This window comes from Allopusillimonas soli (assembly GCF_004153445.1).
Lineage (GTDB): Bacteria > Pseudomonadota > Gammaproteobacteria > Burkholderiales > Burkholderiaceae_B > Allopusillimonas > Allopusillimonas soli.
The window spans coordinates 57,068-114,738 of sequence record NZ_SDQC01000007.1; the positions used below are offsets into that span (position 1 = coordinate 57,068).

The 57,671-nt window shown below is 61.6% G+C and carries 48 protein-coding genes, 1 tRNA gene and 1 other RNA gene (2 of these 50 running past the window's edge); 17 read left to right on the forward strand and 33 right to left on the reverse strand.

Going from position 1 to position 57,671, the window contains the following annotated elements; translation table 11 throughout:
• The 7 genes from ERD78_RS18115 to ERD78_RS18145 all read left to right on the forward strand — a co-directional run.
• Positions 1 to 1,956, forward strand: the 3' portion of a protein-coding gene (locus tag ERD78_RS18115) for a TadG family pilus assembly protein (RefSeq protein WP_167668987.1). 159 nt of this gene lie to the left of the window's left edge; only the last 1,956 of its 2,115 coding nucleotides appear in the window; its start codon lies beyond the left edge, outside the window; its stop codon occupies positions 1,954 to 1,956.
• 83 nt (positions 1,957 to 2,039) lie between these two features.
• The gene (locus tag ERD78_RS18120; protein ID WP_129971213.1) at positions 2,040 to 3,479 is read left to right on the forward strand and encodes a sigma 54-interacting transcriptional regulator; all 1,440 of its coding nucleotides are present in this window, start codon (positions 2,040 to 2,042) and stop codon (positions 3,477 to 3,479) included.
• 134 nt (positions 3,480 to 3,613) lie between these two features.
• Positions 3,614 to 4,303 (forward strand): DUF2968 domain-containing protein, encoded by a 690-nt coding sequence (locus ERD78_RS18125; protein ID WP_129971215.1) that lies wholly within the window; start codon positions 3,614 to 3,616, stop codon positions 4,301 to 4,303.
• Between the two features lie 142 nt (positions 4,304 to 4,445).
• Complete coding sequence (locus ERD78_RS18130) at positions 4,446 to 4,715, forward strand: MoaD/ThiS family protein (protein ID WP_245152526.1); 270 nt, start codon at positions 4,446 to 4,448, stop codon at positions 4,713 to 4,715.
• Position 4,716: 1 nt separating this feature from the next.
• Positions 4,717 to 5,199, forward strand: coding sequence for a molybdenum cofactor biosynthesis protein MoaE (locus ERD78_RS18135; RefSeq protein WP_129971219.1), 483 nt, complete (start codon positions 4,717 to 4,719; stop codon positions 5,197 to 5,199).
• Between the two features lie 75 nt (positions 5,200 to 5,274).
• Positions 5,275 to 5,793, forward strand: coding sequence for a molybdenum cofactor biosynthesis protein B (gene moaB, locus ERD78_RS18140; protein WP_129971221.1), 519 nt, complete (start codon positions 5,275 to 5,277; stop codon positions 5,791 to 5,793).
• The gene (locus ERD78_RS18145) at positions 5,786 to 6,991 is read left to right on the forward strand and encodes a molybdopterin molybdotransferase MoeA (RefSeq protein ID WP_129971223.1); all 1,206 of its coding nucleotides are present in this window, start codon (positions 5,786 to 5,788) and stop codon (positions 6,989 to 6,991) included. Before moaB ends, ERD78_RS18145 begins: the two co-directional genes overlap by 8 nt.
• Before the next feature lie 23 nt (positions 6,992 to 7,014).
• Here the strand turns inward: ERD78_RS18145 and rsmA are convergent, their stop codons facing one another.
• Genes rsmA through ERD78_RS18160 form a run of 3 tightly spaced genes read right to left on the reverse strand, consistent with a single transcriptional unit; the run spans position 7,015 to position 11,770 of the window.
• Entirely contained in the window at positions 7,015 to 7,818 is an 804-nt protein-coding gene (rsmA, locus tag ERD78_RS18150; RefSeq protein ID WP_129971319.1) for a 16S rRNA (adenine(1518)-N(6)/adenine(1519)-N(6))-dimethyltransferase RsmA, read from the reverse strand.
• A gap of 5 nt (positions 7,819 to 7,823) precedes the next feature.
• The gene (locus ERD78_RS18155) at positions 7,824 to 9,329 is read right to left on the reverse strand and encodes a peptidylprolyl isomerase (RefSeq protein WP_129971225.1); all 1,506 of its coding nucleotides are present in this window, start codon (positions 9,327 to 9,329) and stop codon (positions 7,824 to 7,826) included.
• Positions 9,326 to 11,770: an LPS-assembly protein LptD gene (locus ERD78_RS18160; protein WP_245152527.1), complete on the reverse strand. Its 2,445-nt coding sequence runs from the start codon at positions 11,768 to 11,770 to the stop codon at positions 9,326 to 9,328. Before ERD78_RS18160 ends, ERD78_RS18155 begins: the two co-directional genes overlap by 4 nt.
• A 186-nt stretch (positions 11,771 to 11,956) precedes the next feature.
• Between ERD78_RS18160 and ERD78_RS18165 the strand changes: the two genes are divergently transcribed.
• The 3 genes from ERD78_RS18165 (at position 11,957) to ERD78_RS18175 (ending at position 14,719) form a co-directional block, all read left to right on the forward strand.
• Positions 11,957 to 12,997, forward strand: coding sequence for an aminoglycoside phosphotransferase family protein (locus ERD78_RS18165; protein WP_129971227.1), 1,041 nt, complete (start codon positions 11,957 to 11,959; stop codon positions 12,995 to 12,997).
• 73 nt (positions 12,998 to 13,070) lie between these two features.
• A complete protein-coding gene (murU, locus tag ERD78_RS18170) occupies positions 13,071 to 13,769 on the forward strand; it encodes an N-acetylmuramate alpha-1-phosphate uridylyltransferase MurU (RefSeq protein WP_129971229.1) in 699 nt (232 codons plus the stop codon).
• Between the two features lie 251 nt (positions 13,770 to 14,020).
• Positions 14,021 to 14,719 carry a DUF6776 family protein gene (locus ERD78_RS18175; RefSeq protein ID WP_129971231.1) on the forward strand — a complete coding sequence of 233 codons (699 nt, stop codon included), beginning with the start codon at positions 14,021 to 14,023 and terminating at the stop codon, positions 14,717 to 14,719.
• Between the two features lie 66 nt (positions 14,720 to 14,785).
• On the opposite strand, the gene glnQ is transcribed toward ERD78_RS18175, so the two are convergent.
• The 7 genes from glnQ to ERD78_RS18210 form a co-directional block, all read right to left on the reverse strand.
• Positions 14,786 to 15,514, reverse strand: a complete 729-nt coding sequence (gene glnQ, locus ERD78_RS18180; protein WP_129971233.1) for a glutamine ABC transporter ATP-binding protein GlnQ — start codon at positions 15,512 to 15,514, stop codon at positions 14,786 to 14,788.
• Positions 15,515 to 15,546: 32 nt separating this feature from the next.
• Entirely contained in the window at positions 15,547 to 16,386 is an 840-nt protein-coding gene (locus tag ERD78_RS18185; RefSeq protein ID WP_245152528.1) for an ABC transporter permease subunit, read from the reverse strand.
• A 97-nt stretch (positions 16,387 to 16,483) separates the two neighbouring features.
• A complete protein-coding gene (gene glnH / locus ERD78_RS18190; protein ID WP_129971235.1) occupies positions 16,484 to 17,245 on the reverse strand; it encodes a glutamine ABC transporter substrate-binding protein GlnH in 762 nt (253 codons plus the stop codon).
• Positions 17,246 to 17,373: 128 nt separating this feature from the next.
• Positions 17,374 to 18,165, reverse strand: coding sequence for a MetQ/NlpA family ABC transporter substrate-binding protein (locus tag ERD78_RS18195; RefSeq protein WP_129971237.1), 792 nt, complete (start codon positions 18,163 to 18,165; stop codon positions 17,374 to 17,376).
• Between the two features lie 46 nt (positions 18,166 to 18,211).
• Positions 18,212 to 18,871 carry a methionine ABC transporter permease gene (locus tag ERD78_RS18200; RefSeq protein ID WP_129971239.1) on the reverse strand — a complete coding sequence of 220 codons (660 nt, stop codon included), beginning with the start codon at positions 18,869 to 18,871 and terminating at the stop codon, positions 18,212 to 18,214.
• Entirely contained in the window at positions 18,868 to 19,878 is a 1,011-nt protein-coding gene (locus tag ERD78_RS18205) for a methionine ABC transporter ATP-binding protein (RefSeq protein ID WP_129971241.1), read from the reverse strand. Before ERD78_RS18205 ends, ERD78_RS18200 begins: the two co-directional genes overlap by 4 nt.
• Before the next feature lie 249 nt (positions 19,879 to 20,127).
• Positions 20,128 to 20,203: transfer RNA gene (locus ERD78_RS18210), tRNA-Lys, on the reverse strand.
• Positions 20,204 to 20,220: 17 nt separating this feature from the next.
• On the opposite strand from ERD78_RS18210, the gene ERD78_RS18215 reads away from it, so the two are divergent.
• Entirely contained in the window at positions 20,221 to 21,069 is an 849-nt protein-coding gene (locus tag ERD78_RS18215) for a metallophosphoesterase (RefSeq protein WP_218940906.1), read from the forward strand.
• Between the two features lie 74 nt (positions 21,070 to 21,143).
• On the opposite strand, the gene ERD78_RS18220 is transcribed toward ERD78_RS18215, so the two are convergent.
• A complete protein-coding gene (locus ERD78_RS18220) occupies positions 21,144 to 23,351 on the reverse strand; it encodes a glycoside hydrolase family 31 protein (RefSeq protein WP_129971243.1) in 2,208 nt (735 codons plus the stop codon).
• 161 nt (positions 23,352 to 23,512) lie between these two features.
• Complete coding sequence (gene mnmC / locus ERD78_RS18225) at positions 23,513 to 25,489, reverse strand: bifunctional tRNA (5-methylaminomethyl-2-thiouridine)(34)-methyltransferase MnmC2/FAD-dependent 5-carboxymethylaminomethyl-2-thiouridine(34) oxidoreductase MnmC1 (RefSeq protein WP_129971245.1); 1,977 nt, start codon at positions 25,487 to 25,489, stop codon at positions 23,513 to 23,515.
• Between the two features lie 110 nt (positions 25,490 to 25,599).
• Between mnmC and ERD78_RS18230 the strand changes: the two genes are divergently transcribed.
• The 4 genes from ERD78_RS18230 (at position 25,600) to mgtE (ending at position 29,627) form a co-directional block, all read left to right on the forward strand.
• Positions 25,600 to 26,448: an inositol monophosphatase family protein gene (locus ERD78_RS18230; RefSeq protein ID WP_129971247.1), complete on the forward strand. Its 849-nt coding sequence runs from the start codon at positions 25,600 to 25,602 to the stop codon at positions 26,446 to 26,448.
• A 43-nt stretch (positions 26,449 to 26,491) separates the two neighbouring features.
• The gene (locus tag ERD78_RS18235) at positions 26,492 to 27,691 is read left to right on the forward strand and encodes a M20 aminoacylase family protein (RefSeq protein ID WP_129971249.1); all 1,200 of its coding nucleotides are present in this window, start codon (positions 26,492 to 26,494) and stop codon (positions 27,689 to 27,691) included.
• 98 nt (positions 27,692 to 27,789) lie between these two features.
• On the forward strand, positions 27,790 to 28,134 hold the full coding sequence (locus tag ERD78_RS18240) for an acyl-CoA thioesterase (protein WP_129971326.1): 345 nt from the start codon (positions 27,790 to 27,792) through the stop codon (positions 28,132 to 28,134).
• Between the two features lie 14 nt (positions 28,135 to 28,148).
• The gene (mgtE, locus tag ERD78_RS18245; RefSeq protein WP_129971251.1) at positions 28,149 to 29,627 is read left to right on the forward strand and encodes a magnesium transporter; all 1,479 of its coding nucleotides are present in this window, start codon (positions 28,149 to 28,151) and stop codon (positions 29,625 to 29,627) included.
• 69 nt (positions 29,628 to 29,696) lie between these two features.
• Here mgtE and secA read toward each other — a convergent pair whose 3' ends face one another.
• Both secA and ERD78_RS18255 read right to left on the reverse strand, forming a co-directional pair.
• Positions 29,697 to 32,468 carry a preprotein translocase subunit SecA gene (gene secA / locus ERD78_RS18250; protein WP_129971253.1) on the reverse strand — a complete coding sequence of 924 codons (2,772 nt, stop codon included), beginning with the start codon at positions 32,466 to 32,468 and terminating at the stop codon, positions 29,697 to 29,699.
• 96 nt (positions 32,469 to 32,564) lie between these two features.
• Positions 32,565 to 33,626, reverse strand: a complete 1,062-nt coding sequence (locus ERD78_RS18255) for a M23 family metallopeptidase (protein WP_129971255.1) — start codon at positions 33,624 to 33,626, stop codon at positions 32,565 to 32,567.
• Positions 33,627 to 33,664: 38 nt separating this feature from the next.
• Between ERD78_RS18255 and ERD78_RS18260 the strand changes: the two genes are divergently transcribed.
• Complete coding sequence (locus ERD78_RS18260; RefSeq protein WP_129971257.1) at positions 33,665 to 34,210, forward strand: DciA family protein; 546 nt, start codon at positions 33,665 to 33,667, stop codon at positions 34,208 to 34,210.
• A 68-nt stretch (positions 34,211 to 34,278) separates the two neighbouring features.
• On the opposite strand, the gene lpxC is transcribed toward ERD78_RS18260, so the two are convergent.
• From lpxC to rnpB, 17 genes are all read right to left on the reverse strand, one after another.
• Positions 34,279 to 35,202: a UDP-3-O-acyl-N-acetylglucosamine deacetylase gene (gene lpxC / locus ERD78_RS18265; protein ID WP_129971259.1), complete on the reverse strand. Its 924-nt coding sequence runs from the start codon at positions 35,200 to 35,202 to the stop codon at positions 34,279 to 34,281.
• 283 nt (positions 35,203 to 35,485) lie between these two features.
• Positions 35,486 to 36,655: a cell division protein FtsZ gene (gene ftsZ, locus ERD78_RS18270; RefSeq protein ID WP_129971261.1), complete on the reverse strand. Its 1,170-nt coding sequence runs from the start codon at positions 36,653 to 36,655 to the stop codon at positions 35,486 to 35,488.
• Between the two features lie 181 nt (positions 36,656 to 36,836).
• On the reverse strand, positions 36,837 to 38,063 hold the full coding sequence (gene ftsA, locus ERD78_RS18275) for a cell division protein FtsA (protein WP_129971263.1): 1,227 nt from the start codon (positions 38,061 to 38,063) through the stop codon (positions 36,837 to 36,839).
• 5 nt (positions 38,064 to 38,068) lie between these two features.
• Positions 38,069 to 38,863 (reverse strand): cell division protein FtsQ/DivIB, encoded by a 795-nt coding sequence (locus ERD78_RS18280; protein WP_129971328.1) that lies wholly within the window; start codon positions 38,861 to 38,863, stop codon positions 38,069 to 38,071.
• Between the two features lie 9 nt (positions 38,864 to 38,872).
• A complete protein-coding gene (locus tag ERD78_RS18285) occupies positions 38,873 to 39,820 on the reverse strand; it encodes a D-alanine--D-alanine ligase (RefSeq protein ID WP_129971265.1) in 948 nt (315 codons plus the stop codon).
• Complete coding sequence (gene murC, locus ERD78_RS18290) at positions 39,817 to 41,223, reverse strand: UDP-N-acetylmuramate--L-alanine ligase (RefSeq protein WP_129971267.1); 1,407 nt, start codon at positions 41,221 to 41,223, stop codon at positions 39,817 to 39,819. Before murC ends, ERD78_RS18285 begins: the two co-directional genes overlap by 4 nt.
• Positions 41,220 to 42,293 carry an undecaprenyldiphospho-muramoylpentapeptide beta-N-acetylglucosaminyltransferase gene (murG, locus tag ERD78_RS18295; RefSeq protein ID WP_129971269.1) on the reverse strand — a complete coding sequence of 358 codons (1,074 nt, stop codon included), beginning with the start codon at positions 42,291 to 42,293 and terminating at the stop codon, positions 41,220 to 41,222. Before murG ends, murC begins: the two co-directional genes overlap by 4 nt.
• Positions 42,290 to 43,483, reverse strand: a complete 1,194-nt coding sequence (gene ftsW, locus ERD78_RS18300) for a putative lipid II flippase FtsW (protein WP_129971271.1) — start codon at positions 43,481 to 43,483, stop codon at positions 42,290 to 42,292. The genes murG and ftsW overlap by 4 nt, the downstream gene beginning before the upstream one ends.
• Positions 43,480 to 45,012: a UDP-N-acetylmuramoyl-L-alanine--D-glutamate ligase gene (gene murD, locus ERD78_RS18305; protein WP_129971273.1), complete on the reverse strand. Its 1,533-nt coding sequence runs from the start codon at positions 45,010 to 45,012 to the stop codon at positions 43,480 to 43,482. Before murD ends, ftsW begins: the two co-directional genes overlap by 4 nt.
• Positions 45,009 to 46,181, reverse strand: a complete 1,173-nt coding sequence (gene mraY, locus ERD78_RS18310; RefSeq protein ID WP_129971275.1) for a phospho-N-acetylmuramoyl-pentapeptide-transferase — start codon at positions 46,179 to 46,181, stop codon at positions 45,009 to 45,011. Before mraY ends, murD begins: the two co-directional genes overlap by 4 nt.
• Positions 46,171 to 48,969 carry a bifunctional UDP-N-acetylmuramoyl-L-alanyl-D-glutamate--2,6-diaminopimelate ligase MurE/UDP-N-acetylmuramoyl-tripeptide--D-alanyl-D-alanine ligase MurF gene (murF, locus tag ERD78_RS18315; RefSeq protein ID WP_129971277.1) on the reverse strand — a complete coding sequence of 933 codons (2,799 nt, stop codon included), beginning with the start codon at positions 48,967 to 48,969 and terminating at the stop codon, positions 46,171 to 46,173. Before murF ends, mraY begins: the two co-directional genes overlap by 11 nt.
• Positions 48,966 to 50,702 carry a peptidoglycan D,D-transpeptidase FtsI family protein gene (locus tag ERD78_RS18320; protein WP_129971279.1) on the reverse strand — a complete coding sequence of 579 codons (1,737 nt, stop codon included), beginning with the start codon at positions 50,700 to 50,702 and terminating at the stop codon, positions 48,966 to 48,968. The genes murF and ERD78_RS18320 overlap by 4 nt, the downstream gene beginning before the upstream one ends.
• Positions 50,699 to 51,022: a cell division protein FtsL gene (ftsL, locus tag ERD78_RS18325; RefSeq protein ID WP_129971281.1), complete on the reverse strand. Its 324-nt coding sequence runs from the start codon at positions 51,020 to 51,022 to the stop codon at positions 50,699 to 50,701. The genes ERD78_RS18320 and ftsL overlap by 4 nt, the downstream gene beginning before the upstream one ends.
• Positions 51,022 to 52,095, reverse strand: coding sequence for a 16S rRNA (cytosine(1402)-N(4))-methyltransferase RsmH (gene rsmH, locus ERD78_RS18330; protein WP_129971283.1), 1,074 nt, complete (start codon positions 52,093 to 52,095; stop codon positions 51,022 to 51,024). The genes ftsL and rsmH overlap by 1 nt, the downstream gene beginning before the upstream one ends.
• 8 nt (positions 52,096 to 52,103) lie before the next feature.
• On the reverse strand, positions 52,104 to 52,532 hold the full coding sequence (gene mraZ / locus ERD78_RS18335) for a division/cell wall cluster transcriptional repressor MraZ (RefSeq protein ID WP_129971285.1): 429 nt from the start codon (positions 52,530 to 52,532) through the stop codon (positions 52,104 to 52,106).
• A 174-nt stretch (positions 52,533 to 52,706) separates the two neighbouring features.
• On the reverse strand, positions 52,707 to 52,913 hold the full coding sequence (locus tag ERD78_RS18340; protein ID WP_129971287.1) for a hypothetical protein: 207 nt from the start codon (positions 52,911 to 52,913) through the stop codon (positions 52,707 to 52,709).
• Positions 52,912 to 53,317, reverse strand: an RNA gene (rnpB, locus tag ERD78_RS18345) — RNase P RNA component class A. Before rnpB ends, ERD78_RS18340 begins: the two co-directional genes overlap by 2 nt.
• 152 nt (positions 53,318 to 53,469) lie before the next feature.
• Between rnpB and ERD78_RS18350 the strand changes: the two genes are divergently transcribed.
• Positions 53,470 to 55,308: an ATP-binding cassette domain-containing protein gene (locus ERD78_RS18350; RefSeq protein ID WP_129971289.1), complete on the forward strand. Its 1,839-nt coding sequence runs from the start codon at positions 53,470 to 53,472 to the stop codon at positions 55,306 to 55,308.
• A gap of 92 nt (positions 55,309 to 55,400) precedes the next feature.
• On the opposite strand, the gene pyrC is transcribed toward ERD78_RS18350, so the two are convergent.
• Positions 55,401 to 56,468 (reverse strand): dihydroorotase, encoded by a 1,068-nt coding sequence (gene pyrC, locus ERD78_RS18355; RefSeq protein WP_129971291.1) that lies wholly within the window; start codon positions 56,466 to 56,468, stop codon positions 55,401 to 55,403.
• Positions 56,469 to 56,538: 70 nt separating this feature from the next.
• Positions 56,539 to 57,671, reverse strand: the 3' portion of a protein-coding gene (locus ERD78_RS18360; RefSeq protein WP_129971293.1) for a M20 aminoacylase family protein. 61 nt of this gene lie beyond the right edge of the window; the window shows 1,133 of its 1,194 coding nt (coding positions 62-1,194); the start codon falls outside the window, past its right edge; its stop codon occupies positions 56,539 to 56,541.

Sequence of the window (57,671 nt, forward strand, 5' to 3'; positions counted from 1 at the left end):
GACATGGCAGCTCTAAGCGGTGTACAGGCATTGACCGTTGATGATGAAAGTTGCTCTAAGGCAAAGCTGAATGCTGATTCGCTCGCCGATGCGAACATCTCTAATACAAGCTTCTCGCTCATCGAGTGCGGACAATGGAAAGGAGACAGTAGCGGCAATCCATCTACTAATTTTCAAGCTGGTGTCTCACCATATAACGCCTTGCGCGTGCGCATTTCTAAAGAACAGAGCCCACTTGTTCCATTTATTGGCACTGACACGCCGGCTGAAGCAGTGGCTACAGCCACAATTTCAGAGCCAGTTGCCACTTTCTCTGTCGGATCGGAATTGCTCAGTCTCAGCAAGGACGGTTTGTTGGGTAAGCTACTTAGCACACTCGCATTGAGTCCCGAAGAACTGACCTTACTTAGCTCTGATGGACTTGCCAATGTTCATCTGACTCCTTCCGGATTACTACAAGGGCTTAAAGAAGCGGGACTAGATATCGACTTATCGGCGGGTACTCGTAAACAATTGCTCAACCTTGCACCTGTGACACTGGGCAATCTTCTAACTGCTGCTGCCAACGTGTTGGCCAATTCTCCCAGCGGGAATAGCAATAACAATGATATAGATTTGGCTCTGTTGAGGTCCATTGGTACCGCCCTTGATATTCCGCAACTTGCCGTACAACTATTTGGAGATGAAACAAAAAATGGCCTCCTAAACCTGGGCCCTTCGGATCCAACATCCGCATTGGCAGCAAAGCTAAATCTAGGAAACCTTATAGCTGCAGGTTTGCTTACCGCAAATACCAACAATCTGATAGATCTCCAACTACCGAATGAAGGCATTCTAAACGTGCTTCGTGGTCAATTGAGGATTATTGAGCCTCCAACGATAGCGATTGGAGGCGAGGGCACAGCTGCCCATAGCGCGCAACTGCGCCTGTATCTTTATCTAAGTAGTGATGAAATTCCGGTGGTTGGCTTGATCCTTAACACTTTGGGAACCTATGTGCATTTACCAATCATCTTGGACGTAGCAACCTCGCGTGGGACGCTGGAAAAGGCATGCACTGGGGAGAATCGGGATGGAGCCGTTATCGCGGTAAAAGCGGCCGCAGCCAGTCTATGCATAGGAAAATTTTCAGGCATGACCCTTAGTAAGGCAAGTAACGCTCCCTCCGAAGTTTTCTATCAAGAGTTACTTGCACCCACTAATAGTTGCTTTGATGAGGCGAGTGAAAGCTCGATAAAACCGGAGCGCTTCGAAGTGTTGAATGTATTGGGCGTGTTACCTGTGCGTAGCAGTGTGGCCATTAACCTTATCCCCGGCAAAGAGACAGACGTTGAACTTAGAGCTCCAGCAACTACCTCCGTTGATGGTACCAATGTCGACCTCTCGGGAACCATCAACAACATTATTGCGGATGCTGTACTGGATGGAATATTGGGCGACATGCTTGGATATTCAACTGACGCGGGGATTACGCAGCCAGATAATCCGTCAAGACAGGCCATAGCTGAGCAGCTTGTTGGAACAAGCGGAGCGGGCAAATCCTTGTCCGACGTGAATGCTAGCCTGGTATGGTCTCAAGAGCGGATGGAAGAGATAAACAATCGTATGACCAACAATGGGCTTGTAGGAGTACTTGGAGGCACACTGGGTATTCTGAATAACGCTCTTTCGTCGATTTTTTCAGCTGTAGGTGATGTCTTGTGCTTACCTGCCGTGCTCGGAGGAAACAACGCACTCCGCTCCTGCCGCACAGGGATGGTAAAGACCTTCACTTTGGCGAATGGGGACAGTTTCGCGGCCAGCACCGTTGCCATAGCTCTAGCTATTCTTAAGCCTTTGCTCGACCCGATAAGCACGGTCATTAATAATCTCTTATCGACATTGGGTATTAGTATCGTAAACACTGATGTGACACTGCATTCAGTCCAATGCGGCCTCCCCCGCCTAGTCCAATAATCCTCGTGACCATGAACCGATAACCCCCTTCCCCAACCCACAACAAGGAACTTCCGCCGGCCCAACCCCCGGCAACCAGAAAAATGACCAGCACTGTCCAAGCCGAAGATATCGACCTCTATGTATGGGAAGGCCACTCCGACATCGCCCTGCGTGTCGACCGCTACCTTGCCAACAGTGATATCTCGGTCATCCGCACGGATCCGTCCATGACCTTTCCCCCGCACCGCGACACGACGCGCCGGGCGGTGGCACTGGTATCTGTCACCGTGATGGGCGATGCGCGGTTCATGGGGCAGGAGTGGCTCAAGTCCCATGCCGTGCCTGTCATCTGGGTCGCGTCAGAAGAGCGCGGCCACGACCCGCGCTTTTACCCGCCGGCCTATTCGCATACTTTGCCGCTGTCCTTCACGGGCGCCGAGCTGCGTACACTGATCCTCAAGCTGGCCGGTGGCGACGTCGCACCCAGGAACGCCGAGGAGAGGCCCGCCGAGCAGCCCATGATTGCCGTGTCTGGCGTCATGCGCCGCCTGTTGGCCGATGTCGAGATGTACGCGGATTGCGATGCCAGCGTGCTGATCCATGGAGAAACCGGCGTGGGCAAGGAACGCATTGCCCAGTTGCTGCACGACAAATCTCCGTTCTCGCGCGGGCCATTTGTGGCCGTCAATTGCGGCGCCGTGCCGGAAGGACTGTTCGAGGCGCATTTCTTCGGCCATGCAAAGGGCGCGTTCACAGGTGCGGTGGGCGCGCACAAGGGATATTTCGAACAGGCCAACGGCGGCACGCTGTTTCTGGATGAAATCGGCGATCTGCCGCTGTACCAGCAGGTCAAGCTGCTGAGGGTACTGGAGCAGCATTGCATCACACGTCTGGGCTCCACAGTGGAAATACCCGTAAACTTCCGCGTGGTTTCTGCCAGCCACCGCGATATCCCGCAATTGGTGGCCGACGAGTCATTCAGGGAAGACCTGTATTACCGCCTGGCTGTTATCGAGCTGGAAATTCCCAACCTGGAGCAGCGCGGCGCCGAGGAAAAGCAAGCCATCTTCGAGGCCCTTATCAGCCCCAATGTGCCGCATAAGCTGCTGCCGCCGCCCGCGTGGCTGATGGAGCGGGTTGGCGCGACACTGTTTCCTGGCAATATTCGCCAGCTTGCAAACCTGGTGGAACGCGTTTCCATCATGGCGCGCCAGCAGGGTACCTGGGATGCCGGCAGGTTGGATCGCATTTTTGACCGCATGAACAGCATGGCGCAGCGCAGACCGGCTGCCCGGCGCCATGACCGGCCATTGGAGGACCACGACCAGGTGAGAGATCAGGCGGATGCGCCAGCCCGCCAGGGCGTGGACGAATTGAGTCCCGCCGATCAGCAGGAGCGCAGCCGCATTATCGATGCGCTCAATCTGAATGGCTGGCGGCGCCAGGATACGGCGGCGGAGCTGGGCATCAGCCGCAAGGTTCTATGGGAAAAAATGCGGAAACTGCAGATTTCCACACAAAGTGAGAATATTGAAGGTTGAGGCTCGGCTAAAATAGCGCCGACTCACCGCGACGGCCTCCCTGCCCAGCAGGCATATTCCTGGCCAGCACTGGTAAATATAACGAACGATACAGACAACTAGACAAAAACTTGACAAGGAACGTGGTGCCTGACATGAACCGTAACCGTGTGGAACTGAAGACGCTGATTGTTATCCTCGCCTGCGCCGGCCTGGTGGGTTGCGCAACGCTGGGGCAAGACAAATCTCAGCCCGTGGTGACGCAAGCCGATTCCTCGGCCCGGGACGGCGCTGCAGCCGTGACGCCGCCCCCCGGCGTTCAGGTCACTACGGTGCAGGCCGAACCCAACAGCACTGTGGCCGAGCTGCAGCAGCTTATCGAAAACAAGGCGGTGAGCGAGCTGCGTACGAGTTACAACGGCAGCTATGGCGCCAGCCTGCTATTCAAGCGCGATACGCTCACCTATTATGTCGCGCTGTTCCAGAATCAGAAATTCTGGCGCGTCATCAAGACACTCGATCACGCCAAGGCCGAGCGCACCTACAAGCAGTTCGTGGAAGAAACCAACCAGTTGGCCGAAGTTGATCTGAAGCGCATACGCCTGGAAGCCGACTACGCACATACCGAGAAGCAGCTCAATGAGCGTAGCGACGAGCTCAGCGTGTTGAAGAACGACCTGGAGGTGCAGCGCCAGCAGCAGGCCTTAGTCACGGCTCAACAGGCTGCCGCCAAGCGCGAGGCCGAGCAGTTGGCCAAGCAGCAGCAGGAGGCGCATGAACAGCTCAAGGCACTGCAGGAACGCATACGTGCGCTGGAAGCCCAGCGCGCCGCGCTCAGCAGGTAGGAGCGCTCGACTGGCAGCCTGTCTCCGCCTGGGGTAAGCTGGAGGCCTGGATCGGCGCCGATACGGCGCAACAGCCATGTTGCGCCGTGCTCGCCCATGTTGGCCGAGCACAGTAAGTCTCGCGCCACCAGGAGGAAACATCGTGACGCATACCACTACTACACCCACATCCAGCATCAAGGTGCTGTATTTTGCGCAGGTGGCAGAGCTCGCCGGCCTGCGCGAAGAGCGATGGCCGCTGCCCAAACCCGTTACAGGTACCGATTGGCTGTCGGGTCTGGAGGCGCGCTATCCGCAACTCGCGCCGGTTTCACGGCTGAAACTGGCCATCAATCAGACACATGCCCCGCATACCAGCCTTATCCGCCCCGGCGATGAGGTTGCCGTCTTCGAGCCTGTCACTGGAGGCTGACATGGTGCTGGTTCAACCGGATGATTTCGACAGCGCAGCGCTGCTGGCCGCCCTGCGTGAGCGCTCCGCCGGCAAAGCGGGCGCGGTCGTCACTTTCACGGGCTACGTCCGCGACTATGCTCAGGATGCCGCCACGCAAAGCCTGTTCCTCGAACACTACCCGGGGATGTGCGAACGCGAGATCGAAGACTTGTGCGAGACTGCCCGGCAACGCTGGGAGGTGGCCGAGTGTCTTGTGGTTCACCGCTACGGCGAACTACATAACGGAGAACAGATTGTGTTCGTGGCGGTGGCCAGCGCCCACCGAGGCGACGCTTTCCGCGCCTGCGAGTACATCATCGACGCGCTCAAGACCCGTGCGCCATTCTGGAAACGCGAAACACTGTCCAGCGGCGACCGCTTCTGGGTGCAACAGCGCGAGGCAGATGCCGAGAAGACGCAGCAGTGGGATGATACCCACGCCCCGGCAGCGCACGGCAAATAACACCCCGCCGCCGCTGTGCAGTTAATACATCGTGCCGGTCTCCAAAATCCAACCCCCTATAACAACATCACAACCATGAGCAAAGCGAAAACCGATCAGAAGCCTGTGTCCCTGCAATGTGCAGTACTGACCATCTCCGATACGCGCCAGCCCGACAACGATAGCTCGGGCGATTATCTAGCCCAGAGCGTGGCCGACGCCGGACACCGCTGCGTGCAGCGCACGCTGAGCAGCGGCAACCTCTACGAGCTGCGCAAGGTATTCAGCGATTGGATTGCCGACGCAAACGTGCAGGTCATCCTGGCCAACGGCGGCACGGGCTACTCGCGGCAGAAATCCACCGCCGCCGCCGTACAGCCCCTGCTGGATGCGGTCATTACAGGTTTTGGCGAGCTATTCCGACACTTGTCCTATCAGGACATAGGCAGTTCCATGCTGCAGTCGGATGCCTTCGCAGGAACCGCAAACAACACGCTGGTGTTCTGCCTGCCTGGATCCACCAACGCCTGCCGCACAGCCTGGGAAGGCATTATTCGCGACCAGCTCGACAGCACGCACCGCCCCTGCAATTTCGGAGCCGGCTTCCATGCTTGATTTCGACCAGGCACAGGCGCAACTGGCCGCCGCCGTCACACCACCCAACATTACCGAAACGTGCGCACTGCATGAGGCCGAAGGCCGCGTGCTGGCTCAAACCCTCTTTGCCACGCTGGATCTGCCGCCCGCCGACAACAGCGCCATGGACGGCTATGCCGTCCGGCATGCCGATTACACATCCGGCAAAGCCTTGCCCGTCCAGCAGCGCTGCTTTGCGGGCGACATGCCCCAGCCGCTCCTGCCCGGCCAGGCCATCCGACTGTTCACGGGCAGTCTCATCCCCGAGGGCGCCGATACAGTCGTCATGCAGGAAGACACCACGGAAGCGGATGATGCGGTACTGATCAACAGCCTGCCTCAACTGGGCGCGCATGTGCGTTATCGAGGAGAAGATGTCGCCGCCGGTGCCCAGCTTTTCGCGAAAGGCACCGTGTTGCGCGCCGCGCAGATCGCCGTGCTGGCCTCGCAAGGCTATGCCGAGGTACCGGTCTATCCCCGTCTGCGCGTGGGTGTGCTCACCACAGGCGACGAGCTCGTAACACCAGGCGCTCCACGCGGCGAAAGCCAGATCTACAATTCAAACGGCCCCATGCTGGCTGCCTTGGCCCGAGGCCTGGGTACCCAGGTGGTGCGCGTGGAACATGCCATGGACACCGCCGAGTCGCTGGCTGCGGCGTTCGACACCTTGCTTGGCGACTGCGACGTGGTGCTGACCGTTGGCGGTGTGTCGGTCGGAGAGAAAGACCTGGTCAAACCCGCCATCGAAGCGCGTGGAGGCCAGCTGGACCTCTGGCGTGTGCGCATGAAACCCGGCAAGCCGGTCGCGCTGGCCCATGCCGAGGGCAAGCCCATTGTCTGCCTGCCAGGCAATCCAGTGTCGGCCTATGTGGTGTTCGCCATGCTGGTCACGCCGCTGCTGCGCACCATGCAGGGCCGCAGCGATATTCTGCCGCCCACGCTCCATGGCAGACTGGTCACCGAGCGCGCCTTCAAGGAAACGCGCGAGGAATTTCTACGCGTACAGGCCGAGTTCGACGCCGAGAACCTGCCGCTGCTTCGTCCCTATGCCCAACAGGGGTCGGGCGTCATTAGTTCTTTGCCCTGGGCCACAGGCCTTGCTCGCATTCCGGTGGCCACCGGTGCCGAACAGGGCAGTGTTGTCCGCTATTACGACTTGAGCCACTGGCTGGCCTGATATCGGCGCAGCACACCCGCCCCTCAGATTTCCGGCGCCTTGGGGGGCGCCACGGCACCCGCTTCTTGCAAGGCATCCGACAGCGCGATGAATTGGGCCACTGACAGCGTTTCAGCGCGCGCAGTGGGCGCAACGCCGATGGCATCCCAGTCCACCAAAGGTGCCCAATGTCCCAGGCCGCGTCGCAGCATCTTGCGGCGCTGCGCAAATGCCCGCAACACAACCTGCGCAAAGACCTGCTTGCTGCGTGGACGAGGCCGCGAGGCGGGAAGCGGTCGCATGCGCACGACAGCAGACACCACCCTGGGCGGCGGGTCGAAGGATTCGGGCTGGACATCGAAGAGCTTGTCCATACGATAGCGCGCTTGCAACATGACCGACAGGCGTCCATAGTCGCCTTGTCCCGGCTCGGCCACCATGCGGTCCACCACTTCACGCTGCAGCATGAAATGCTGATCAAGAACCCGATCTGCGTACGACAGCAAGTGAAAAAGCAACGGACTGGAGATGTTGTAGGGCAAATTGCCCACAATGCGCAGCGGCCCGCCCAACGCGGAGAAATCCACTTTGAGCGCATCCCCTTCAATCACCTGCAAGCGTTCCGAGGGATACCGCGACCGCAGACGCGCGGCAAGATCGCGGTCGATCTCTACCACGGTAAGACAATCCAATGCCTGCAACAAAGGGGCCGTAAGCGCCGAGAGCCCTGGCCCGATCTCCACGACAGCATCATCGCGCGCCGGCGCGACGGCCCGCACTATGGCGTCGGTTACGGCTTCATCGACCAGAAAGTGCTGGCCAAAACGCTTGCGAGCCTGATGCGCCATACGTGTCAATGCGTGCTGCTGCTGGTGGACGGATCAAGACGGTTGTCGATATAGGCACGCCCACGCAACTGGCCAAGCCAGTCTTCGAAGGCCGGTTCGACACGGCGCTCGAACAGCGCCTTGCGCGCCTGCATGCGTTTGTACTCCTCGCCCACATCCTTCTCGCGGCGGCCAAGCACCTGGATGAGGTGCCAGCCAAACTGTGTATGCACGGGCTCGCTGACCTGGTTGGGCTGCAGCGTATTCATCACCCGCTCGAATGCCGGTACGGTTTCTCCGGGCGAGAGCCAACCCAGGTCGCCACCCTGCGGTGCGCTGGCATCCTCGGAGTTGCGCTTGGCCAGCTCTGCGAAGCTTTCGCCATTAAGTATGCGCTGGCGCAACTGCAGCAGCCGCTCGCGAGCCTGCTCGTCGGTCATGACCTTGCTGGTCTTGATCAGGATATGCCGCGCATGGGTCTGCGTGATGATCATGGGACCCTGGCTGTGTGCAGGCGCGCTGGCCTGGCCATGCAAGGTGGGAGGGCCGGACGGCGCCTGAGCCGCCCCGGAGCCGCCCCGGCTCAAGACTTTCAGGATATGAAAACCATTGCCGCTGCGAAGAACGCCGCTGATCTGTCCCGGCCCCAGATCGCGCGTTGCATTGATGAACAGATCGGGCCAGCCTTGCACCGGACGGACACCCAGGTTGCCGCCATCAAGCGCTTCGGGGCCGTCAGACGACGCGGCCGCCACGCCGGCAAAATCCTTGCCGCCGCGAACCTGGGCAAGCAGCGATTCCGCTTTCTTTCGCAGCTCGGCCTCTTGCGCCTGTGATGCGCCTTCGGGCACCGCCACCAGAATCTGCGCCAGGCCCAATGGACCATTGGCGGCCGCCGCTGGCGCCGCCGAGGGCGCGGGAGCCGGCTGTGTGGGGGCGCCAAGCTGATCACCATGGCTCCTCAGGAATGCGTCGATCTCTCCTTCGGATATATGTATGGTGCTGTCCACGGCGCGCTGGCGCAGCATGTCAAGGCTGATCTCGTCCTTCAGCGTGCCAAGATAGGTCGACCAGTCGGTGCCCGTCTTCTCGATGTCCTGGCGCATCTTGTCGACGCTGACGCCATTGCGCTGAGCAATAGTCTGCACGGCGTGCTGCACCTGCTCGTCGGAAACGTGGATGCCCGCGCGCTCGGCTTCCTGCCGCTCCAGCTCCTGCGTGATCATGCGCTGCAAGACCTGTTTGCGCAGGACGTCGTCGGGCGGTACAGGAATGTTCTGATGCTGCATCTGAGCGCGCGCGAGCTGTGCTTGCACATCAACCTGATGCAAGGTGATCACCTGCTTGTTGACGACAGCGGCGATTCCGTCCACGAATTGTTCGGATTGCGCGCCTGCGGGCGCTTGCGCCGCTTGCTTGGCCGCGCCCGGTTTGGCACGTTCGGCGGCATGGCCGGCCAGCGGTGGCGTCATGCCGATCAGGACAAGCAGTAGGGGCGCAAGCCAGCGCCTGGCATGCGGACTGTGCATCATTCGTACCTCTCGAAGGTCGTTTTTTGAGGGGTGGGCGGTGTCGTCGACTCGTAGCCAATGACACGCTCTTTAAGCGTACTCATGGGATCGGTGCCCAGCGATCCCAGGCCTGCCAGTTCCAGCTGGAAGAACACCGCGGTGTTGACGTCTTCCCGGCTGACGGCGTAGCGCTGCAGCACCATGCGCGCCGTCCAGCAGCAGTCGCCCTGGTATTCCAACCCGAAGATGGACTGCGTGCTGCGCTTTTCCTGTAGAGAATAATCATAGCGCCCCATGACATACAGCTGCCTGGTCAGCGGCCACTGTCCTGCGAGACTGACCTGCTCGCGCGTGCGGTCGGTGTCTGGGTCGATTACGTACTCGGGATCCAGAATCAGGCGCGGATCGCGCTCGTAGCGGTACGAAGCGGACACTGTGGTGAGACGCTTGGGATTCCAGCGTATGCCTGCCGACATGCGATTTCGCTCGTGCGAATGCGGGTTGTACTGTGCGTCGAAACGCACATCGAAAGTGTCCGTCAGTGCGGCGCGCGCACCGAACAGGTAATCGGATTTTTCATTGGTGCGCAGTTTGTCGGAAGTGTACAGACCCACCTTCTGGTCCTCGAAATAAATGCGTTGCGCCGCCGACAATGATAGGCGCTCGAAGCCGCTTTCGGCATCCAGCCAGCGCGAGGTCAAGCCTATGGTTACTTGATTGGCGTTCGAGATGCGATCCCAACCGCCGCTGAAGATATTCTCGTCGAACGCCTGGGCGAAGTTGAAGCTTGCGAGGCTCGTGTCATAAACCGGGATATCGGACTGATCGACATATGGAACGCGCAGATAATACACCCGGGGTTCCAGTGTTTGCGTCATATCGTTGCCGAACAGCGTGGTGTCCCGCTCGAAGGTCATGCCGCTGTCCAGCGACATGATGGGCACGGCGCGCGACACGGTATCGGGTGTGCTGGAGTACAGTCTGGACAGTGTGGCGCCCAAGTCGTCGTGATACCAGTCTGTACTGTATTGGCTCAGATGCAGCCCGACCTTGGGGGTGATATACCACCCCGCATGCACTATGGGATAGGAAATGCTGGTATAGGAGGTATAGCGCTCGCCATCGGGCGCCGCATGGCGGTCACGCCATGGGTCGAATATCGGGCCGGAATACCGCCCCGAGTAGAAAGGCATGCGGAACTTGGTGGCGTAGTTGTCGGACACCACATCGAATCCGCCCCAGTTGTAGCGCGCACCGCGAAGATAGAGTTCGGGAAGCTTGTTGTACTGAGGCCGCGCATAATACCCAAGCGTGTCGTCCTGCAGCGTCTGATACGTGAAGGCACCCAGGTAGCCGCTGAAATACTTCAAGCCGCTCCACGTGACACGCGCCCTGCTGGGCAGGTAATTGACTGTGGAGTCAGTCAGGCCAAATGAGGAGAAGTCACGGAAGTAATCGTCGTCGGATACCCGGCGCAGATCGACATCAGCCTTGAAGCCGCCACCCAGATTCTGCCTGTGCTGCGCCATGAACAACCAGCGGTCGTCGCCGGAAACGTTGTCGGTAGACAGATAGGTGCCTTCCAGCTGCCCAGCGTAGCTGTTCCCCAGGTAGCGAAACTGACCGCCGAGCTGCAGCCCGCGCTTGCTCAAGTAGCGTGGTGTCAAAGTGGCATCGTAGTTGGGCGCGATATTGAAATAATACGGCAGCGAAAACTCGAAGCCGCTATTGGTGGACGTACCATAGGTGGGGATCAGAAAACCCGACTTGCGCTCTTTTTTCACCGGGAAGGTGAGATAGGGCGAATACAGAATGGGGACGTCTTTGAAGTACAGCACCCCGTGCCGCGCAACACCTTCGTTCTTGTCGAAATCCAGGTCCACGCTGGGCGAGGAAATATACCAGGCGGGATCCGGGCATGGGCAGCCGGTGTACTGCACATCGTCAAGGTGCATGCGCGAACGGCTCAAGATGTCGGCATGCGAAGCCTGCCCTGCGCCGCCCGATCCGCCCATCCAGAAATTGGCATCGTTGACATCGCCGGTTTCGGCATTGACGTTGTAGTTCAGCGCGGAGCCTCGCACGATACTGCCTTCGCGCATGATCAGACCGTTGCCGCGCACACGCGCATCGCCGGTGGACCGGTCATAGTCGATATAGTCGCCTTTGACCACAGAGTCGATGCGCCGCACCTCCGCGTTTCCCCGCAGAATGATGCGTCCGTCTTCGGCAGTCTCCACCTTGTCGGCCACAATAAAGGACGACATATCGTTGTCGTCGACATTTTTATGCAGTTCCAGTTTGGGGGCCACTGTGAGACCGCCTATGCTTGCGCCGGGTGCCGCGCCAGTTCGCGACAGCCCGGGGGCACCCTGCGTGGGCGCCGCCTGATCCGGCATCTGCGCCTGGGCAGCGGAAACGCCGCCCATCGCTAAGAAAATGGCCCACCAAACCGAACGCACGAGGATCTCGACTCCTGAAACACACTATATTCTGGCACAGCCCGCTCTGCGGGCCATGGCAACCCGGTATTATAGAGAGTAGGCGGAATATGCTCGATTAAAGCATGTCCGCCATGTATCGTCCCGTTAATTTGCTTTAAATTTACAGCCGTCCCGCCTTGTTGCGGACTCAGGATTACCCCACGCATGACCTCCGTCCCTTTCCCGGCCGACGACAGGCTGGCCGCACTCGAACAATGGCTTCAGACGATAGCCGCCAGGCATGGGCTGGATATCTCCACCCTGGCCCCCGCGTCCAGCGATGCAAGCTTCCGGCGCTACTTCCGCCTCCAGACCTCCGATGGCACGGCCATCGTCATGGATGCGCCGCCGGCGCACGAGGACTGCAACGCGTTCGTGGGCGTCACCCGCCTGCTGCAGGAGGCGGGCTTGAATGTGCCCCGCATTCTGGCGCAGGATATCGAGCAGGGCTTTCTGCTGCTGTCCGACCTGGGCCGGCACACCTTCTATCAGGCCATCCAGACAGGCCTCGATGACGCGCGCCTGCAGGCCATGTATCGCGGCGCGCTAAGCGCCCTGGTGCAACTGCAGCAAGCGCCCGCCGCGTCTTTGCCCGCCTATGACGCAACCCGGCTGACCCAGGAGCTGGCGGTATTCCCCGAGTGGTATGTGCAGCGGCATTGCAGCACCGAGCTGGAAGCAGCCGAACAGGCCGCTCTGGACAAGATTTTCGGCCTGCTCGTCAATGACAGCGCCAGCCAGCCGACGGTGGTGGTCCATCGCGATTTCCATTCACCCAATCTTATGGTTTCAGACCACAACGAGAATCCTGGCGTCATAGACTATCAGGATGCCCTGGCTGGCCCCATCACCTACGACATCGCCTCGCTGGTCATGGACGCCCGCACGACCTGGGAAGAGCCGCAGCAGTTGGACTGGGCCATACGCTATTGGGAAGCCGCGCGCGGTGCCGCTCTGCCTGTTCCCGATGATTTCGCGCAGTTCCACCGCGCCTACGAATGGATGGGACTGCAGCGAAACTTGCGCATACTCGGTGTCTTCGCCCGTCTTTCGCATCGCGACGGCAAGCACCATTATCTCGACCATATGCCCCGAGTCAGCGGGTATGTGCGCCAGGTTGCAGGACGTTATGGTGTATTTCGCCCTCTGCTGCGCATTCTCGACCGCCTCGAAAACCGACAGGTTACAAGCGGGTACACATTCTGATGTCTGAGAGAACCTGCCTGTCGGCGCCCGCGGCCCCTCGTGGCCGCCAACCCCTTGCAAGGTCCGGGCTCGCATGAAGGCCATGATCCTGGCGGCTGGCCGCGGCGAGCGCATGCGCCCCCTCACCGACGCCACGCCCAAGCCACTGCTGCAGGTCGGCGGCAAGCCTCTCATTGTCTGGCACCTTGAGCGTCTGGCGGAAGCCGGCCTGCGCGATGTCATCATCAATCATGCCTGGCTGGGCATGCAGATCGAAGCGGCGCTGGGCGACGGCGCCGGGCTGGGTCTGCACATCCGATACTCGCCCGAACGTCCCGGCGGGCTTGAAACGGCGGGAGGCATTGCGCTGGCGTTGCCCTTCTTTGAAAATCAGCCATTTCTGGTCATCAATGCCGATATCTGGTGCGACTGGCACCCCAGTCAGGCGACGGCCATGGCCGCACGCCTGTCTCCAGAGGGTAACGCAGCCTGGCTGCTCATGACGGACAATCCGCCCCAGCACCCGGATGGCGACTTCATCCTGATGCCCGATGGCCACATCTGCGACAAGGCACAGGCTCCCGATGCAGCCGCGCTCACCTTTGCGGGCATCGGCGCATACCTGCCCAGCCTGTTCAACACCCTCACGCCCGGCGACGCAGCGCCCTTGGCTCCGGTGCTGCGTATAGCAATGGCTGCAGGGCGGGTCTGTGGCTCCCGTCACGAGGGCGTTTGGGAAGATATAGGCACGCCCGAACGCCTCGCAAGCCTGCGGCGGCGCGTAGGTGACTAGTGGCCCTGCGCCGCATACCGCTGGCCGTTCCGCGCCAGTTTTTCGGGTATGGGCCCAGACACGATATCCACTTGGCTGCGAGCACCTCCCCACGTTACACTTCTTTAGACGAGACAAGCGATGTTTCAATGTTTACCAAGTGGCAACGATGGTTTCCAGACGTTGCCCGCGTGGCGCTTACAGTCTAAGCTTGGAAGTTTTTTGCGGCCTGCTCACCCAGGCCGGCATCGCATCACAGGAAAATCACGCCCATGTTCGGTTCATCCAGACGCCCAGCATTCAAACCCACCGCCTACGGCGCCACGCGCCGGCCGCGACGCATACCGCGCTGGCTGGTATTGATGCTGACAGGCGTGGTGCTGGGCGCAGGCGGCCTGCTTTTCCTGCAGAAAAGCTATGGGCCGCAGCGGCTTACCGTGGAGCAGTCCGAGCAACTGCATTACGATCTGAACAGCCTGGCCATGGACAAGCAGCGCCTGCAGTCGCAGGTAACCGGCCTGCAAGCCGACCTGAACGACACACGCTCCAAGCTCGAAGCGCAAACCAAGGAACTGGCCGACGCCAAGGCCACCGTCCAACAGCAGCAGAAAGACATCGGCATGTTCGCCCAGGCCATGCCGCCCGACCCTCGCGGAACATCCCCGGGCATACGCGCTGCCAGCTTCGACGAGCGCGATGGCACGCTGTCCTACCAGTTCCTGGTCATGCAGGAAGAAGACAAGGATAGCCTCTTCAAGGGCACGGCCGAATTCGTGGCCGCGGGCCGTTATCCCAATGGACGCTCCGGCAACATCGATCTGCCGGCACAGGAAGTCAGCCTGGAGCGTTATACGCAGGTCATGGGCACGGCGGAAATGCCCAACGGATTCAAGCCCCGGCAAGTCACCATTCGCATTCACCCCGAAGGGTCCAAGAAAGTCGTGGCGACACGCACCATTCTCGTACGCTGAGCGGCAAACCCGTATATCGGCCGGCAAAGCGTGCCCTGGCCTGCACAGCCTGGGCACATAGGCTGCTCAAGCCACGTGCTGTAGAAAATCCTTGAGCCGCTGCGATGGCGGATTGCTGAGCAGCTCGGCCGGCGGGCCATCTTCCGCGATCTTGCCTTCGTCGATGAACAGCAGGCGTGTGCCCACTTTGCGGGCAAACTCCATCTCGTGCGTCACCACCACCATGGTCATGCCCGACTGCGCGACATCCTGCATCACCTTGAGCACCTCGTGGCGCAATTCTGGATCCAGCGCCGACGTAGGCTCGTCAAACAGCATGAGAATGGGCTTGATGGCCAAGGCCCGGGCTATGGCTACCCGCTGCTGCTGGCCGCCCGAAAGCTGGCCTGGGTAGTGATCCATGCGTGCGCCAAGTCCGACCTTGTCCAGCAGCGCCTTGGCTTCCTCGCGCGCCTTGCCCTTGGGCACGCCCCGTGTATGGATGGGGCCGAACGCCACATTCTCGAGCGCGGTAAGCTGTGGAAAGAGATTGAACTGCTGGAAGACCATCCCCGCCTCGCGGCGCAGCTCGCGCACCTGCGCGCCCTTGCCCCGCACACTGAGGCCGTTGACGACAATATCACCTTCCTGGATGGTTTCCAGCACGTTGATACAGCGCAGCATGGTTGACTTGCCCGACCCCGAAGGGCCCACGATCACTACGACCTCGCCTTTCTCTATGGTGAGGTCTATGCCATCCAGCACCGTATTCGTGCCGAAACGCTTTATGACATTCTTGAATTCGACAATGCTCATCAGAATCTGCTCCGGTATGCGCTTGTGCGGCGTCAGATGATTTGTGTGCGGTGCTCGACAAACTTGAGCGTCAACGCAATGATGCCGGTGAGAATCAGATAGATGACTGCCACCGCTCCCCAGATTTCGACCGACCGGAAATTGCTGGCGATGATTTCCTGGCCTTGGCGCGTCAGTTCGGCCACGCCGATCACGATGAACAGTGATGAATCCTTCAGACTAATGATGCACTGATTGCCCATGGCGGGAATCATGCGGCGCAGCGCCACCGGCCCGATGATATAGGCCAGAATCTTGTAGAAAGGCAGGCCCATGGCCTCGCCGGCTTCCTTCAGGCCTTTGGGCACCGACTGCAGGGCGCCGCGCACGATCTCGGCAATATATGCGCCCGAGTTGATCACCAGCGTGAATATGGCTGCCGGCACGGCCTCCACCCGCCACCCGAAAATCAGCGGCACGGCAAAATAAATGAACATGACCTGCACGACGATGGGCGTACCGCGTATTACCAGGATATACACCTGCGACAGAAAGGAGAGCGCCACAGGAATATAGGCCGCGAAACGAACCAGCAGCACGATCGCAACCACGACCTGAATCGTTGTCCATGCCCAGTCTGGCACGCCTGACAGCAGGGTGGCGCCCACCCATGACGCCAGATGCGACAACAACGACAGCACGGCAAGCGCCACGATGGCGGTAAGCACGGTTTTCCAAGTGACCAGCACCCGTACATAGGTGGTGATGACGCCCGTGAGGAAACCAATGATGGTTCCCCCGATGAGGCCCAGCAGCGTGATCTGGACAGTGAGCTTGGCGCCTTGCATGAGGCTGGGCATTGCATCCCAGATGACAGACCAGTCGAAATTCACGGTTATCGCCTTGTAAAAGTGGCTCCGCCCGGGCAGACGGAAACAAAAAACGGCGACCCAGTGCGCTCACCGGTCGCCGTATTGTGGTCTGGCGCCTTTACTCGGCCTTGGCGGCCTTCTCGCCGAACCACTTGCTGTACAGAGCGTCGTACTTGCCATTGTCCTGCAGCGTCTTGAGCGCCTTGTTCACCACCGGCACGAGCTTGCTACCCTTGGGGAATGCAATGCCGTAGTAGTCACCGCTCTTGAGCGAGCCCACGACCTTGACACGGCCCTCGCCGCCCGTCTTGGCGTAGTACTGAACGTTGGGCGTGTCATGCACCACGGCGTCAACACGTCCGGTGGCCAATTCAAGGAAAGCGTTGTCGATGTTGGGGAAGAGCTTGAGTTCCGCTTCGGGGACATTCTTCTTCAGAAAATCGACGGTGGCGGTGCCTATTTTCACGGCCACGGTCTTGCCTTTCAGATCCTTGGCCGTCTTGATGTCGTTGTTGTCTTTCTTAACCAGAATGGCCAGGCCGCTTTCATAATAAGGATCGGAGAAGTCAATGACCTTTTTGCGATCGTCGCGAATGGTGATGCCGGCCAGCGCGGCGTCGAGATTGCCCGTCTGCAGTCCAGGGATGATACCGTTGAAGTCCATCGGACGCAGCTCGTACTTCAGGCCGGCCTCTTTGGCAATGGCATCCCAGAGTTCGATGTCGAAGCCCGTGTACTTGCCATCCTGCTTGAACTCGAAGGGCACGAATGCGGTGTCGGTTGCGACCAGGAGTTCCTTGTCCTGCGCTGCGGCGCTGGCGGGCAATGCCAGAGCAAGCGTCAAGCCTGCCAGGAATGCTTTGGCTTTGTTATTGAACATATTGGGCTCCTTTTTAAAAAACATATGGTAACCGATAGAGCCGGGCCTCAGATAGCAAATAGGGGCCGGATGAACCCCTAGGCGGCGCGGCTGAGGAAAAATGGGGGCGATTGTGTCGCCCCCATTGATCAGAATGCCGGGACGATGGCGCCCTTGTACTTGGTTTCGATGAACTTGCGCACGTCCTCGCTTTGCAATGCCTGCACCAGTTTCTTGATAGCCGGATCGTCCTTCTTGTCCTCGGTGGTGGCCACCAGGTTGGCATAGGGCGAATCGGAGCCTTCGATGAACAGCGCGTCCGCGACGGGATTCAGGCCGGCCTCCAGCGCATAGTTGGTATTGATCAGCGCCAGATCCACATCAGGCAGCACGCGCGGGAGCGTGGCGGCCTCGAGCTCCTTGAACTTCAGATGCTTGGGGTTTTCCACCACGTCGCGCGACGTCGCCAGGATATTGCCGGGATCCTTGAGCTTGAGCAGGCCCTGCTTCTGCAGCAGGAGCAGAGCGCGCGCACCGTTCGATGGGTCGTTTGGCAATGCCACGAGCGCACCGTCCTTCAGGTCCTTGATATCCTTGATCTTGCTGGAATATGCGCCGAAGGGTTCGACGTGCACGAGGCCTACACTGACCAGATGCGTGTCGTGATCCTTGTTGAATGAATCAAGATAGGGTTTGTGCTGGAAGAAGTTGGCATCGATATGGCCATCGGCCACTTGCTGATTGGGTTGAATATAGTCGGTAAATACCTTGATATCCAGGTCCACGCCTTCCTTGGCCAGCACAGGCTTTACGTGCTCCAGCAACTCGGCATGCGGGACAGGGGTGGCGGCAACGCTTAGCGTTTCAGCCTGTGCGGGCCCCGCCAGCAGCACGGCAAAACCCAGCGCCAGCGCGGGCGCGAATTGTTTCAGCAGAATCATGGCAACTCCTTCAAAAGAATGCGGGCGGCAGTGCGCCGCACCGCCGTTATCGACGGCTCAGCCTGGCGACCAGCCGGTCGCCGAACACCTGCAGAAGCTGAACCAGCACTATGAGAATGACGACCGTCACCAGCATGACATCGGTTTGGTAACGCTGATACCCGAAACGCAGGGCCAGATCGCCCAGGCCGCCGCCGCCTATGACACCCGACATGGCGGAATACCCCACCAACGCGATGGCCGTAACCACAATGGCCGCGACTATGCCCGTGGTGGCCTCGGGAATCAGGGCCATGAGCACTGTCTGGCGCGAGTTCGCGCCCATGGCTCGGCAGGCTTCGGAAACGCCGGGATCCAGTTCACGCAGCACGTTCTCGACCAGCCGCGCGAAAAACGGCGCTGCACTGACCACCAATGGCGGAATGGCACCCTGCACCCCCAAGGCCGTACCCGCCAGGATGCGGGTAAGCGGGATCATGACAATGAGCATGATGAGAAACGGCACCGAGCGCAGTACGTTGACGACGAACGACAGCACCTGGTACACAGGCCCGTTGTCCAGCATCTGGCCCTTGCTCGACAGAAACAGCAGTATGCCCAGCGGCAAGCCTATCACCACCGTGAACAGCAGCGAGAATCCTGTCATCAAAAGGGTGTCGATAGTGGCCTGCCCGATCAGCGGCCAGTCTATATTGGCAAACATCATGGTCGCAGCACCTCGCACTTCACGCCCTTGTCGCTCAGGAAAGTCTCCATCTGCTCAAGCGCAGTGCTGCCGCCCTGCGCTGATACCACCAGCTGACCATAGGGCGTGCCCTTGATGCTGCCCACCGATCCCTGCAGTATGCTCAGGTCCACGCTCAGCTCGCGGCTGACACGGCTGAGCATCGGCTGCGCCGTGGCGTCGCCGCGAAAGCTCAGGCGCAGCAGGCGCCCAGCCACGCCATGCGCCATGTCGCGCCAGCCCTCGCCATCCATGCCGCTTTCGGAAAGCAGCGACTGCGTAACGGCGTGCTGCGGATGCAGAAAAACATCAAGGACGCTGCCCTGTTCCACAATGCGGCCCGCATCGATGACGGCGACCCGGTCGCAGACCGTGCGGATGACGTCCATGCCGTGGGTGATAAGCACTATGGTCAGCCCCAGGCGCTGGTTGATATCCAGCAACAGCCTAAGAATGGACTGCGTGGTCTCTGGGTCCAGCGCGGATGTTGCCTCATCGCACAGCAGTAGCTCGGGCCGGCTGGCCAGCGCGCGCGCTATGCCCACCCGTTGCTGCTGGCCTCCCGACAGTTGGCGCGGGTACTTTCCCGCGTGTTCCCCCAAACCCACCAGGGCCAGTACTTCGTTGGCGCGTGCATCCTGTTCTGCGCGCGGCATGCCGGCCAGGCGCAACGGAAACCGCACATTGTCCAGGACGGTACGGGAACGAAGCAGATTGAAGTGCTGGAACACCATACCGACCCGCCGCCGGTAGTCGCGCAACTGCGCATCCGAAAACTGGGTGATGTCCTGGCCGTTCACCCATACCCTGCCCTCGTTGGGACGCTCAAGCAGATTCAGCATGCGGATCAGCGTGCTCTTGCCCGCACCGGAACGGCCAATGATGCCAAAGACCTCGCCCTGTGATATCCGAAGGTCGACACCCGCCAACGCATGCGAGATGCGTCCCGGCGCGGCATAGGTCTTATGGAGATTTTCTAGGCGGATCAAAATGAAAAACGCTGTGGAAGCAATGGAAGAATAAAGGGCGCAAGCATAGATTATGCGGCTGGGGCGATGTAATTTAACATAACCCTAAAGCCAGTTATATAAATTACTTATAACCATAAGAAATTAAAACCAAGCGCGGCAGCCCTAACTCGCCGCCAGGTCCCTGGCCTTGTCTGGCCACAATCCGGCGCCCGGCCTACAATAAAAAAGGCCGCGCCCTGGGGCGCGGCCTTTTTCCGTATCTCGATGTGGTGGGTCGTGCGCGGCTCGAACGCGCGACCAACGGATTAAAAGTCCGGTGCTCTACCAACTGAGCTAACGACCCAACCGAAGCATGCGATTATGACGCGATTCAAAAACACTGTCAAACCAGCAAGTGCCCCGCCCCATATTGCCGAACGAGGCTTTGTGCGCCTGCAAATCATGTCGGACCTGCACTTGGGCCAAAGCGGCTTTGAGGTACCCAGTACCGATGCCGATATCGTCGTGCTGGCCGGCGATATAAACCGGCCCCAGCAAGCCGTGGCGTGGGCGCGAAACATAGACAAGCCGGTTCTGTACGTACCTGGCAATCATGAATTCTATGGCGGCAATCTGCGCGACACGGTGCCTGCCCTGCGACACCACGCGCAAGACAGCCGCATACAGATTCTGGATAACGACGAAACGGTGCTTTACGGCCTGCGCTTTCTGGGCAGCACGCTATGGAGCAGTTTCGACCTGGATGGTCCGGGCGCCGCCCGCGAGCATGCCATTGCCGAGGCGCTAGGCTTCATACGTGACTTCAGCCGAATCGGATCCGCCGACAATCCTGGCGCACCTTTCTCGCCTGACGAAATGGAAGCGCTGTTCGCGCGCAACCGCAGCTGGCTGCAGGAGCGGCTTGATCAGCCCGCCGTCGAAAATACAGTGGTCATCACCCATCATGCCCCCTCCCGGCGCAGCATCCACCCTCGCTTTGCGGGCTCGCCCCTCAATGCCTGCTTTGTCTCCGACAGCGAGCACCTGCTGGACGGCAGGCGCGCTTTCCTGTGGATACACGGCCATACCCACAACAGCTTTGATTATGCGGTGAACGGAACCCGGGTGCTGTGCAATCCGCGTGGCTATCCGATGAATGGCGCCATCGAAAACGATGCATTCAACCCTGCCTTTACCGTGGATGTGCCTTTGCGGCGAATGCCCGCCTGACTGCTGGCGCCGCGGGCCGCGAGAACGGCGGGCCGGAAGCAATTCTTGGATTCCGGCCCGTATGGGCGCTTGACCTAGCGGGCTCTGGAGATGCGAACTTCGGCGCCGCGCCGCTTGACTTCAAGCCCTTCGGACGGCAGGATCTTCAGGCCTTCGAGACCCTTGATGTAGCTGGAGCCTTGCATCTGCATGACGCGGATCTTGTTGCGCATGACGACGGGGCTGTGCTCGGGCATGCCGAACATCCAGACCTCATCCAGAATGCGCGCGGAGTTGAACTCGCCCGAATGTTGCACTGTTGGCCCCAGGCACAGCATGTGCCCTTCCCGGCCGAACAGTGGCAGGGTATCCAGGCCCGCTTCCACCGTCCAGGTGGTGCCACCCTCGTAGCGCCAGCCTGTATTCAGGTCCCACCATGCGTCGCCCTCGGGCAGATACACCTTGACCTGCTTGCCCGGCTGTAGCACCGGCGCCACCAGCAGCGCGGGCCCCAACATATACTGCGTATCCCACGCCTGCGCCACATGATCCGATGGAAACGCCAGCGCCATGGAGCGTTGCACAGGCAGTCCGGTGCGTACGGCATCCTCGATGATGCCCAGTACATAAGGCACCAGCCTATAGCGCCACTGTAGCCAATGGTGCACCAGCGATTGCGTGGCTTCATCAAAGGCCGAAGGCAGCAGCGCGGGCACCGACTGGAATGAAAAATTGGCCGAGAAGACGCACATGGCGAGCCAGCGGATGTAGAGCTCGGGCGTCATTTCACCAGCGGGATGCGCCGCCGAACCCAACGCATGGGTTTGTACCGGTACGCCGCTGTCGCCCAGCGATAACGATGTGCGCAGGGTGTGTTCCAGCGCCTGCCAGCCGTTGCCGGTACGCGGCCCGGTTTGCCATGCAAAGCGCTGCACGGAGGGAAACAGGTCGCTGCTGCATACCACGCCTTCCTGGGGCGTCTTGTGGCCGGCGACGGCATCGAACAGAGCGGCACGCGCCAGCAGCGGATAAATCGTGCGCAAGACGGCGCCGCTCTCGCCCCCGCGCGCGGTCAGGCCGTCAGGGATGTCGTACTGCGCGTTGCACACAGGTGCCAGCAAGCCCTCGTCGAAACACTGGCGCTGGCGCTCGACCCACAGCTTGTAGACGTCTTTGTGAGTCAGGTCGAGCAGCGCGAAATCATGTCCATCCGTAATGTCCGTGCCTTTGAAGACATGGGCGTTGCCCTCGTCATCGATAAGCAGCCAGCCGCGATCCTCCCACTCGGAGAACAGCTCCGTGCCTTTGAGCACACCAGGGAAGGCAGGCGCCGCCAACTGCAAATTGGCATTCTGGAAGCCGCCGACAAATGTGCGCGCATCAGGCACGCGCGCCGCGTCCCATTCGTAAGCCGGTTTGTCGGCCTGGAAACCGCACGGCGAAGGGGGCGCAAGCTGAACGACATCGAGCCCCCATTGCCTGTCACGGAAAGTCTGGGCAAGCGCGAGTGTTTCCGCGCCGGACTGGCCCGCAGGCTGCTCCAGCCACACGCCCATCAAGGAAAGGCCTGGCTGGACTGCCCGTCCGGTGAGCGCCGTATATTGATTCAGCACTTCCGAGGGGTCGCCGACAAAAATGAACAGATCGAGCACCGGGCCATGTACGGCCACCTGGTAGAGCTCCGGATCGCTCGCACCCAGGTCGTGCTCGACCCGGTTCAGCGTGTTGAAGTAGAGCCCCCAGCCTTTGGTGCTCCATACGAGCGGCAGTACGCGGTCGGCGGCTTGGTCGGAGACGAGACTGGCACCCCGTCGATCGAGATCGCCGCTGGTTTCGCCCGCCCCGTGTATGGCATCGTCGCCATCCAGTTCGGTACAGAACGTCCATAGCGCCACCTGCGCATCGTAGCCCAGCGTGGCACCCTCCAGCGTGGTAAAAAGCATCTGCCCGGCACGGGACACTTCGAGACGCAGGGGATCACGGCTGACCTCAAGCAGCACGTCGCCTTGCTCGAGACGCCATCCCCGCCCTGCGGGATCGGCCACCGAGCTGACTGCCAGCTCTCCCACGGCTTCTTCACGCGCCAACAGCATCCCGGCATGAGCTCGCGCACGCAGGCCGGGTTTCTCGGGGTGCAATGCCTCGGGTTGGCCGCAACGCAGGCGATACACGCCAGGGGCATGCGCCTCGATTTCAAGCTGTAGGCCGTCGGCCAGGGAAAAATCGGCGCGCGTCGATTTGGAAGTGATGAATTCCAGGAAGTCGAGTTGTGTCACGTTATCTAGATTGGACTTAAGCGGCACAGCGCAATCCTCGGGGCGTCGCCCCAAAAACGTTCAAAAGATAGTATTTTGACGGATTTGGCTCATAAAATAAAATCGTCCGCATTTTTATGCTTTGCAGGCATAGTGCATTTCGGCTCCGGCAAGGTGCCCAAAACCCGGCATCCCCTTGCCTGCAGCCGTTAACGGGGCCGTATTCTGGTCAGCAGGGATCGCTCCAGCGGCATGGGTTCACGGTTCAATGCCGCCGCGATGATGTCGCCGGCCAGCGCCGACCAGGTCAGTCCGCGAGAGCCATATCCACAGGCAAGCCAAAGGCCGGATGCCCCGTCCATGGGGCCGATGACGGGCAGGCGGTCTCGCACCGCCGCGCGCCACCCCGCCCAGCCCCCCACAACGGCATCAGCGCGCCAGACGTCCGCATCCGGATATCCAGCGATTGCCGTTGTGGTCCCGCCAACACCCGCCGCGGAAGCGTGCCCCAGCAGATCAGCCAGCTTGCCCAGAATCTCCTGGTGTCCGCGCGCCGTGACCCGGGCCTCGCCGGTTAGCTTGTCGTATGTGCTGCCCGCCACCATGAGCGCCGCTTCATCCGTGAAACGGCCCGCACCCGTTTCGTCTACGCAGTAGTCCAACGCAGGCAACAGATAGCCTTCGCCTGCGACAATGGCCCGCGCATCGGGCAATGCCCGTGCACGCAAGTAGGAGACCTGCCCCGCAATGGATGCCATCTCCGCCACTTTCGCGGGCACGGCAAGACCTGGCACCGAAGCCAGCAGCGCGGCCGCATGCCGGGCATTGGCCAGCACCACTTGCGAAGCCCGAGCCACTACTTCCCCACGGCTGTCCAACGCTTCCCATGTTTCGCCGTCGCCGCGACGCAATCCCGCCACATGTTTCGCGTGGCATGTAACCCCCGGAAACATGAATAGCGCGTTGAGCAGCGGCTCAGGCAGCACGCGTTGACCCTGGGCAAACCACATGCCGCCATATGGCAGGGAGCATCCCGCCTTGCGCGATGCCTCCGCCGCCTCCATCCAGCGCACCCAGTCGGATGGAAATGCAAGTTCGGCCAATGCCTGCCGGCCAGTTCGTGCCTCGGCCTCGCAGCGCGCCGGCGTCAGCGTGCCGCACACCAGCGGCCTGGCAGCATCGTTCAGCCCCTGCCAGCGCTGCAGCGCCCGCTCGGCGCCTGCACGGCTCAACCGAGAGCGGATATCGTCGTCCCGCGTGGCGACCGGCGTCAGCGCGGCCGCCAGGTGGCCGCAATGGCTTGCGCCCAGGCCTTCCCGGAAAATCGGGTCGAGCACTGTCACGGCATGGCCGCGCAACGCCAGGGCCTGCGCCACACCGGCGCCAGCCAACCCGCCCCCCACCACCAGCACCGGCTGTCGGGATGGCCGGCTTGAGTACGCCTGCGCTCCCGGGGGTCGCCGCATTTCAGACCGAACTGTCGCAGCGACCATATCCCGCTTGCCTCCGAAGCCAGGCAGCTTGGACACCAGGAATCCCGCTGCGGCCAGATCGCGCCTGACCTGGCCTGCGCTGCACCAGGTCGCGGCCGTGGCATCCTGATTCGCCAGGCGCATCATCTGGCCGAACAGCGAGCGCGTCCACATCTCGGGGTTGCGGCGCGGCGCGAAGCCATCCAGGAAGAACGCATCGACGCGCGCATCGACCTCCTTCGCCATACGGGAGACGCTGCCGAAGGCGAGGGTAAGGGTGACGGCACCGTCTTCGAACTCCAGCCGGTGCAGGCCTGGCAGCAAGGGTGGCCAGGCCTGCAGCAGCTGGTCGGCCAGCGCCCGGGCCTCGCCTTCGAGCGGCGCCGCCAGCCACTGGCGCAACGCCTCGCGTGTGAAGGGATGTGCCTCGAAAGACAGCACATGCAGGCGTTCACAGCGTTGGGGATCGCTGCGCCAGGCGAGCCACAGGGCCAGAAAGTTGTTGCCCAGGCCAAAACCCGTCTCGCAGACAGTGAACGAAGGGGCGCCGCGCCAGCGGCCGGGTAAACCGTTGCCGCCAAGAAACACATGGCGCGCCTGCGCCAGCGCTCCCGCCCGTGCGTGATAGACATCGCCGTATAGTGGACTGTGGGGCACGCCATGCCCATCGGGCGTTGCAACGGCCGGGACAAGTACTTCGTATTTGCGGGACATGGCTGAGTAACGTAAATTCAAAAACCATCACGTACAATGCAACGTGACCGGGGCGCGAGACGCCGGGGCATCAACAAAGCGTACACGCAATTCCTAGGGGCTTTCACAGCATGCAATCAACCCGTTTACCGCTTAGCGACTGCCTGGACGCAGCCGTTACCGCAGCCCATGCCGCCGCCGCCATTTTACAGGCGTACTCGCTCGATCGCGGCAAGCTGGTGGTCGATGCCAAGATGCACAACGATCTGGTATCCCAGGCAGACCGGGAATCCGAAGAGGCCGTCATCGGCATACTGCGCGAGCGCACCCCCGATTTCGGCATCGTGGCCGAAGAAAGCGGCGGCAGCACCGGCGGTCCGGCCTCCTGGTACATCGACCCGCTCGACGGCACCACCAATTTCATTCAAGGCATTCCCCAGTATGCCGTTTCCATTGCGCTGGTTGCCCATGCGGGCGCCATTGTCGAAGGCGACGCGCCACTGGATCGCGATGTGCCCGTCATCGGCGTGGTCTACGACCCCAACCGCGAAGAACTCTTCACAGCCATGTACGGCGTGGGCGCCTGGCTCAACGAGCACCGCATCTCCGTATCCGGCGCCCGTTCATTGGCCGACTCGGTGCTTGGCACCGGCTTCCCGTTTCGCGATTTTTCTTTTGCCGACCAATACATGCCTACGCTGCACCGGGCGATCAAGAGCACCCTGGGCGTACGCCGTCTGGGTGCGGCGGCGCTCGACTTGGCCTGGGTAGCCTGCGGCCGCTACGACGGCTACTGGGAAATGGGTCTCGCGCCGTGGGATGTCGCCGCGGGCACGCTGCTGGTGCGCGAGGCAGGAGGCATCTGCGAAGACATCCATCATCGCGACCCATGGCCCATCTCGGGCTACATCTACGCGGGCAATCATCACACGGCACCTGCGCTCGACGCCATGATTCAGCCTCATATGAAGAAAGACTAGAATAAGGCATGCCCAACGGCACGGAAATCCCGGAGAAGAAATCATGAAACTCGCAGAAGCCATTATCGGCTGGCAAGCCGAAATAGCCGAAATCCGCCGCGACATCCACGCGCATCCGGAGTTGGCTTACGAAGAGAACCGTACATCCGATCTGGTGGCGGCCAAGCTGGAATCCTGGGGCATCCCGGTACATCGCAACCTGGGCGTCACCGGTTTGGTCGGCGTCATCCAGGGCAAGTCGGACAACGGTCGCGCGCTCGGTCTGCGAGCGGACATGGACGCCCTGCCCATGAGCGAAGTCAATACCTTCGAACATGCCAGCCGCCATCCCGGAAAAATGCATGCCTGCGGGCACGACGGCCATACCGCCATGTTGCTTGCCGCCGCACGGTATCTGGCGCAGCATCGGGACTTCGACGGCACTGTCTATGTCATCTTCCAACCTGCCGAGGAAGGCCACAAGGGCGCCAAGGCCATGATAGACGACGGCCTGTTCACCCGTTTTCCCATGCAGGCTGTGTTCGGCATGCACAACTGGCCGGGCATGTCCGCCGGAAGTTTCGCCGTGAGAGGCGGTCCCATGATGGCCTCCAGCAATACTTTCGAGATCAACATCCGCGGCAAGGGCGCGCATGGCGGTATGCCCCACCTGGGCGCGGATCCGGTCATGGCCGCGGTGCAGATGGCGCAAAGCATGCAGACGATTGTTTCGCGCAACTGCAACCCGGTAAAGCCGGCAGTGCTCAGCATTACCCAGATCCATGCCGGCTCGGCCGACAATGTCATCCCCACCGATGCTGTGCTGCGCGGCACTGTACGCACTTTCTCCGAGGATGTGCTCGATCTCATCGAGCAGCGCATGCGCGAGACAGCCGAACACACGGCATTGGCGGCTAACTGCACGGCCGAGTTCAATTTCGACCGTAAATACCCGCCTACGATCAACCATGACGATGAGGCAGCGTTCTGTGCACAGGTCATGCAAGGCATCGTGGGCAAAGACAACGTCCATACCGAGATCGATCCCTCCATGGGCGCAGAGGATTTCGCCTTCATGCTGCTCGAGAAACCGGGCGCTTACGTATGGATAGGCAATGGCGACGGCACGCACCGCTCTCATGGCCATGGCATGGGACCCTGCATGCTGCACAACGGCAGTTACGATTTCAACGATGAATTGATACCGCTGGGCGCAACCTATTGGGTCGAGTTGGCTCACCAGTGGCTGGCCAGGGCTGCCTGACCGCCTCCGATCCAGATACCTTCGTACCGGATGTTCACGTGAACGATGCCACCCACACTGTCCTGCCCCCGCCCGAACGCCACGCCGTGTTGCGTGTCATGCCGCAGCCGGCGGATGCCAATATCCATGGCGACGTCTTTGGCGGCTGGATCATGGCCCAGGTGGACATCGCCGGCGCGATTCCCGCCACACGACGGGCAGCTGGCCGCGTCGCCACGATTGCGGTCAATTCGTTCACATTCAAGCAGCCGGTATTCGTCGGTGACCTGCTCAGCTTCTATGCAGAAATCATCAAGGTTGGCAGAACATCCATTACGGTGTCGGTCGAGGTCTACTCCGAGCGCCAACGACTTGAAATGGAAGTCGTGAAAGTCACCGAAGCCACGCTCACTTACGTCGCAACCGACGACCAGCGCAAAAGCCGTCCCCTTCCACCCGTATAACAACAAGGTTGCCTATGTCGGATCTCCACGCCGAACCGGAAAGCGTGCCGATCAATATTCCGCGTCGCCTCGACCCGGAAGATGCACAGCTGGCCCTTCAGAAGCTGCAGTCCATCCTGCGCCGCCAGGAAGTGGTGGAGGCGTTGACGGAGCGCCAAAATGAGTCCAACGATCGGTCCCACCTGCTGGACGGGCTGCTGCACCGTCAGCATGAGAACGAAATCCGGTCCATCATCAATACGCTGCATCCGGCCGATATCGCGTTCATTCTCGAATCGCTTCCCGTACACGAACGCCAGGCTGTGTGGGCCCTGGTGGACTCCGCCTTCGACGCCGACGTGCTGCTGGAGGTGGACGACTGGGCGCGCGAGTCGCTCATCAAGTCCATGGATCACCAGGACCTGGTCAAGGCGACCGGGGAGATGGATGCGGACGAGATTGCCGACCTGGCTGCCGACCTGCCCCCCGACGTCATCGCCGAGGTGCAGCAGGGTCTGACCGACGCCGAGCGAGCCCAACTGCTCGAGGCCATGGGCTATCCAGAAGACACGGTGGGCGCCATCATGGACTTCGACATGGTGCGTGTGCGCGAGGATGTTTCATTGGAGGTCGTCCTGCGTTATCTGCGCCGCTTGGTAGAGCTGCCTGACCACACCGATCAGGTGTTCGTGGTGGACCGCCAGGACAGGCTGCAGGGTACCCTGGGGCTGTCCACATTGCTGGTGCGCGATCCCGATGTGCAGGTGTCAGAAGTGATGCTGACAGACTTCCTCACCCTGAATCCCCTCGACTCGGATGCCGATGCGGCGGGCGCGTTCGAACGCTACGACCTGGTCTCGGCACCGGTGGTGGACGATCAAGGACGTCTCATAGGCCGCGTCACCATCGCCGATGTCGTGGACGTCATTCAGGAAGACTCGCAGGAGCAGGCGCTTTCACGTGCCGGCCTGCAGGAAGAGGATATTTTCGCGCCCGTCATGGACGCTTTGCGCAACCGTGCTCCCTGGCTTTTCGTGAACCTATGCACTGCAGCCACAGCCTCGCTGGTGGCCTCCCGATTCGAGGACACGGTCAGCCATATCGTCATCCTTGCTTTTCTCATGTCCATCGTGGCGGGCATTGGCGGCAATTCCGGCAATCAGACCATGACGATGATCATTCGCGCGCTGGCCATGGGCCGGGTCACCGGCTCCAACGCCTGGCAATTGGTGCGGCGCGAAATGACTGTTACATTTTTGGTCGGCCTGTGCGGCAGTTTCGTGGCAGCGGGCTTTGCCTGGGCGATTTCGGGCTCTTTGGCCGTAGCGGCCGTCATGATGGCCGCCATGATACTCAATATGCTGATAGGCGCATCGCTGGGCGTGCTGATCCCCATGCTGCGCGACCGTTTCGGCAAGGATCCGGCTGTCGGCTCGTCGGTGCTGCTGACATTCGCCACCGACTCGCTCGGCTTTTTTATTTTTCTCGGCCTGGCCACCGTATTCCTGCTGTGAGCGGCGCCGCCGCGGAGAGCGGCTGCGCCAAAACCAGCGTGAAATAAAGCCGGATACTTTGCGTCGGGCTCAGGCCAGGCGGCCGTGGCAATGCTTGTATTTCTTGCCGCTGCCGCAAGGGCATGGGTCGTTGCGGCCAACCTTGGGAAGGTTCGCCGACCGTGCGGCCTGCGCCTGGCGCGCCTCGCGGGGGTTGACCTGGGCTGCCGCGCCTTCGGCCAGACCCGGATCCTCACCGCTGAGTGCCGCGTCATAGTCGGCGTGGTGATATGTGACATTCTCGAGATTGGCCTCGGATTCCTCGACCTGCACCTGCTCGCGCGATTGGATGCGCACAGTCATCAACACGCGAACGACTTCGTTGCGAACCCGCTCAAGCATGGCCGAAAACAGCTCGAAGGCCTCGCGCTTGTATTCCTGCTTGGGATCTTTCTGGGCATACCCACGCAGGTGTATGCCCTGGCGCAGGTGATCAAGCGACGACAAATGGCTGCGCCAGTGCGTATCGATGGATTGCAGCAGCATGGACCGCTCGAAGGGCGCCCAGCCTTCCTTGCCGACCAGATCCACTTTTTCCTGGTAAAGGCGCCTGGCTTCCGCCAGCACCCGCTCGAGCAGGTCGTCGTCTGTGAGTTGCGGCTCCTTCTCCGCCATTTCGGTCAGGGCCAGCGGCAATTGCCATTCGGACTCCAGCGTGGCCTGCAGACCCGCCAAGTCCCATTGCTCCTCGACGGAGTCCTCGGGCACATAGGCGCGGAACTGCTCGGTGAGCGCGGCGTCACGCAGTCCTTCGATGGTTTCCGACACATCCTGGGACTCCAGCACCTCGTTGCGCTGCGAATAAAGCACCTTGCGCTGGTCATTGGCCACGTCGTCGTATTCAAGCAATTGCTTACGGATGTCGAAGTTGCGCCCTTCGACCTTGCGCTGGGCAGACTCGATGGAACGCGACACCATCTTGGCCTCGATGGGCTCGCCTTCGGGCAGACGCAGCCGCTCCATGATGGCGCGGACGCGGTCACCCGCGAAAATGCGCATGAGCGAATCTTCGAGCGACAGGTAAAAGCGCGAGGATCCCGGGTCGCCCTGGCGCCCAGCGCGACCGCGCAGTTGATTGTCGATACGGCGGGATTCGTGACGCTCGGTGCCGATGATGCGCAGGCCGCCGGCAGCCTTGACGGCTTCGTTGGCAGGCTGCCAGGCCGCCTTGATCTCCTGGACACGCGCGTCCTTTTCTTCCGATGACAAGGACTCGTCCTTGCGCACCAGGTCCACCTGCTTCTCAACGCTGCCACCCAGCACGATGTCGGTGCCTCGGCCAGCCATGTTGGTGGCGATGGTGATATGGCCCGGCTTGCCGGCTTCGGCAACGATCTCTGCCTCGCGCGCGTGCTGCTTGGCGTTGAGCACTTCGTGCGGAAGCTTGGCCTTGACCAGCAGTCCGGACAGGCGTTCGGAGTTTTCGATGCTGGTCGTGCCCACCAGCACGGGCTGTCCACGCTCGTGGCAGTCTTTGATGTCCACCAGGATGGCGTTGTATTTTTCCTCGTCCGTCTTGAAGACCTGATCGTTCTGGTCGTTCCGGATCATGGGTCGGTTGGTGGGGATGATGACGGTTTCCAGGCCGTAGATTTCCTGGAACTCATAGGCTTCGGTGTCGGCCGTGCCCGTCATGCCCGCCAGCTTCTCATACATGCGGAAGTAGTTCTGGAACGTGATGGAGGCGAGGGTCTGGTTTTCGTTCTGGATCTTGACGCCTTCCTTGGCCTCCACGGCCTGATGCAGGCCGTCGGACCAGCGCCGGCCCGTCATGAGGCGGCCGGTGAATTCATCGACAATCACGATTTCGCCATTCTGCACCACGTACTGCTGATCGCGGAAATACAGGCTGTGGGCGCGCAGGGCAACCATGAGATGGTGTACCAGCGATATATTGCGCGGGTCGTACAGCGATTCACCTTCGGGCAGGATGCCAACCTTGGCCAGGATTTCCTCGACCTTGACCTGCCCCGCCTCCGACAGATATACCTGCTGCGCTTTTTCATCGACCCAGAAGTCGCCTTCGGGTTCCGGCTCGTGGGGTTTGGGTTCCGCCTCCATGCGCTCGAGCATGGGCGGCACGACATTCATGCGTACATACAGCTCGGTGTTGTCTTCGGCCTGACCGGAAATGATGAGCGGTGTGCGGGCCTCGTCGATGAGAATGGAGTCCACCTCGTCGACGATGGCGAAGAACAAGGGACGCTGGCGCCTGTCCTCGGCGCGGTACTCCATGTTGTCGCGCAAATAGTCGAAGCCGTACTCGTTATTGGTGCCGTAGGTGATATCGGCCACATAGGCGGCGCGCTTTTCCTCGTTGTCCTGCTGCGGAACGACGACCCCGACCGACAGGCCCAGGAAGTTGTACAGCCGCCCCATCCACTCGGCATCGCGACGGGCCAGGTAATCGTTGACCGTGACCACATGCACGCCCTTGCCGGCAAGCGCGTTCAGGTACACCGCAAGCGTCGCCATCAGCGTCTTGCCTTCACCCGTGCGCATCTCGGCAATCTTGCCGTTGTGCAGAGAGATGGCGCCGAGCATCTGCACGTCGAAGTGCCGCATGCCGAATACGCGCTTGCTGCCTTCGCGCACCACGGCAAAAGCCTCCGGCAGCAGGTCGTCGAGCGAAGCCCCTTCGGCCAGCCGCTGGCGGAAGGCGGGCGTCTTGGCTGCCAGCTCTTCGTCGGAGAGCGCCTCCATGGAAGGCTCAAGCGCATTGATGCGCGATACCAGCCGGCGATACTGCTTGAGTATGCGGTCGTTGCGACTGCCTATGATCTTTTTCAGCAAAGAAACCATTCTTGTATCGTCGAGGGGATACGCCCCATGGCGGCGCAAACCCGCAATCCTGTCTTTGAGGGTTGGCGGAAAGATTCCGCAGGAAAACGCTACAGTTTAACGCAGGCGCGGACGAGTGTTGATTTCAGGCTCCGAGGCCTTGGCAAGCAGGTGAACGGATTCCTTGCCATCCGAAGCGTTTGCGGGTGCCGCTGCCGACTGGCCGCCCTCTTTTCCGGGGGCATGGGCGACCAGTGCCTCCGATGGCGCGGGCAGAAACAGCTTGGGATCGAGCGGATGTCCGGCCATGCGCACCTCGAAGTGCAGATGAGGGCCAGTGGAGCGCCCTGTACTGCCCACACGGGCAATCATCTGCCCTTTTTCGATCAGGTCGCCCAGCTTTACATTGATGGAAGATGCATGCGCATAGCGCGTGACCAAGCCGTTGCCATGGGTGATTTCCACCAGCTTGCCATAGCCGCTCACGTACCGGGCCTCGGTGACAACGCCACCGGATGCCGCGTGTATGGGCGTACCCTTGGGCGCGGCAAAATCGAGGCCCTCGTGCAAGGTGTGCCTGCCCGTGACTGGATTGCGGCGCCAGCCAAAGGACGAACTGATATAAGGATAATCGACCGGCGTGAAATTGGGCAGGCCGGTCTCCGCGCCTGCGCGCTTGGTGAGCACGAGATCAAGCATGCCAAGCCAGTCTTTCTGGTCCGACAACTGGCGTGCCAGGGTGTCAAGCTCCCGCCCCAGCCCTTCGGCCGACCAACGGGCGGCGCCGCCTCTGATGTCGTCCATGGCGGGCGCGCTGTCCTCGTCGAGGCTGGCCTGAACCTCGGGATCGGTATAGGACACGCCCGCAGCCTTCGCCACGCGACGGCTCAGGCCGTCCATGGCAATGACCTGCGCTCGCAGATCGCCCACCCGGGCGGCCAATTGGTTGACGTTTTCACGCACAAAAGCCGAATCGCGCGACAATTGCCGGGCAATGACCTGCTCCTGTTCGGCGCTGAGCGACGGCCGTTCGTGATGCCCCATCCGTGACTGGACCCATGCGCCCGCGGCGGCCGACACGCCCATGGCGGCAATGGCAAGGACGACAATAGCCAGGCCTCGTGCGCCCTTGCGGGTAGAATCGATGTAGGGGCTGTTTGAGCTACTGCGTTTTTGCATACTTACACTGACTGATTCCATTAAATCGTTCCACGAACATGATTCGCGCCACACGCCACAAGGCCTCTGCCGATAGCTCCCACGGAGCTCGCCCGGAGCATCCGCGCAGCCATGGCAGGCAAACGCCGGCGGAAGACCGCCGCAGCGGCAAGGCGGCGCTTGCCCTGAGCTGGCTGGATGGCGACAGGCAGGGCGCCACCGTACTGGCGACAGCCCGCAACATGCTGCAGGCCCAGGAGGCCATGGCAGCGGTTTTACCCGAGACGCTGGCCCACGCTTGCCGGGTGGCTCGTATGGACAGACAGCAACTGACCCTTGCGGTTCCCAGCGCCGCCTATGCATCCAAGCTGCGCCAGCTCGCGCCGCGCATTGTGCAGCATCTGAATCAGCGCGGGTGGGTGCTGCAGGACATCCGTGTCCAGGTGCAGGCAGGGCTGTTTCGCGACCCCGCCCATGCCAGACAGCGCGATGTGATGCCGCTGGATAATGCGGCCCTGCAGGCCTTCGACGATCTCAGGGCCAGCTTGGCGCCCGGTCCGCTTGCAAGCGCCGTGGAGGCCTTGCTGCAGCATCATCGCCTCTGACAGCCTTCATGCACGATGCCCGCGTCCAGCGGGCATCGTGCATCAAACCTGTGGAAAAAGCCGGCCGCCTAGGCCAGCTTCCATTCCTGCGCAAAAGACTTGGGCGCAGCGGCCGGGGATTCGTAGGTAATGATTTCCCAGCTTTCCTGGCGTGCCAGCAATGCGCGCGCCAATTGGTTATTGAGGCCGTGCCCCGACTTGCAGGCCACATAGCGCGCGACCAGGGGCTTGCCGATGAGATACAGATCGCCGATGGCGTCGAGTATCTTGTGCTTGACGAACTCGTCGTCGTAACGCAGGCCATCGGAGTTCAGGACGCGATATTCGTCCATCACGATGGCATTGTCCAGGCTGCCGCCGCGGGCCAACCCGGCAGCGCGCAGGGCTTCGACCTCGTTCACAAACCCGAAGGTGCGGGCGCGGGCAATGGTCTTGACGTAGGAATCTTTCTCGAAATCGACCTCCGCGAAATTCGCAGTGGAGTCGATGGCGGGATGATGGAAATCGATGGCGAACGACAGTGCAAAGCCATCGTAGGGCTCAAGGCGCGCCCATTTCAGGTCGTCGCCCTCGCCTTCGCTGACCTCGATGGGCTCGAGCACGCGCAGGAATTTCTTCGCCGCCGCCTGCTCTTCCAGGCCGGCCGAACGCAGCAGGTAGACAAACGTACCGGCACTGCCATCCATAATGGGCACTTCCTCGGCCGTCAGGTCGATATGCAGGTTGTCTATGCCCAGGCCCGCCAGTGCGGACATAAGATGCTCGACCGTGGAAACGCGAACATCGCCCTTTTGCAGGACCGATGCCATGCGGGTATTGCCAACGCCGTCGGCTCGCGCGGGCAGGTCAACCACTTCGGGCAGGTCTATCCGATGGAAAACGATACCGGTGTTGGGCGCCGCCGGGCGCAGGGTAAGCTCGACCCGCCGGCCGGAATGCAGGCCGACCCCTTTGGTGCTGATGGGCCGCTGTATGGTGCGTTGACGTAGCATAGATTGTGATTTCAGGCGGGAAAGCCCGGCATTTTTCTGACGCTCAAAGAAGCCTCATTGTAACTGAGACAAGGGTTTACCATTAAATTTATGTGTATCGTACGCAATGCAAGTGTTTCAGCCGGCTTCAGCCCCACGGCCATTGCGTTTACCTATGCACATGGCAGGTGCGCACAATGGCGCACCCCCTCGGGGAAGAAGGGGATGCGCCTGCCGGAAACCCGCGGCGGACCACCGCAGGCTGTGAGAGTGCTGGCTATCAGCCTGTTGTTTCAGCTCCTTGTCAGTCAGCCTGCTTGCGCAGGAACGCCGGAATATCGAAATGGTCCATGCCGGCGGTTTCAAGGGCGCGCACCTGGGCCGAAGCCTGGCCGCGCGGATTGCGAATAACGGCGGGAACGTCCGAATTGCCGAAGTCGTAGTGGCCGTGGGCATGGAGATCATCCGTGCCTGTACGGACGTGCTCCTGGCTGGACACCAGTTGCGGACGCTGTGCCGCGGGGCTGCCCAGGCCGGTTGCCACGACCGTGACACGCAGGTTTTCACCCATGTTCTCGTCGTAGGCCGTGCCGAAAACAATGGTGGCGTCCTCCGCGGCATAGCTGCGGATGGTGTCCATGATTTCGCGCGTTTCGCGCATTTTCAAGGTGCGGCTGGCCGTAATGTTCACCAGCATGCCGCGCGCACCGTGCAGATCCACCCCTTCGAGCAACGGGCAGGCAATCGCACGCTCGGCTGCGACACGGGCACGATCGGCACCAGCCGCAATGGACGTACCCATCATGGCCTGGCCCTGCTCGCCCATGATGGTCTTGACGTCCTCGAAGTCGACGTTGACATTACCTTCGACATTGATGATCTCGGCAATGCCGGCGCATGCATTGTGCAGCACGTCGTCGGCCGACTTGAAGCAGTCTTCCTGCGTGGCGTCATCGTCCATCAGATCGTACAGGTTCTCGTTCAGCACGACGATCAGGGAATGCACATGCTTGGAAAGCTCGGTAATCCCGTCCTCGGCCATTTTCATGCGCTTGTTGCCTTCGAAGCCGAAAGGCTTGGTGACGACGCCAACAGTCAGTATGCCAAGCTCCTTGGCCACTTCGGCTACCACAGGACCAGCGCCAGTGCCGGTACCTCCGCCCATGCCAGCTGTAATGAACACCATGTTGGCGCCGGTGAGTGCCGAGCGAATTTCCTCGCGCGCGGTTTCCGCGGCGGCGCGGCCCTGCTCCGGACGGGCGCCGGCGCCCAGGCCGGTGCGACCAAGACGGATCTGAACCGGCGCTTCTGTAGTCGCCAGCGCCTGGGCGTCGGTATTTGCGCAGATAAAGTCCACACCGTTCACACCGGAACGGATCATATGTGCCACGGCATTGCCGCCGGCGCCGCCAACGCCCACGACCTTGATCACGGTGCCGTTGGAACTCGTATCGAGCATTTCAAAGTTCATCATGATTGACTCCCTCACATATCCAGAAAACGATAAACAAAAAAACTTATTTCCCCAGTACTGCTTATTGTTCGGAACGGCCTCAAAAGAATTGCCAGCCCTTGCAGCCTGCCGCGGCTCGCAGCTGATTTGAGACACCTCCGGAGACAGGCTTGTATGCGCCTGCCCCATCAGGGCTCGCACCCTAATTCATGAACCACTCCTTCATGCGCGCAAGCAGGGTCTTGAAGCTGCCCTTCTGCTGGGCAACTTTGCGCCCCCGCGCGCGTTGCAGACGAGCCTCGGCAAGCAGGCCCATCACGGTGGAAAAACGCGGATTGTGCATGACATCGGCCAGGCTGCCCTCGTAGGCCGGCACCGCCACGCGCACAGGCTTCAGGAACACGTCTTCGGCCAGCTCGACAATGCCTGGCATGAGCGCCGTGCCGCCGGTCAGGACGACGCCTGACGCAAGAAGGTCCTCGTAGCCCGACTCGCGCACAATCTGCTGCACAAACGTAAACAGTTCTTCGACACGCGGTTCGATCACCGCGCCCAGCGCCTGCCGCTTGACCTGGCGATTGGGTCTGTCGCCCAATCCCGGCACCTCGATGTGTTCGTCGGCATTCGCCAGCACCTGCTTGGCGATGCCGAACCGCAGCTTGATTTCCTCGGCGTCCGGCGTCGGCGTGCGCAGCATGGCGGCGATATCGCTGGTAATCTGGTCGCCCGCGATGGGCACGACGGCCGTGTGCCGGATGGCCCCGCCCGTGAAGATCGCGATGTCGGTTGTGCCGCCGCCAATGTCCACCAGTACGACGCCAAGCTCCTTTTCGTCGGAAGTCAGGCATGCCAGGCTGGACGCCAGGGGCTGGAGAATCAGATCCTGCACCTCCAGTCCGCAGCGGCGCACGCATTTGACGATATTCTGGGCCGCGCTAACCGCACCCGTGACGATATGCACCCGCACTTCCAGCCTGAGGCCGCTCATGCCGATGGGCTCGCGGATGTCCTCCTGCGAGTCCACGATGAACTCCTGGGTCAGTACGTGAAGAACCTGCTGATCCGTTGGAATGTTCACCGCCTTGGCCGTTTCGATGACGCGCGCCACATCGGTGGCGGTGACCTCCTTGTCCTTGACAGCCACCATCCCGCTGGAATTGAAACTGGTGATATGGCTGCCCGCGATGCCGGTATAGACCTCCCGGATTTTGCAGTCCGCCATGAGTTCAGCTTCTTCCAGCGCGCGCTGTATGGAGTTGACCGTGGACTCGATGTTCACGACCACGCCCTTGCGCATGCCCTGGGATTCATGCTGGCCCAGTCCCAGCACTTCGAAGCGCCCCTCCGGCAGGATCTCACCCACCACGGCCACCACTTTACTGGTGCCGATATCGAGAGCAACGATCAGGTCCTTGATGTCACGGGTCATAGTCTTTATTTCGCAGAGGATTTTTCAGAAACAGAGGCCAACGTAATGGCGAAGCCGTTGGGATAACGTAAATCGGCCGTGCGTATCTTGCGCCCGCGCAGGCGCTCGGACAGCTTGGGCCAGACTTGCACGAAGCGTTCTATGCGCGCGGCGAACGGTAATGCACCCGATCGGCCATGCGGATCTACCGCATCTGCCGCCGGATCCCGGCCCAGGCTCAGGCGCATGCCGTCGGACAGCTGTACCTCCCACGCATATCGCGGGCTGAGCGTCACTTCGCGCACATGCAGGTTCAGCGGCGCAAACCAGCGCGCGATCTCCGCATAGCGTTGGACGACCAGGCGCTCCGAGTTGTCGGGGCCATTCAACTGCGGCATGGCCACGTTGTCCGGCAGTTCGCCCTGATTGGCGGTGAAGGCTTCACCCCATGTATTGATCATCTGATTCTCGTTCCATAGCGCAAGCGGCTGCTGCTCTTCTATCGTCACCGCCAGCGTATTGGGCCAGACGCGCCGCACGCTTGCGTGCCGAACCCAGGGCACGCTCTCGATGACGCGGCGCGTGTCATCCAGGCTGATGGAAAAGAAGTTGCCGTGTATCCTGCCCGCAATCGTGGCCTGCACGGTGGCGGGCGACACATAGCTGAACTGATCCGCCTTGGCAGGCTCGATTTCCAGCGCCTTGATGGCGAAGTACGGACGTTGCGCCACCCATGCAACCAGACCGGCCAGCAACGCAAACACCGCCAGCAATGCCAGCGTGTTCGCGATGAAGTTGGTCAGGCGCGCGTCCGAAAACACCATGGCCTCCTATTCAGCGGGCGGCGGCTGCACCTTCAGCCCCGCCGTCGACAGAATTTCCATACACAGATCGGCGTAGCTCATGCCGACCGCCTTGGCGCCCATGGGCACCAGCGAATGGCTGGTCATGCCGGGCGAAGTATTGACCTCCAGCAGCCAAGGCTCGCCCGCGTCATCCAGCATGAAATCGACCCGCCCCCAGCCCTCGCAGCCCACGGCCGCATAAGCCTGTTCCGCGGTACGCATGATGCGCGTCGCGAGTTCCTCGGGCAATGCAGCCGGACACACATACTGCGTGTCATTCGAAACGTATTTGTGTTCGTAGTCGTAGTTGCCTTCGGGCGCGATGATCTCGATGATGGGCAGGGCGCGCGCCTGCCTTCCTTTGCCGAGGATGGCAACTGTCAGCTCGCGGCCCCGCACGAATCGCTCGGCCAGCACATCGCTGTCATAGCGGCTGGCAAGCTGGTAAGCCTCCCGCAGCGCCTCCGGCGTGGCCACCTTGGTTACACCCAGCGTGGATCCTTCGTGCGGCGGCTTGACGATCATGGGCAATCCCAGCGTCTGCACCGCGACGTCGAGGTCGGCTTCGCTGTTCAGTACCACATAGCCCGGCGTCGGCAACTGCGCCTGAAGCCAGATCTTCTTGGTCATAACCTTGTTCATGGCCAGGGACGAGGCCAGCGGCCCGCTGCCGGTGTAGGGAATCTTCAACAGCTCCAGCGCGCCTTGCAGCGTGCCGTCCTCGCCATGACGGCCATGCAGGGCAATGAACACGCGCTGGAAGCCCGAGTTGATCAAGTCAACCAAGGTGTAGACGCCGGTGTCGAACAACTGCGCATCAACGCCTTTGCTGCGCAGCGCCTCGTGCACGCCGTGGCCGGACATCAGGGAGACTTTGCGTTCGGCGGAGGAACCGCCATACAGCACGCCCACACGGCCAAATTCGCCACTCATAATGCTTCTCCTAATTGCCCCGGAACGCGGCTGATCGAGCCGGCACCCATCACGATCACCACATCGCCCTCTGACGCAAAGTCGCGAATGGCACGCGGCAATTGCGCAACATCCTCGACAAAGACGGGCTCCACCTTGCCGGCCACCCTCAGCGCCCGCATCAACGCACGGCCGTCGGCAGCCACCAGCGGCGCCTCGCCCGCCGCATAGACTTCGGTTAACAGCACGGCATCCGCCTGGCCCAGCACCTGCACAAAATCCTCGAAGCAATCACGTGTCCTGGTGTAGCGGTGCGGCTGGAAGGCGAGCACAATGCGACGGTTCGGCCAGGCGCCGCGCGCCGCCTTCAGTGTGGCTGCCATCTCCACGGGGTGATGGCCGTAGTCGTCGATGACGGTGAAACGTCCGCTGCCACGCGCATCGGACACCGCAAAATCGCCCACTTGCGTAAAGCGCCGGCCGACACCATTGAAGGATGCCAGCGCATCGGTGATGGCCGCGTCGGGAACGCCCAATTCGGTTGCCACAGCAATGGCGGCAAGCGCGTTGAGCACGTTGTGCCGGCCTGGGAGATTGAGCAGGACGGACATCACGGGCAAAGGCCCGGTGGCGCCCTGACGCTCCACATCAAAGTGCATGACCGTGCCTTGGGGACGCACATTCACGGCACGCACCTGAGCCTCGTTCTCTATGCCATACGTGGTCACCGGACGGGATACGAAAGGTATGATCTCGCGCACATTGGCGTCGTCCGCGCACAGAACGGCGGAGCCATAGAACGGCAATCGCTGCGTGAACTCGATGAACGCGCTCTTGAGCCTGGCGACGTCATGGCCATAGGTATCCATGTGATCCACGTCGATGTTGGTAATGATGGCCATGACCGGAAGCAGGTTCAGGAAGGACGCGTCCGACTCGTCGGCCTCGACCACAATGTATTCACCCTGCCCAAGCCGCGCGTTCGCCCCGGCGGAGTTGAGCCTGCCCCCAATGACGAACGTGGGATCCAGGTCGCCAGCCGCCAGCACACTGGCCACCAGGCTCGTCGTCGTGGTCTTGCCATGCGTGCCGGCAACCGCAATGCCGCGCTTCAGACGCATCAATTCGGCCAGCATCAGCGCGCGGGGCACCACAGGTATGCGAGCGGCCCGCGCGGCCAGCACTTCGGGATTGTCGCCGGACACGGCGGTGGAGGTCACGATGGCGCCAACACCGCTGACATTCGCCGCGTCGTGACCTATCGTGATGCGGGCGCCCAAGTCCGCCAGGCGGCGCGTTACCGCAGTGTCCTGGATATCCGAGCCGCTGATGGAATAGCCCAGGTTAAGCAGGACTTCGGCAATGCCGCTCATACCCGAGCCGCCTATGCCAACAAAATGAATGCTCTGTATTCGATGCTTCATGGCTTGCTCCCAGCCAACTGCGCGCAGGCATCCGCGATATGCTCGCAGGCCTGCAGGCTGGCGTGTTCGTGCGCGTGCGCCGCCATCTCGGCCAGCTGCGGGCGCTGCAGGCTATCCAGCCATTCGGCCAGCCATTCGACGCTCAGCTCGCCCTGGGCGCGCATATAGGCGCCCCGGCAGTCGCTCAAATACCGGGCGTTGGCCGTCTGATGATCGTCAATCGCGTTGGGCAGCGGCACAAAGAGGGCCGCCACACCCACCGCCGCCACCTCCGCGACCGTCATGGCGCCGGCGCGGCACACGACGATGTCGGCATCAGCCATGGCTTGCGCCATGTCCTGGATGAAGGCTTGGCAATCGGCATGAACCCCCGCCTGTTCGTAGGCGGCACGCAAGCTGCCAAGATGTCGCTCGCCGGCCTGATGAACGACCTGCAGCCGCCTGTCCGCCGGCAGCAAGGCCAGCGCCCGCGGCATCACGGCATTTAGCGCCGCCGCTCCCTGGCTTCCGCCCACCACCAACAATCGCAGCGGCCCCTGGCGCGCCGCATAGCGTTCCGCTGCCGTGGCAGCCCGCGTGAACTCGCGCCGTACGGGATTGCCCGTAACAACCGCGCCGGGCAGTGCGCCCGGAAAACCGGTAAGTACCTTGGTGGCCATGCGCGCAAGCCAGCGGTTGGCAGTGCCGGCAACGGCGTTCTGCTCATGCACGACCAAGGGCAAGCGCCCAAATCTGGCCATCAAACCGCCAGGAAATGCCACATAGCCGCCCATGCCGAGCACAACGTCCGGACGGATGCGCCGCAGCGCGCTGCGGGCCTGCATGCACGCCCCGAACAAGGTAAAGGGTAGTTTCAGCAGCGCCATCATGCCCTTGCCGCGCAGTCCCGAGAAACGCAGCGGCACCAGCTCATAGCCCTGGGCAGGGACCAGACGCCCTTCCATGCGATCAGGATGGCCCAGCCAGAACACCTTCCAGCCGCGCGCGCGCATCTCGTGGGCAACGGCCAGGCCAGGCATGATGTGCCCGCCCGTACCGCCCGCCATGATCAGCAAGGTATGCGCGTTCATGTACGTTTTCCTCGCATCATGTTGCGGTTCTCGTAGTCGACACGGATCATCAGCGCCAACCCGACCAGATTCATCACAATGCCCGAGCCGCCATAGCTGACCATGGGAAGCGTCAGGCCCTTGGTGGGCAGAAGACCAAGGCACACACCCACATTGATGAAACACTGCAATCCGAACCACAGCGACACGCCCTGCGCGACCAAGCCGCTGAATATGCGCTCCATGGCAATGGACTGGCGGCCGATTTCAAAGCCCCTGTAGACAAGAAACACGAACAGCGCCAGCAGAAAGGCCAGGCCCACAAAACCCAACTCCTCGCCAATGACCGCGACGATGAAATCGGTATGCGCCTCGGGAAGATAATGCAGCTTCTCGACGCTGGAGCCGAGCCCGACGCCAAACCACTCGCCGCGCCCCAGCGCGATCAGCGAGTGCGACAGCTGATAGGCGCTGCCATAGGCATTTTCCGGGTTCCAGGGATCGAGGTAGACGAACAGGCGTTCGCGCCGCCAGGGTGAGAGCCAGATCAGCAGAAGGAAGCTGGTCACCATGATGCTAAGCAGCGTCGAAAACAGTTTGCCGTTGATACCGCCCATGAAAAGAATGCCGACCGCGATGCCCACCACCACCATGAAGGCCCCGAGATCGGGTTCCATCAGCAGTAGCACGCCCAGCACGGCCAGCGCGCAGGCCATGGGCAGAAAGCCTCGCATGAAATCCTGCATATGCTGCTGCTTGCGCACCGTGTAGTCCGCGGCATACAGCAGGACTGCGACCTTCATGAGTTCCGAAGGCTGAAAGGACACCGGGCCCAGCGCCAGCCAGCGGCGCGCGCCGTTCACCTCGTGACCTACGCCCGGAATCAGCACCACGAGCAGCAGCAGCAGACCGAGGAGAAACAGCGACACCGAGAATTTCTGCCACATTTTCATGGGCAGGCTGACCGTGAACAACGCCCCGACCAGGCCAATGAAAATGAAGATGGCGTGCCGGACAACGAAGTAGTAGCGGCCATAGGCCTCATAGCGCGGGCCATCGGCGAGAGCAATGGATGCCGAATACACCATCAGCAGGCCGAACAGCACCAGCGTGCTGGCCACGATCAGTAAAGGAATGTCGAAGTTCGGCATGGTGGTGCGGCCCGGCCGCACGGCATTGACGCCCGATGTCAGATCTGCAAACAGGCTCATGCGACCTCTCCTCGGCTCAAGGCCAGCTCCTGGACTTCCTCGACAAAGCACTGCCCCCTGTGCCCATAATTCCGGAACATATCCATGCTGGCGCATGCTGGGGAAAGCAGTACCATGTCGCCCTCGCGAGCCAGCGCGCTCGCGCGCTCAACAGCCTCGCGAAGCGACTCCGCCCGTTCGATGGGCACGCCCGCGTCAGCCAGCACCTCGGCCAGGATGCCCGCATCCCGGCCGATAAGAACCGCCGCGCGCCCGTGCGCCTGCAGCGGCCTGATCAGCGGCGAAAAGTCCTGGCCCTTGCCCAGGCCACCTGCGATCAGCACCGCCGGCACATCGAGGCCATCAAGCGCGGCAACGGTTGCGCCAACATTCGTGCCCTTGCTGTCATTGACGTAGTCGACGCCGGCCACTTGCCGCACAAAAGCCATGCGGTGCGGCTCGCCCTCGTAGTCGCGCACGGCGCGCAGCATTTCACCCCAACCCAGATTCAGCGCGCGTCCCAGCGCCAGCGCCGCCAAGGCATTCAGGGCATTGTGGCGGCCATGCAGGCGCAACGCATCCGCCGGCATGAGGCGCAGCGTTCTTCCATCTGCGCGCCGCGGCGCGGCCTGACCTTTCTTGCGGCGCGAGGAGCCAGTCGCAGGCAAGGCAAAATCCTGCGGCTCGCTGGCCACCAGCCACACGACATCATGGCTGCTTTCCAGGCCCAGGTCGCCTTCGGCCTCGGGAATGCCCGCGCCAAAGCTGCGCACCGACATCGAGCGCAGGTCGTCAACCATGGCGGCCACCAGCGCATCGTCGCGGTTCACCACGGCGGTTTCAGCCATGCCGATCAGGCGAGCCTTGGCGGCCGCGTATGCTTGCATGCCGCCGTGCCAGTCCAGATGGTCCTGCGTGACATTAAGCACCGCCGCCGCAACCGCCTTGAGGCTACGCGTGGTTTCGAGCTGAAAGCTGGAGAGTTCGAGCACCCAGACATCGGGCAGCCTGCCGGTATCCAGGGCTTCTGCAAGCGCGGCCAGTGCAGCCGGACCGATATTGCCGGCCGCCCTGGCCCCCAGGCCGCAAGCCTGCACCAGGCGCCGCGTCATCGCTGTAACCGTGGTCTTGCCGTTGGTTCCGGTAATGGCAAGTACGCGGGGCGCATATCCTTGCGTGGCCATGTCCGCCAATGCGCGCGCAAACAGTTCGATCTCACCGATAATGTCGATGCCTTGCCGGGCCGCCTGCTGCAGCAAGGCATGCTGCGGCGCCTCCGAAGGAGATAGCCCCGGGCTGAGCACAATGGTGTGCACGTCCCGCAGGGCGGCTTCGTCAAAAGCTTGCGGTCCAAGACAAAACTCCACCTGGGCGCCATCCAGCTCCGACCTCAAAGCGTCCAGTCCACCCGGCTGCGTGCGCGTGTCCAGCACGCGCACCCGCGCCCCATGCCGGATGCACCAGCGCGCGGCCGCCGCACCCGTTTCACCCAGGCCCATTATCAGGGTCAGGCCGTCCGCACGCACAGAAGGAAAGGACAGGCTATTCATCGCAATTTCAGACTTGCCAAACCAATAAGCACCAGCATCATGCTGATGATCCAGAACCGCACCACGACCTGGGTTTCCTTCCAGCCCGTGACTTCGAAATGATGATGCAGAGGCGCCATGCGGAATATCCGGCGCCCTTCTCCATATCGCCGCTTGGTGTACTTGAACCAGGTCACCTGCACCATGACGGACAAGGTCTCAACCACAAACACGCCGCCCATGATGAACAACACGATTTCCTGCCGGACAATGACCGCGATCGTGCCCAAAGCGCCTCCCAGCGCTAGCGCCCCGACATCGCCCATGAAAACCTGGGCGGGATAGGCGTTGAACCAGAGAAAGGCCAGGCCCGCGCCCGCAATGGCTGCGCACAACACCATCAGCTCCGAGGCCCCCGGAATATAGGGAAACAGCAGATACTTGGAATAATCGACGCGGCCAACAACATAGGCAAAGATGCCCAGGGCGCTGCCCACCATGACCGTCGGCATGATGGCTAGGCCGTCCAGGCCATCGGTGAGATTGACCGCATTGCTGGAACCAACGATTACCAGCCATGTGAGCGCAACAAAGCCAAAGACGCCCAGGGGATAGCTGACGCTCTTGAAGAAGGGAACGATAAGATCCGCGCGCGTGGGAAGCGGCATGGTGAAGCCGCTGAGTACCCATCCGCGGAACAAGGGCCAGAGGTCCTGGTTTGCCGGCGCGGACACGGCAAACGTCAAGTACAGTGCCGCAACCAGGCCGATCAGCGCCTGCCAGAAAAACTTTCGCCGCGAGGACATGCCTTCGGGATCGTGGTTGACAACCTTCTTGTAGTCATCCAGCCAACCGATCAGGCCAAAACCGAATGTCACCAGCAGCACCACCCAAACGAAGCGATTGGTCCAGTCGGCCCACATCAGCGTGCTGACGCCAATCGCAATGAGGATGAGCGCCCCGCCCATGGTGGGCGTGCCGTTTTTCTGCAGGTGCGACTCCGGGCCGTAGGCGCGCACAGCCTGGCCGATCTTGAGGGCAGTCAGTCTCCTGATCACCCATGGTCCGGCCAGCAACCCAATGAACAGGGCCGTGCCGCAGGCCAGCACGGCGCGGAAAGTAATATATTCGAACACGCCGAAAGCGCGAATATGTGCGTCAGAAAGCCAGCGCGCCAGTTCAAGAAGCATGCCCAGCTCCTTCCGCGATGCGGTGTTGTTTTTCGAGTTCTTCGATAACGCGTTCCATGCGCATGCTGCGAGATCCTTTGACTAACACATGCGCCGGCAGGCACTGCGCCAATGCCAGAGCGAGATCTTCCACCGTGCCGAACGAGCGCGCGCCCTCGCCAAACGCGGTGGCGGCATCCTGGCTCGCGACGCCAAGTGTGAACAGCGTGTCGATGCCGCGATCGCGGGCATAGCGTCCGACTTCCGCATGCATGGCCGGTCCGTTTTCACCAACCTCGGCCATATCGCCCAATACCAGCACCTTGCAGCCCGCCAGCTCCGCCAGAACATCAACGGCGGCTCGCACCGAGTCGGGATTGGCGTTGTATGTGTCGTCGATAAGTTGGAAGCCGCTCAGTGTCTCTCGAGGCTGCATCCGGCCTTTCACTGGATTGAATGCCTGTAGGCCACGCGCGATGGAATCCAGGCCCACGCCCGCTGCCATGGCGCTCGCCGCGGCCGCCAGCGCGTTGTGCAGATTATGCAAGCCCGGCGCGCGCAGCACCACGGCTGCGCCGCCTTCTGGCGTTCGCAGGTCGAAGCGCGTGCCTGCCTTCTCGGCATGAATGCGATCGGCATGAACATCGCACTCGGCGCCCATGCCGAAACCGAGTACGCGCCGCCCTTTGGACATTTCCCGCCAAAGCGAAGCATAGGCATCCGCGGCGGGGAAGACAGCCGTTCCGTCGTCGGGCAGGCCGGCCAGCACACTGCCGTTCTCCTTTGCCACGGCCTCCACTGATACCATGAACTCCTGGTGCTCGCGCTGGGCATTGTTGACGAGCGCAACCGTAGGTTGCGCAATAGTGGTCAGCACGGCGATCTCGCCTGGATGATTCATGCCCAGTTCAAGCACGGCCGCCCGGTGCTCATTGCGCAGCCGCAGCACCGACAAGGGGACGCCGATATCGTTGTTCAGATTGCCCAGGGTCGCAAGGCTTCCGGCCTCACCAAAGGCCACTGCCAGAATGGCCGCAATCATTTCCTTGGTGGTTGTCTTTCCGTTGCTGCCGGTTACGGCAATCACGGGAAGCCCGAAAAGGCGGCGCCAGGCCGTGGCCATGCGAATCAGCGCCTGGCGGGTATCGCCAAGCGCAATCTGAGGCAAATCCAGATCGGGATCCGCGCGATCGACAATGGCCGCCGCGGCACCCGCGCGCGCAGCCGCATCCAGGTAGGCATGTCCATCGTAGCGGTCGCCCCGGATTGCCACGAACAGTTCGCCAGCCTGAATGCTGCGAGTGTCCGTCGAGATAGACAGGCCTTCGTGCCATGTCAAGGCAAGCCGCGCCCACTCCCGGTCATCGAAGGGTTGCCGAACGCCGGCCAGCTCCTGATACGCTTCATGCCCCTTGCCGGCAAGCAATACCACGTCCGCAGCATCCGCCTCCCAGATCGCAGCCAATATGGCCAGCGCCCGATCGGGCTCGATGCGCGGCTGCCCGGACATGCCGGCGGCAATTTCTCCGATAATGGCGCGCGGCGTCTCGTCGCGCGGATTGTCGTTGGTCAGAATGACCTTGTCGGCTTGCGCGGAGGCGACACTTCCCATCATGGGCCGCTTGCCGCGGTCGCGATTGCCCCCGCATCCGAACACGCATACGAGCCTGCCGCCACGCGCCTTGGCCAAGGGCCTCAGCGCCACCAGGGCCCGTGCCAGCGCATCCGGTGTATGGGCATAATCGACCACAACCATGACGCCCGGCCGCGGGTTGGGCACGAGCTGCAGGCGTCCGGCAACAGGATGAAGGCTGGCCAGGGCTCGAGCAATACGCGATACGCTCCAGCCGAGATCCTGCAATACGCCGGCCACCAGCAGCAGGTTTGAAATATTGTGCTCGCCGACCAGATGCGTGAACACCTGGGCGGAACCCGACGCCATGCGCAACGTAAAGACCAGTCCGTCCGGAGCGCCATGAATGTCATGCGCCGTCACAGCCTGCGGCGAGGCCTCGTCAATTGCGTTCGTCGAGTACGCCGTGACCTCTACCGACAACAGGCGCGCCAGCCACTGCGCGCCGGTTTCGTCGTCGGCATTAATGACAGCACGGCGCAGCCCAGGCCATCCGAAAAGCGCAAATTTCGCCTGCCGGTAGTTTTCCTCGGTCTGGTGATAATCCAGATGGTCTCGGGTGAGATTGGTGAATGCGGCGGTGTCGATATGTACGTGACTCAGGCGTCCTTGCTCTATGCCTATGGAGGACGCCTCCAGCGCCACCATCTGGGAACCGGCGTCGCGCAGTGCGGCCAGACTGCGGTGCATCGTCAACACATCGGGCGTGGTCAACTGCCCACCCATGTTCAGGCCGTCGGGACCGCGCACACCCAATGTGCCGATGGTACCGCATGGAATGCCTTCGCCATTCAGCGCCGCGGCCAGCCACTGCACGCAGCTGGTCTTGCCGTTGGTCCCCGTGACCGCGACCACCCGCAAGGCGTCCGAAGGCGCTCCGTACCATGCATGTGCAATGCCGCCCAGCTCGGTTACCAGGCCGCGCACGGCGAGAAAAGGGAGCGTGCCCGCATCGCGCTGCGCCTGCGCAATGGCAGCCTCGTTGCCATCGTCATGGGCGATGATGGCAGCCGCGCCCTTCGCAACCGCCCCGGCAATGTATGCACGGCCATCGGCAGTGAGTCCGGGGCAGGCAAAAAACACATCGCCAGCTTGAAGCTGGCGTGTATCCAGGCACAGATGCGCCTTGTCACCCGCGTGTCCCCGAAGCCAGGCCAGGATGTCGTGCGCATTCATTCGCCGCCCTCCCCGGCGGACGCAATCGCCACCATGGAATCGACGGGCGCATCAGGCTGCACCCCGAGCCGTCGCAGTGCGCTGGCTACCACGTCCGCGAACACCGGCGCAGCCACCCGGCCGCCGTAGTATCCGTTGGTGTGTGGCTCATCAATCGTGACAGCCACGACGATGCGCGGGTTGGATACCGGAGCAAAGCCCACGAAGGAGCCGCGATACAGCTCGCGGCTGTACTTGCCGTCCACTATCTTGCGCGCGGTGCCGCTCTTGCCCGCCACGCGATAACCCTGCACCTCGGCGCGCCGATTGCCTTCTGGGCCGACCGCCGCTTCCAGCATCGCCCTGATCTGCCCCGCCACCTTGGGGCTGTAGACCTGCACGCTGGTGGGCTTGCCTTCGCGCTTGAGCAGGGACAGGGAAACCATATCTCCATTACGCGCAAACGCCGTATAAGCATGCGCGATCTGCATCAGTGACACTGACAGTCCATAGCCGTAGGCCATGGTCGCCCGCTCGATGGGGCGCCAGCGATCCCAGGGGCGCAACCTGCCCGACGCCACGCCGGGGAAATTGGTGTGAGGCGCGCGGCCAAAGCCCAATTGCGTGAACTTGGTCCACATTTCCTTGTTGGTGAGCCGCTCGGAAATCATGGTCATGCCGATATTGCTGGAACGGCGCAATATGCCGGCTACGTTCAGTACGCCATTGCTGCTGACGTCGTGAATCGTTGCCCCCTGGTAGCGATACGCGCCATTGCCGGTATCGAACAGCGTCGTGGGGGTAATACGATGAATATCCAGGGCCAGGCCTGCTGTGAACGGCTTCATGATGGAGCCGGGCTCGAAGGTATCCGTCAGGGCCCTATTGCGCAAGGCAGGCCCCTGCAATTGCGAACGGTCGTTCGGATCGAAGGATGGCAGGTTCACCAGCGCCAGCACCTCGCCGGTTTTCGCATCCAGCACAATGCCGGCGCCTGCCTTGGCATCGTGCTCGTCCAGGGCCTTCTTGAGCGCCGTGTAGACATCAAACTGAATGCCGACATCGATGGACAGCTTCAGATCCTTGCCATCCACGGGCGGAATGACGGCCTGGATGTCCTCCACGATGCGGCCCAGCCTATCCTTTATCACGTGACGCGAACCGGGCGTACCCGACAGCGCGTCGTTGAATGCCAGCTCGACGCCCGCAATCCCCTTGTCCTCGATATTCGTGAAGCCGATGAGATGTGACGTGACATCACCTTCCGGGTAAAAGCGGCGCATTTCCTTCTGCTCGTGGAAGCCAGGCAGTTTCAGATCCAGCACCTTGCCTGCGATATCCATGCCGACCTGGCGCTTGATATATACGAAGCTCTTGTCCAGGTCGGAAATGCGGTTCTTGATGTCGGGCACCGACATCTCCAGCAGCCTGCCCAACTGTGCCAGTTGCGCATCGCTGGCCTTTGCCGCATCGGCTGGAATGGCCCAGATCGCGCGCACCGGCACGCTGGAGGCCAGCACGACTGTGCCGCTGCGATCCAGAATCTTGCCGCGCGTGGCGGGCAGGACCAGTGTGCGCTCGTAGCGTTTTTCTCCCTGTTGCTGCAGGAACTCGTTGGACATGACCTGCAGGTAGACGGCCTTGGCAACCAGCGCGAGAAAGCCCAGCATCAATAGAATGAATACCAGACGCGACCGCCACAGCGGCATCTGGTGATTCAGGACCGGACTGTTATAGAACGGGACACGCTTCATGGCCGCCCTCCCTTGCCCGAAGCCGCCGTAGCCTGGCTTGCGGCACTGCTGTCAAGCGGCTCGCCCTGGATGTAGATGGTGCGATCCGGGGAGGCGGGCATCATGTGCAGATCGCCGCGGGCCACGCCGTCGATGCGTGCATTGCGCGCCAGTTCGGCGCGCTCAAGCTGCAGTCTTCGCCAATCGGTGTCCAGCTTTCTTGCCCTGTCGTCCAGGCGCTCGGCCTGAACGAAAAGCTGCCGGGCCTGGAAACGCGCCGTGACCAGCGACAAGGCGGACAACATGAGCAAGACAGCGAAGAGCAGGCTGAGCCGTCCCATCAGGTGCGCCTCCCCTGGCGGGAACCCGCATGAGGCTTGCGCCGCACCGGCGCTGTGGTCGGCACGAAAGACGCGCCGCCGTCAGCCGGCAAGGGAACGCCGGTACGCTGGGCGACGCGCAACACCGCCGAACGCGCCCGCACATTGTCCGCAGACTCGGCGGCGTCAGGCAAGATGCGCCCCAACGAGATCAGAATGGGTTGGGGCATGTCTTTCTCGGGTATGGGCAGGCGCGCCTGAGCCGCGGCCGGCCTGGCTGCCGCCGCAATGCTTTGCTTGACCAAGCGGTCTTCCAGTGAATGAAAGCTGATCACCGCCACTCGCCCTCCCGGCGCAAGTATTTTCAGAATTGTCTTGAGGGCGCCCGCGAGCTCCTCGAGTTCCTTATTGAGGTAAATCCGTATAGCCTGAAATGTCCGTGTGGCCGGGTGTTGGCCCTTTTCGCGCGTGCGGACGGCGCCGGCGACGAGCTCGGCGAGGTCGAGCGTTGTGCGCAGCGGCCTGGATTCGCGGCGACCAGCAATCGCCTTTGCAATCTGGAAAGCAAACCGTTCTTCGCCATAATGTGCGATGACCTCCCTCATTTCTTCGACACTGGCTTGCGCCAGCCATTGTTCAGCGGTTACCCCGCTGTCCGTATCCATCCGCATGTCCAGCGGCCCTTCACGCATGAAGGAAAAACCTCTGGACGCATCATCGATCTGAGGGGATGACACACCCAGATCCAGCAGTACCCCATTCACGGAGTCGATGCCCAACTCAGCCAGCCGCCGCGCCATATCGGCAAAGCCACTGTGCACCGCCGTGACCCTGCGATCCTGGCCTTCGAGTTCGCGTGCAGCCTCGATGGCCTGCGGATCCTTGTCAAACACCACCAACCGAGCATCATCCGCCAGCCGCGTCAGCAGCAGCCGGCTGTGGCCGCCGCGCCCGAAAGTGCCGTCCACGAACACGCCGCCGACCCGCTCTCCCTGCCCTTGCTGTTCGCGCCGGCGCCCTTTTGCATTGAAATCCGGATCAACGAGAGCGTTGACCGCAGGCTCAAGCAGCACGGACCGATGCACGAACGCCATAAACGAATTCAGAACGAAAATTCTTCAAGAACCTCGGGCATGCCCTTGGCAAGGTCTTCGGCTTCACGTCGCGCCCATTCGGCGGCGTCCCACAGTTCGAAATGGCTTCCCATCCCCAACAGCATGACCTCGCGAGTCAGGGCGGCGGCGTTGCGCAGCTCCGGCGCCACCAGGATCCGACCCGAGCCATCCATGTCGACGTCCTGCGCGTTGCCGAGCAACAGGCGCTGCAAGGGCCGCGCAGACATGGGAAAGTTGGCGATCTGTTCGCGCTTCTTTTCCCATACCGATCGTGGATAGACGAGCAGGCAGCCATCGGGATGACGGGTGAGGGTAAGACGGCCTTCGACCTGGGAAAGCAGCGCGTCACGATGCCGGGTCGGAATGGATATCCTCCCCTTTGCATCGAGTGTGAGTGCGCTGCTGCCCTGGAACAAGATTCTTTCCCCACTTTTTTGCACAAAATCCTACTTTTCCCCACTCTACGGTAAGGAAATCAACTGGTCAAGCTGAAAGTTGCAATTTTTTCAATCACAACAAGCACTTAGCACAGTTTTTGCTCACAGGAAAAAGAAAAATACATCGATAAATCAATGTATTGCAGAGGCTATTCAAAGTTCTTTATGAGAAATTTCAGGCTGATGGCTGCATTTGTATGCCTTCGCCATTTGCAATTGCTGACATTCAGCCATTTGCGGCGCAAGGCAAAGCGCCCGATAGAAGATATGCCGGAAAGCGGAAGACGCGATCCCGGCCAGCGGATCATCCTCAGCCGGCGGGCCACCTGACGGCGGCCCGCATCTGGTGTGCACATTCATGGGAGACAGGCCTATAGGCCGGATTCTGTACGCCTGGCAAGCCAGGCGGGCAATCATTCCTCTTGATCGAACATTGCTGCTCGATTCCAGCCACCTACCCGCATGCTTGGACGGGCCGCCCTTTCCGGCCTGAGCCGTGCGCATGCCTATTTGGTGTTGCTCCGGATAGAGGTTGCCGCGTTTCACCCTGCCGCGCCATGGATGTCACCACCCATGCGACACGGAGATGGCCGTGTCGGTGCGCGCCCATGGCACGCCCTCGCGGCAGACTCGTCTCTGTGGCCCTGTTCCTCGGCTTGGCGCGTTGCCGCATGCCTCGCCGGACGGCCGTTAGCCGCTACCCTGCCCTGTGGAGTCCGGACCTTCCTCGGCGCCAACGGCGTCGCGATTGCCCAGCCTGCCTCCGGTTGCCATTGTAGCGCGGGAGCGCCGATTCCCCGTTACACTGTATGCCTCGGTGGAACCGGCGCACGCCCTATCCACGGCATTCCGATCCCAACAGGTGCCAGGGCGCCCGGCTCTCCGTTCTTGCCTTGATTTCGCTTTCTCCCTTCCCATGGCCGCCAATACCCTCATCACCCTTACCAATGCGCAACTGGCCTACGGCCATCATCCTTTGCTGGACCATGCCGATTTCGCCATACAACCAAGCGAGCGCATCGGCCTTATTGGCCGCAACGGCGCAGGAAAATCCTCGCTGCTCAAGGTCCTGAACGGCAGTATCGCGCCCGATGACGGCGATATCATGCGCCTGGGCGGCCTTACTGTATCTACGGTCGAACAGGAACCGGCGCTCGATGAAACCTTGACCGTATTCGACGCACTGTGCGGCGATATCACAGCCACCGAAGACTGGCAACGCCCCGCCCGGGTCAATGCCCTGGTCGAGCAGTTGGGCCTGGATGCCCAAGCGGCGGTCGCGGGGCTGTCCGGTGGCTCACGCAAACGCGTGGCGCTTGCGCGCGCCGTGGCCGACGAGCCCGATCTGCTGTTGCTGGACGAGCCGACCAACCATCTGGACTTCGACGGCATCGCCTGGCTCGAAAATCTTCTACTGGCCGCGCGCTGCAGCGTCGTTCTGATTACTCACGACCGCCGCTTTCTGGATGTCGTCACCACACGCATTGTGGAACTGGACCGGGGTAGGCTGTTCAGCTTTCCGGGCAACTTCTCGCAATGGCAGGAACGCAAGGCCCAGACCCTGGATGCGGAGCAGCAGCAGAATGCGCGCTTCGACAAGCTGCTCGCGCAGGAAGAAGTCTGGATACGCAAAGGCATCGAGGCGCGCCGCACCCGCAACGAGGGACGGGTGCGGCGGCTGGAGCAATTGCGCCGCGAACGGGCAGAGCGCCGCGAGCGCCAAGGCAATGTCCGCCTCGCAGTCGCCGAGGGCCAGCGCTCCGGAAAGCTTGTGGCCGAACTGCAGCACGTGACACACGGCTACGGCGCGCGGACGTTGATCCGCGACCTTTCCACACTTATCATGCGGGGCGACAGAATCGGCGTGATCGGCCCCAATGGCGCAGGCAAGACTACATTGCTCAGAATCATACTTGGTCAGCTGCAACCCAATGAAGGGCATGTACGCCTCGGCACCAACCTGACTGTAGGCTATTTCGACCAGATGCGATCCCAGCTCGACGAGGCCGCCACCCTCGCGGATACGATCAATCCCGGCAGCGAATGGGTCGAAATCGGCAACCAGCGCAAGCATGTCATGAGCTATCTGGAAGACTTTCTCTTTCCGCCTGCGCGCGCCCACTCGCCTGTCAGCAGCCTCTCCGGCGGCGAGCGGGCCAGGCTGGTCCTGGCCCGCATGTTCGCCCGCCCCACCAATGTACTTGTGCTGGACGAGCCCACCAACGATCTGGATATTGAAACGCTGGAACTGCTTGAGGAATTGCTGCAGGATTACACAGGCACCGTCCTGCTGGTCAGCCATGACCGCGCATTCCTTAACAATGTCGTGACCCAAACACTTGCTGCCGAGGCCGACGGGCGCTGGGGAGAATATGTGGGGGGCTATGACGAATGGCAGGCGCAGCGGCCGACGGATTCGCCGGAGCCCACTGCCAGAGCAGCATCAGCCGCAAATCGTAAGTCCGCTGGCAATTCAAAACCGGCCGACGCGGCCAAGCCTGCGAAAACAGGCCGCACCAGCCGCATCACGTCCTGGGAACTGCGCGAACTGGAAGGCATCCCCGACGCTATCGCCGCCCTCGAGAAGCACCAGGCCGAACTCGCCGCGCGCCTGGCTGACGGCAGTTTGTACAGGGACGCGCCGCAGGAAGTGGAAAGCATCAATGCCGAAGTGGCGGAAACCGAAAAACAGCTGCAGGCCTTGTTCGACCGCTGGCAGCAACTGGAAGAAAAGCAGCAGGCGTCCTCTCTTTAGATTTAGACGGCCCGGCTCGGCGGCGGGGAACCAAGCACCGCCAGTTGATCCGCTGGCAGGCGACACACCCCACGCGATGCGGCTTACGCTGATCAGGCGGAGCCGGATACACGCCAGGCCAGCGAATCGCCAGCCGCGAGCGGTACCACGGCTGTGTTCGCCATGGGCAGTTCTTCAGGAACCCGGTATTCTCCGCGCTCCAGTGTCAGCGTGCCGTCGTTCACAGGCAAGCCGTAAAACGCCGGCCCATTGCGGCTGGCGAAGGCCTCGAGCTGGTCCAGCCGGCCCGCAGCATCAAAGGCTGTAGCATACAGCGCCATGGCGTGCAGAGCGGTATAGCAGCCCGCACAGCCACAGGCGGCTTCCTTGAGTCCGCGCGGATGCGGCGCACTGTCGGTACCTAGAAAAAAGCGAGGACTGCCGCTGGTTGCCGCGTCCAGCAGGGCTTGCCTATGCCGCTCGCGCTTGAGCACCGGGAGGCAATACCAGTGCGGCTGCAAACCGCCAACGAACATCGCATTGCGGTTGTACAGCAGATGATGCGCGGTCAGCGTGGCGGCAATAGGCCCTGGGGCTTCACGCACATAGTCCACGCCCTCGCGGGTCGTCAGGTGTTCGAACACCACTTTCAACGCCGGATACGCCTGGCGCAAAGGCGTCATTACCCGTTCGACGAACACGGCTTCCCGATCGAAAAGATCCACATCCGGATCTGTTACCTCTCCATGAACCAGCAGCGGCAGGCCCAGTCTTTGCATGGCATCCAGCGCTTGGCCGCAACGCCCCAGAAGATCAGTGACGCCCGCATCGGAATTGGTGGTTGCGCCAGCCGGATACAGCTTGACGCCGTGCACCAGCCCCGAATCAACCGCACGGGCAATTTCATCAGCCGTCGTATTGTCAGTGAGATAAAGCGTCATGAGCGGTGTGAAGGCGCCGTCCGCCACACCCGCCACCGCCAGGGCAGCCATAATGCGATCACGGTATGCCAAGGCCTGCGCCGTGGTCGTGACGGGCGGCTTCAGGTTCGGCATGATAATGGCGCGGCCGAACTGACGCGCGCTATCACCCACGACGGAGGCAAGCACCGGCCCGTCGCGCAGATGCAGATGCCAGTCGTCGGGGCGGATGATGGTAAGAGAGGATATCGATTCAGTCATTGATCAGGGAAATGCAATGGGTGAGGTGATGCACATGCGTCTTGGCGCCAGCCGGAGTATGCGCCGGAAATCAGTCTTCCAGAGGCATGCTGCGTTCCACCAGCCGGCAGAACATCGCGCTGCCGGCTGGAATCACGGCATCGTTGAAGTCGAAGATGGCATTATGCAGCACCCGGCCGCTTTCGGCGCCGCCCTGTCCGAGACGAAAGTAGGCGCCCGGGCGATGCTGCAGCATTACGGAGAAATCCTCCGATCCCATGGAAGGGGTCAGGTTGGGTATCACCATATCCGCACCGAAGAGCTCCTCCGCAACCTCGGCCACGAACTGGGCATGCTCGGGGGTGTTGATGGTGGCGGGAAACAGCTTGTGATACTTCAGCTCTATCCGCGCCTTGAAGGCCGCGGCAATGCCATCCACCACCTCCTGCATCCGCTGAATGACCTGCTCCTGCACAACGGGGCTGAAGGTGCGCACAGTGCCCACCATGCGCGCATCGCGGGGAATGACGTTCATGGCCTGGAGATTCCCGGCATTGACCGCCGCCACCGTCACAACCGCGGACTCGGGTGCCGGCACGTTGCGCGACACAATGGTTTGCAACGCCGTAATGAGTTGGGCGGCGATCACGATAGGGTCGTTGGTCTGGTAGGCATGAGCGCCGTGGCCGCCGCGGCCTTCGATCGTGATCTCGAAGTGGTCGGCTGCCGCCATCATGGGGCCGGGGTTGACGCCGATAACACCCGGGGCAAGGCCAGGCCAATTGTGCAGTGCATAGATGGCATCGCACGGAAAGCGGTCGAACAAGCCATCGTCGAGCATGGCTTGCGCACCGCCAAGCCCTTCCTCGGCAGGCTGGAAAATCAGCACGGCCTTGCCGTTGAAGTTTCGGGTTTCCGCCAGATAGCGCGCCGCACCCAGCAGCACCGTGGTATGCCCGTCGTGGCCACAGGCATGCATGACGCCCAGATTGTTCGAGGCGTGCGCCACGTCGCCCTGCTCCAGAATGGGGAGCGCATCCATGTCCGCCCGCAGGCCTATGGCGCGACCGCTGGTGTTTTTCCTGCCTTCGAGCACGCCTACCACACCCGTCTTGCCGATATTGCGATGCACCATGTAGCCAAGCGCCTGCAAGGCATTGGCAACCATGGCGGAAGTACGGACCTCCTGAAAGCCCAGTTCGGGGTTGGCGTGCAGGTCGCGCC

Excerpts from the sequence above, each read along its gene's own strand:
- mgtE (WP_129971251.1), top strand. The coding sequence starts at position 28,149 with ATGTCGGATCTCCACGCCGAACCGGAAAGCGTGCCGATCAATATTCCG.
- murD (WP_129971273.1), bottom strand. The coding sequence starts at position 45,012 with ATGAATAGCCTGTCCTTTCCTTCTGTGCGTGCGGACGGCCTGACCCTG.
- ERD78_RS18155 (WP_129971225.1), bottom strand. The coding sequence starts at position 9,329 with ATGATGCACAGTCCGCATGCCAGGCGCTGGCTTGCGCCCCTACTGCTT.
- ERD78_RS18235 (WP_129971249.1), top strand. The coding sequence starts at position 26,492 with ATGAAACTCGCAGAAGCCATTATCGGCTGGCAAGCCGAAATAGCCGAA.
- murF (WP_129971277.1), bottom strand. The coding sequence starts at position 48,969 with ATGAATGCGCACGACATCCTGGCCTGGCTTCGGGGACACGCGGGTGAC.
- ERD78_RS18255 (WP_129971255.1), bottom strand. The coding sequence starts at position 33,626 with ATGCAAAAACGCAGTAGCTCAAACAGCCCCTACATCGATTCTACCCGC.
- pyrC (WP_129971291.1), bottom strand. The coding sequence starts at position 56,468 with ATGACTGAATCGATATCCTCTCTTACCATCATCCGCCCCGACGACTGG.
- rsmA (WP_129971319.1), bottom strand. The coding sequence starts at position 7,818 with ATGGCGCATCAGGCTCGCAAGCGTTTTGGCCAGCACTTTCTGGTCGAT.
- ftsA (WP_129971263.1), bottom strand. The coding sequence starts at position 38,063 with ATGACCCGTGACATCAAGGACCTGATCGTTGCTCTCGATATCGGCACC.
- ERD78_RS18215 (WP_218940906.1), top strand. The coding sequence starts at position 20,221 with ATGACGCGATTCAAAAACACTGTCAAACCAGCAAGTGCCCCGCCCCAT.
- ERD78_RS18260 (WP_129971257.1), top strand. The coding sequence starts at position 33,665 with ATGATTCGCGCCACACGCCACAAGGCCTCTGCCGATAGCTCCCACGGA.
- murC (WP_129971267.1), bottom strand. The coding sequence starts at position 41,223 with ATGAAGCATCGAATACAGAGCATTCATTTTGTTGGCATAGGCGGCTCG.
- ERD78_RS18350 (WP_129971289.1), top strand. The coding sequence starts at position 53,470 with ATGGCCGCCAATACCCTCATCACCCTTACCAATGCGCAACTGGCCTAC.
- ERD78_RS18165 (WP_129971227.1), top strand. The coding sequence starts at position 11,957 with ATGACCTCCGTCCCTTTCCCGGCCGACGACAGGCTGGCCGCACTCGAA.
- ftsW (WP_129971271.1), bottom strand. The coding sequence starts at position 43,483 with ATGAGCCTGTTTGCAGATCTGACATCGGGCGTCAATGCCGTGCGGCCG.
- secA (WP_129971253.1), bottom strand. The coding sequence starts at position 32,468 with ATGGTTTCTTTGCTGAAAAAGATCATAGGCAGTCGCAACGACCGCATA.
- murG (WP_129971269.1), bottom strand. The coding sequence starts at position 42,293 with ATGAACGCGCATACCTTGCTGATCATGGCGGGCGGTACGGGCGGGCAC.
- ERD78_RS18145 (WP_129971223.1), top strand. The coding sequence starts at position 5,786 with ATGCTTGATTTCGACCAGGCACAGGCGCAACTGGCCGCCGCCGTCACA.
- ERD78_RS18200 (WP_129971239.1), bottom strand. The coding sequence starts at position 18,871 with ATGATGTTTGCCAATATAGACTGGCCGCTGATCGGGCAGGCCACTATC.
- ERD78_RS18135 (WP_129971219.1), top strand. The coding sequence starts at position 4,717 with ATGGTGCTGGTTCAACCGGATGATTTCGACAGCGCAGCGCTGCTGGCC.
- ERD78_RS18175 (WP_129971231.1), top strand. The coding sequence starts at position 14,021 with ATGTTCGGTTCATCCAGACGCCCAGCATTCAAACCCACCGCCTACGGC.
- mnmC (WP_129971245.1), bottom strand. The coding sequence starts at position 25,489 with ATGTCCCGCAAATACGAAGTACTTGTCCCGGCCGTTGCAACGCCCGAT.
- ERD78_RS18195 (WP_129971237.1), bottom strand. The coding sequence starts at position 18,165 with ATGATTCTGCTGAAACAATTCGCGCCCGCGCTGGCGCTGGGTTTTGCC.
- rsmH (WP_129971283.1), bottom strand. The coding sequence starts at position 52,095 with ATGGCGTTCGTGCATCGGTCCGTGCTGCTTGAGCCTGCGGTCAACGCT.
- moaB (WP_129971221.1), top strand. The coding sequence starts at position 5,275 with ATGAGCAAAGCGAAAACCGATCAGAAGCCTGTGTCCCTGCAATGTGCA.
- ERD78_RS18230 (WP_129971247.1), top strand. The coding sequence starts at position 25,600 with ATGCAATCAACCCGTTTACCGCTTAGCGACTGCCTGGACGCAGCCGTT.
- murU (WP_129971229.1), top strand. The coding sequence starts at position 13,071 with ATGAAGGCCATGATCCTGGCGGCTGGCCGCGGCGAGCGCATGCGCCCC.
- glnH (WP_129971235.1), bottom strand. The coding sequence starts at position 17,245 with ATGTTCAATAACAAAGCCAAAGCATTCCTGGCAGGCTTGACGCTTGCT.
- ERD78_RS18125 (WP_129971215.1), top strand. The coding sequence starts at position 3,614 with ATGAACCGTAACCGTGTGGAACTGAAGACGCTGATTGTTATCCTCGCC.
- ftsL (WP_129971281.1), bottom strand. The coding sequence starts at position 51,022 with ATGGGACGGCTCAGCCTGCTCTTCGCTGTCTTGCTCATGTTGTCCGCC.
- lpxC (WP_129971259.1), bottom strand. The coding sequence starts at position 35,202 with ATGCTACGTCAACGCACCATACAGCGGCCCATCAGCACCAAAGGGGTC.
- ERD78_RS18285 (WP_129971265.1), bottom strand. The coding sequence starts at position 39,820 with ATGAGTGGCGAATTTGGCCGTGTGGGCGTGCTGTATGGCGGTTCCTCC.
- ftsZ (WP_129971261.1), bottom strand. The coding sequence starts at position 36,655 with ATGATGAACTTTGAAATGCTCGATACGAGTTCCAACGGCACCGTGATC.
- ERD78_RS18240 (WP_129971326.1), top strand. The coding sequence starts at position 27,790 with ATGCCGCAGCCGGCGGATGCCAATATCCATGGCGACGTCTTTGGCGGC.
- ERD78_RS18120 (WP_129971213.1), top strand. The coding sequence starts at position 2,040 with ATGACCAGCACTGTCCAAGCCGAAGATATCGACCTCTATGTATGGGAA.
- ERD78_RS18320 (WP_129971279.1), bottom strand. The coding sequence starts at position 50,702 with ATGAAGCGTGTCCCGTTCTATAACAGTCCGGTCCTGAATCACCAGATG.
- ERD78_RS18340 (WP_129971287.1), bottom strand. The coding sequence starts at position 52,913 with ATGAATGTGCACACCAGATGCGGGCCGCCGTCAGGTGGCCCGCCGGCT.
- glnQ (WP_129971233.1), bottom strand. The coding sequence starts at position 15,514 with ATGAGCATTGTCGAATTCAAGAATGTCATAAAGCGTTTCGGCACGAAT.
- mraY (WP_129971275.1), bottom strand. The coding sequence starts at position 46,181 with ATGCTTCTTGAACTGGCGCGCTGGCTTTCTGACGCACATATTCGCGCT.